Here is a 55655-nt window from a genome sequence, read left to right as displayed (position 1 = left end):
AACTTCCACGCCGTAAAAGGCGTGGATCTGAGTATCAAGGACGGCGAGTTCGTCGTCTTTGTCGGCCCCTCGGGCTGCGGCAAGTCCACCCTGCTGCGCATGATCGCCGGCCTGGAAGACATCAGCGGCGGCGACATGTACTTCGGCTCGCGCCGGGTCAATACGCTGGCGCCCAAGGAACGGGGCATTGGCATGGTATTCCAGTCCTATGCGCTCTATCCGCACATGAGCGTCTACGACAACATGGCGTTCGGACTCTCGCTGGAGAAAGCGTCCAGCCAGAACATCGACGAGAAGGTGCGCGAGGTCGCCGCCACCCTGCAGATCGAGCACCTGCTGGAACGCAAGCCCAAGGAGCTGTCCGGCGGCCAGCGCCAGCGCGTTGCCATCGGCCGCGCCATCGTGCGCCAGCCCAACGTGTTCCTGTTCGACGAGCCGCTGTCCAACCTCGATGCATCACTGCGTGTGCAGATGCGCATCGAGATCATCAAGCTGCATCAGCGGCTGAAAACCACATCCATCTACGTCACCCATGACCAGGTCGAAGCCATGACCATGGCCGACAAGATCGTGGTGCTTAGCCAGGGTCGCATCATGCAGGTCGGCTCGCCGCTGGATATTTACAACAGCCCGGCCAACACCTTTGTTGCAGGTTTCATGGGCTCGCCGAACATGAACTTTATCCAGGTAACGGCCAACGGCAGCCAGCTCGCGGCCGCCACCTGCGATGTCCCCCGCAGTTTCGAGGTGCCCTTCCAGCACCAGGGTGCGGCGACACTGGGGATTCGCCCCGAGCATATCGAACTGACGCCGCAGCCCGGCGCATTGCAGCTTGAGTGCCAGGTAAGCGTAGTGGAGCACCTGGGTAACGAAACCCTGCTCTATCTGAACACCGATGTCTCCGACCAGCCTCTGGTGGTCGCGGTCGCCGGCGAAAAATCCATGCAGATCGGCGAGAAGCTGTCCGTCTACCTGCCGCCGCAGTGCTGTCACCTGTTCGATGCCAATGGTGATGCGATCGCGCGTCTTGCCACGACCAAGCCAAATTGATGCCAGGCCTGGTTTCCCGGTAAAAATTCCGATTGGGGATATTTCATGACAGACAAAGAAAAAATGCTGGCTGGTCTGCCATATAACCCGGGCGATCCGGAGCTTGTCGAACTGCGTTTGAGAGCTCGATTGGCGACCGAAAAATTCAATCGGACCAGCATAGTCGATATGGAAGAAAGAACAGCCTTGCTAAAGGCGCTGTTTGGATCGACAGGCGAAAGCATCAATGTGGAGCCCAGTTTTAACTGCGACTATGGCGAAAACATTCATGTAGGCGAAAACTTTTACGCCAACTTCGGCTGCGTGATCCTGGATGTGGCGCCCGTTGTGATTGGGGACAATTGTTTCATAGCGCCCCAGGTCGGCATCTATACCGCGACGCACCCGATAGACCCTGCGCAAAGATGCAGCGGCCTGGAGTATGCAGAAAGTGTCAGGATCGGGAACAACTGCTGGATTGGCGGGCACGCGACAATAAACCCTGGCGTGGAACTGGGAAATAACGTTGTCGTGGCGTCCGGCTCAGTGGTGACAAGAAGCTTTGGTGACAATGTTGTCATCGGTGGCAACCCCGCGAAAGTCATCAAAAGCGTCCCCCTATCGGATGAAGTAACGTGATGCGGACCACTAAACGACCAGGCTGAGCGTGGATAGTGGCGTTGACAACTCGCCACTTCCCCATCGCGTCTTTCCCTTACAGGACTCAACGACAGGAGCCAACCCATGACAGACACCATTCGCTGGGGCATGGTCGGTGGCGGTATCAATGGTTTCATTGGTGAAGTACATCGCCTCGCCGCCCGCCTGGATGGCGGTTTCAACCTGGTTGCCGGCTGTTTCTCTTCCAGTGCCGAACGTAACCGGCACTCAGGCGAACTGTTTGGCGTAAGCGGGGAGCGCATATACGCCGACTTCGCCAACATGGCCCGATATGAAGCCGCACGCCACGACGGTATCCAGGCGGTATCGATCGTGACGCCGAACCACCTGCATTTTGCCGCCGCCAGGGCCTTTCTCGAGGCCGGTATCGACGTCATCTGCGACAAGCCGCTCACCACCACGCTGAGCGAAGCGCGCGAACTCGAGGCCATTGCCCGTGACAATGGCCGCCAACTGGCGGTGACCTACAACTACACCGGCAATGCAATGATGCGCCTGGCACGGCAGATAGTCGCTGATGGCACCCTCGGCGCACTGCGGCTGGTGCAAGTCGAATACATTCAGGACTGGCTGACCGAGAATTTGGAGCAGATGGGCCAGAAGCAGGCACAGTGGCGCACCGACCCTCAGCAGGCGGGCCGCGCCGGCTGCCTTGGCGATATCGGCGTGCATGCCTACAACCTCGCCCGATTCGTGACTGGACGCCCGGCCGAACGGGTCTGCGCCGACCTGACCCGTTTCGTGCCGGGCCGCCAGGTGGACGACAACGTTCAGGCGACGCTGGATTTTGGCAATGGCACCCGCGGCGCGCTCTGGGCATCACAGGTGGCGGTGGGATCCGAAAACGCGCTGCGCCTGCGACTGATCGGCGAAAAGGCCAGCCTGTCCTGGGAGCAGGAGCATCCAAACCAGCTGCAGTTCACCGAATACGGCGCAGCACGGCAAATATTGAGCCGCAACGGTGCCGGTTTTCCTCCGTCGCTACAGCACCTGTGCCGTATCCCGGCCGGGCATCCAGAGGGCTACCTGGAAGCATTCGCCAATCTCTATGGCGAGATTCGTAGGGGCCTGCTGGCAGGCAGCGGAGACTTTACCGATGTAACCGACGCAGTCGCCGACCTCGCGTTTATCGAGGCCTGCCTGGCATCGCATGACAACGACAACCGCTGGACCGCGCTCGAGAGCTAAGACCCGACGGTAACCGAAGCAGAATTCCACCCGGGAAGCGGTATCGACCGTTTCCCCGGGGGGCATTAAACATTTACCACACTCATACTTGGAGTTTTCTCATGGCCACTGCACACGCCGACTGGTGGAAAGGATCCGTCACCTATCAGATCTATCCACGCTCCTACCAGGACAGTAACCACGACGGCATTGGCGATCTCAATGGCATTACGCAACGCCTGCCCTATCTGGCGGACCTCGGCGTAGACGCCATCTGGCTGTCGCCGATCTTCACCTCGCCGATGGCGGATATGGGCTACGACGTGTCCGACTACACCGACATCGATCCAAGCTTCGGCACCCTGGCCGACTTTGATGCCATGGTCGAGCAGGCCCACGACCTGGGGCTGAAAGTGATCATCGATCAGGTGCTGTCGCACTCCAGTGACCAGCACCCGTTCTTCCAAGAAAGTCGCTCAAGCCGGGACAATGCCAAGGCCGACTGGTACGTCTGGGCCGACCCGCAGCATGATGGCAGCCCGCCGAACAACTGGCAGGCCATCTTCGGAGGCTGCGCCTGGCAGTGGGAACCACGTCGCCAGCAGTATTACCTGCACAACTTTCTGAAAGAGCAGCCGGACCTGAACTTCCACAACCCGGCGGTGCAGGAGTGGCTGCTGGGCACCATGCGCTTCTGGCTGGAACGCGGTGTGGACGGCTTCCGTCTCGATACCGTGAACTTCTATTTCCACGATGCGCTGCTACGCAGCGATCCGCCGGATTACCGCAAGAAAGACAAGCCGGACTGGAACCCGTACCACATGCAATACCACCTGTTCTCCAAGAACCAGCCGGAGAACCTGGTGTTCCTGCAGAAGATGCGCGCACTGCTGGATGAGTTCGACGCCCGCACCCTGGTCGGCGAGGTGGGCGAATCCCACCACCCAATCGAGATGATGGGCGAATACACTACCGGCAACCGCCTGCACATGGCCTACTCGTTCGAGATGCTCGGCTTCAACTACAGCGCGGCGCATTTTCGCAAGCAGATCGAGGATTTCTACACCGGCGCGCCGGACGGCTGGCCGTGCTGGGCCTTTTCCAACCACGACGTGGTGCGTCATGTCAGCCGCTGGATGCCCCATGCCGTCAGCCAGGATGCACTGGCCAAGCAGGCCGGTGCGCTGCTGCTGAGCCAGCAGGGATCGATCTGCCTGTACCAGGGCGAAGAAGTCGGGCAGACCGAAACCGAGCTTGAATACACGGAGCTGACCGATCCCCAGGGCCTGACCTTCTGGCCCGAGGACAAGGGCCGCGACGGCTGCCGTACCCCGATGGTCTGGAACGCTGACGCCCCGAACGCCGGCTTCAGCGAGACCAGGCCCTGGCTGCCGGTGAAGGCGCGCCAGGCTTCGCGCAGCGTCGATACCCAGCTGGATGTCGAGGGCTCGGTGCTGGAATTCTACCGCCGCATGCTGCGAGTACGGCGTGAAAACCCAAGCCTTCAAACCGGCGCGACCGTCTTCGACACGACCGACGAGCCGATCCTGTCGTTTGTGCGCGGCGGCGAGTTCCGCTGCGTCTTCAACCTGTGTGCAGATACGCAGCAGGTCGAAAGCATCAGCGGAACAATGCTAATCAGTGAAGGCGCGAACCTCGACAATGGCAGCCTGCAGCTGACGGGCAACGGCTTCGCCATCCTGCGGCTCTGAACGGCACCAATGCCCTGATGTGGCATGTTCGGCGGGCCCAGGCCCGCCTTTTTTGGCCCTGTTGCCCGAACGATCCCGCCCCTGCTCGCTACCGCCGTGCCGGGCTGGAACACGGGCGGGCTGGCATAGATATTGACCTTGCAAGACGGCAGCCAACAATGCCCCTTGTCTTCCACAGGAGACCCCGATGTCAGAAACAACAGCCCCCTGGTGGAAAAGCGCCACGGCGTACCAGATTTACCCGCGCAGCTTCTGCGACAGCAACGGCGACGGAATCGGCGATATTCCCGGCATCATCTCGAAACTGGATTATCTCGCAGAGCTGGGCGTAGGCTTCATCTGGCTGTCGCCGGTGTACCGCTCGCCCATGGCCGACAACGGCTACGATATTTCCGACTATCAGGATATCGCACCCGAATTCGGCACCCTGGACGACTTCGACCGCCTGCTTGCCGAAGCCCGACAGCGCGGCATCCGTATCGTCATGGATCTGGTCGTGAACCACAGCTCCGACGAACATCCCTGGTTTATAGAGTCCCGCGCCTCCCGCGAAGCGGACAAGCGCGACTTCTACATCTGGCGGGACCCGGCCGAGGATGGCGGCCCGCCCAACGATCTGCAGTCGTTCTTCGGTGGCCCGGCCTGGACCTTCGACGCGAGCACCGGCCAGTACTACCTGCACCTGTTCGACCGCAAGCAGCCGGACCTGAACTGGGACAATCCTGCACTACGCAGCGAAATCTGGCGGATGATGAACTGGTGGCTGGACCGCGGTGTCGGTGGCTTTCGCATGGACGTGATCGATCTCATCGGCAAGGATATCGACCGCGGCATCACGGCCGACGGTCCCCGTTTGCACGAGTACCTGCAGGAAATGCACCGCGAAACCCTCGCGGGAAGGGACATCGTGACGGTCGGCGAGGCCTGGAGCGCTACCCCCGAAAATGCCCTGCTGTACTCGGGTCGCGATAGCCGGGAGCTCTCGATGGTGTTCCAGTTCGAGCACGTGAGCCAGCAGTGGGACGAAAAGCTGGGCAAATGGAAGCCCAGGCCCTTTGACCTGGTGGCCCTGAAACGCACCCTGAACAAATGGCAGTCCGCACTGGCGCAGGACGGCTGGAACTCGCTGTTCTGGGGCAACCATGATCTGCCCCGCGCCGTTTCGAAGTACGGCGACGACACGCATTACCGCGTCGAATCGGCGAAGATGCTGGCCACCGTGCTGCACCTGATGAAGGGTACGCCGTACATCTACCAGGGCGAAGAGTTCGGCATGACCAATGCCGCCTTCACTGACATCGATCAGTTCAAGGATGTGGAAACGCTGAACTTCTATCGTCTGCAGGTTGCCGACGGCGTCGCGCCAGAAGACTTCATCGCCGGCGCCAACGAGAACAGCCGTGACAATGCCCGCACCCCGGTGCAATGGTCTGATGCACCCGGGGCCGGCTTTACCACTGGAGAACCCTGGATCGATATCAACCCGAACTACACCGATATCAATGCCGAACAGGCGCGCCGGGACCCTGCGTCCATCTATGCCCATTACCGGCACCTGGCTCAGCTGCGCAAGGACCTGCCGCTGATCGTCGACGGCGAATACCGCCCCTGGCTGGAAGCCCATCCGCAGATCCTGGCCTATAGCCGCCATCTGGATGGACAGACCCTCAGTGTCGTCGCCAACGTTGGTTCCACGCCACTGCAACTGGACGTCCCGCCGGGACTGCAGGTCAGGGGCCAGGCCCTCATTGGCAACTATGGCGCTCGCGCGCAGATCGGCGCAGTGCTCGATCTGGCGCCCTATGAGGCCTTTGCCATCCTGAGCTGAGTCCCGACACTCCGGCTGCGGGCATCGGTGAGATGCCCGTCAGGCGCCGGCTTAAGCAAGGCTGATTACCAGGTTGCCGGCGGCGATCCCGCCGGCATCGTCGCGGACTCAATACCTGATAACCGGTTTTCAGCCAACGGACTCGACCGAGCCGTCCAGCGCCATCAGCAGCGTTTCCACCGCAAGCTGCGGATAGCGCTCGCTGATCTGTCCTTTGAGCTTTGTCAGCCGCAAGGCGTGGGTATCGGTTTCGAATCCGGGGGTTTTGCTGAGGTCGGTGCCCAGCACGACCTTGTAGGCGCCGCAATCGCGGTGATCCATCAGGATCACGCGCTTGATGTCGTGCAGCTGTATCGAGATCTCCAGATGCTCCCAGAAGGTTTCGCGCCAGGCCGGATATTCCTCGGTCACGGCCCCGAGCGACGCACCGGCGAGCACAACATGGTCGTAGCGATCACGCAGCCCGCGCTCGAACATATAGCGCTCGGTGTCGTCGATCAGCCGGTAATCCATGCAGCTTAACAGCAGCGCCTCGGTGACGCCCGCGGCCCTGGCCAGGCGGACACCCGGGACAGCGGTCAGTAGGCTGACGCCGCCCCCGAGCAGTACCTGTTTGAGAAAAGTTCTGCGTCCTGTCGCCATTCCAGTAGTTTCATTCTGCTCCAGCTGTTCCATGCTGTTCTCCTTTGCGGATGACTAAGCCGGCCCATCAGCGAAGCATGCAGATACTGGTGTGCGCTCCCTGATGACCGTACCGGCGGGCCATTGTGCACACTCTGGCTGAATCGCAGCCGAATGGCAGGAGTCCCCGGGCTTCGCACAGGAACGCCCGGAACATCGAGAGCTGACAGGAAACATGAACACAAGCATCGGCCCCGGCGCTCTGTCAGCAGGAATCTGCGCTGAGCTGCACCAGAGCCGTAGGCGAGGCGTTACTGAGGATTCAGTTCGATATGAAAGGTGGTGCCGGTTTCAGCGTCGGATGTTACCGCCATGTGGCCCCGATGCTGTTCGGTAATGACAAAGTAGGAGAACGACAGGCGCTTGCCGGCATCGAAGGTCTGATCCGGTGCCTGGTCGCTGAAAAAGGGCTCGAACAGGTGCATCTGCTCATCGCTGGTAAGCACCGCACCGTTGTGATTAATGCGGATCCAGAGTGAATCATACTGGGTGCTGAGCTCAATGCTGATGCGCGGCTCATGGTTCGCCGCCTCGGCCCTGCCCAGGGCATTGCACGCATGGCGGAACAGGCTCAAAAAGACCTGCTGCAGTTCGGTGACATAGCAGGACACCATGGGCAGGTCCGTTTCATAGTGCTTTTCGATGCGGATATCCCGAAAACGCAGCTGGGATGGCGCACTCAGTACGTCGTTCGCAAGCTCCAGCGTGTGTTCCATGATATCCGGCAGGTGTGCCAGCTGACTGACTTCGTTCCGGCCACGGGCGAATGACAGCAGGTTATTGATAATCGACTCGACATGCTGGCCCTTTTCGGACGCATCGGCCAGCAGCGCACCGAATTTGTCGAGTTCGCGCCCCAGCCCCGGTTCCGTCCCGTTGCCCTGGTTTAGCAGGCTCTGGAAACTGCTGAGGTCAAACAGAATGGCCTGCAGCGGCTTGTTGATATCGTGCGCCATGGTGGAGGCGAGCTCGCCCATGGACGACATCTTGTCGTGGTGGATCAGCATGTTTTCCGCCAGTACCCGCTTGGTCACATCGTCGACCAGAATAACGACACCGGTCTCGCTGTGATCCTGCAGCGGATAAATGGTGATATCGAAATGGTAGGTGCCGGGCTGGCTCTGCTTGAAGTTGACGGTCTCGTTATTATCCATCGCCTGGCTGATCTGGCGTGGTGAAACGGTAATGGACGGGTATACATCCCACAGTTTTTTATCCAGCGCATCGCGGGCGGCAACACCGGAGATATCCTCGGCTTTCCTGTTCCACTGCGTAATCCGGCCCTGCTTGTCGAGGCCGATCAGCATCAGCGGCATGGATGTCAGAATGTTGCGAATGTAGGATTCGGAGGATTTCAGCAGTTCCGACGTCACCACATGCTGCTCCACTTCCCGCTCCAGCAACTGGTTGGATTCCTTGAGCAGCCGATTTGATTCGTCGAGCGTGGCGGTGCGTTCCTGCACCCGCTGCTCCAGGCTATTGCGAATGGCCTTGAGCGCCCGGTTGGATTTCTGTACCCGGCGCCAGATAACAAACAGGCAAATGACGGCAATCGAGAGCAGAATAATCAGAATGCCACTCGACCAGTTGGCCACATATTGCCAGTTGGTCTTGCCGTCATCGTCTTTGAACAGAGTAGTCAGGGCAGCATGAAGGGTCTGGCTTTGCAGAAAAAGCAGCGTCAAGAATAAGTATTTTTTCATCGTTAGGTTCGATAATCAGAGAAAATATTAATGGCATTTCAGGGTGCGTCAGTGATGCTCCATAAACCCGGACCCTGCCAATAACCCTAACGCTGCTATTGCCCAGCCGCCCCAAACAAACACCACCTGACTACAATTCCCAACAGCACCAACCCGATCAATGCACGATTACAAGCCTTTTTCTCTTTTCAGGTAAAAACAGCCGGCCTTACATACAGTTGAAACTGCGCCAAATTGTACTGTACACGCCGTCCCTTGGCTATGGCGCGGCCGCTTGCGCGGGCGCAGTTGCGCGGCGCTGCAGCCGCGCAGGCCCGCCCCGCGCCCTCTCCTTTTTGCCCTCTCTTTTTTCTAGGGAACCAGCCCGTCCAGTCGCTGACTCACTTCAGCGTCGTTTCGTCGTTCCTGCAGTGGCATGCGTTGACGGCAACTGGGCGCCAGACTGCAGGCCCAGTACGCCTTGTCCGGTGCAGCCCCCTTCGGCGCCCGCTGCAGCACCATCGGCGCTGCACAGCGCGGACACTCCATCACCGCTGCAGCGTGCGTATCGATGCCGTCTGCCGCGTTGCTGTCAGTGCGCGCCGACAGCGACAAGCCTTGGGAAAACAGCGATTCGACATCGGGTTCGCGGCTATCCAGTGACGGTACCGGCGGCTCAAACAATGCATCGAACTGCAGGCCAATATCCGCTACCTGATATTTCCCCTGTGCAGGCACCCGCAGCAGCGGCAAGCCCGCCTGCTCGCAAATCGCATCCAGCTGCAGATCGCGGCGTGCCATTTTGGCGCGGCGCGGCGCAGCCTCGTCCAGCTCCACGGCACACACGGGCGCAAGGGCTGCGCGGGTACAGACCAGAAAGCTGAACTGCCGCCCCATCAACCGGTCCGTTGCAACGGCCAGTGCGCTGCCGTGCAGTGCTTCGTCCACCGTCACCACATTGGCCACGGGTACAAGGGCCAGTACGCGATGGTCGCTACCGACGGCCTGCTCCAGCACATCCAGAAAACGACTCTGTTCTTCGCTTAGCAAACGCTCGCCAAGCTCATACGCCACCGCGGCATCATCCAGTGCCGCGCTGCGGCGCCGCCGCACTATCCATACAACCACGACCAGCATTATCACAGCCGCCAGAATGGGCCAGTTAAACCACTGCATTTGATCAACTTCCGATAATTAGGGGAAAACGGGGATTTTTTGACAATACCGAGCATCAGAAACAGGGCCCACTACAGCACTGCATCGCTGAACGGCAGCCGAACGAGAAGCGGTGACATCGCCGTAATTAACAAGGGCTCAAGAACCTAAGAACGGTGAACGCGCAAATCCAGAAAATGCACCGAACAGGAGATGCAGGGGTCATAGTTGCGGATCAGCCGTTCGGCAAAGAACTGCAACTCCTCGTCACTGTGTTCAAGACCGAAATGGCTCAGGCCGTGGTACAGGTCGGCTTCGATGCGCGCCTGGTTCTGACTGGTTGGCGGGATAATGCAGGCCGATCGGATGAAACCTGCGTCGTCGATGCGATAGTGATGATAGATCAAGCCACGCGGTGCTTCGGTGCAGTGCGCGCCCCAGCCGTCCCGGGGAACATCCGGCACAGATGCAGGCTGTGGCTGGTAGTCGGTCAGCAGTCGCCTTGCTTCGAGTATCGTGAAATAGCACTCCAGCGCGCGTGCACGAATGCTGTGATAAATATTATCGCTGGGAAAACGGATGCCACACTCCGCCGCCAGCTCACGTACCTTGAGCGGCAACTGCTCAAAGTTAAGGTTCATGCGCGCCAGCGGACCCACCAGGTAGGGCTCGCCGTTCAGCAACGAATAGAGCGCGGTGGAATGCGGCTCCTGGTGTTCACGAAAATGCTGCGGATAGTCCGCGGCGGCAATATCCAGCCCCTGATCGCTGCGCACCCGCCCTTCATTCATGGCGTAATCGGGCTCGTGGTGCAGCGCGACGCTGGTGAACGCCTGATGACTTTCTGGCAGTTCCAGGCTCGCCGTCCAGCGCACCAGCGCCTTGGCATCCTCTTCAGCCTGCTGCAGGCGCGGTTGCAACAGGGCCACCTGCTCGGGCGCCGGCGCCCGATGAAAGCCACCGACCTTGAGCCCCACCGGATGCACCGAGCGGGCGCCACTGAGGCTGATCAGATCATTGCCCAGTGCCTGTAGCCGCAGTCCGCGGCGCACGGCTTCGGGATGGGACTTGGCCAGATCCATCATATGCGTAAAACCGAGAAAGTCCGGCAACGCCAGGAAGTGAATGTGCAGGGCATGGCTCTGCAGCCACTCACCGCACTGCAGCATACGTCGCATGCGACTGATCCAGTCACCCGGCTCAAGACCCAGCGCATGCTCAATCGCCCGTACACCGGTCATCTGATAGGCGATCGGACAGATACCGCAAATGCGTGAGGCGATAATCGGCTGCTCGCTGTAATGCTTGCCCTCCAAAAATTTCTCGAAAAAGCGCGGTGGCTCAAAGATCCGCAATACCGCCCGCTCGAGCCTGTTGCCACGGCAATAAAGCTCCAGCGCGCCCTCGCCTTCGAGCCGGGTAATCACGGGGACGCGCAGGCGTATATTGCGGGGATCGGTCATGGTTCCAGCTCTTTAACGGGAATTCGCCAGCGTGCCCAGGCACGCTGAAACGGTTTCGCTCCGGCACTGATCGAGACAAAGCGCTCGGCCACCTGCTGGGCGGGAATACCCAGGCCGACAAGGCGTTCACCGAGCGCATCGCAATTGGGCTGCTCGGATGGCCCGAAGCAGGTATAGCAGGGTGCACCGAAGGACGGGCAAAGGGCGCCGCAACCGGCCCGCGTCACCGGCCCCATGCAAGGCGATGCCTGACTGACCAGAACGCAGACCTGGCCCGCGCGCTTGCATTCCTGGCAGACTTTCTCGGTTGGCAGCACCGGCGCAACGCCGTGCAGCAGGGCCCGAATAGCGGCGATCAGCTGGCGCTCGCTGATCGGACAGCCCCAGAGTTCCAGATCCACCTTGATCAGCTCTGCCACGGGGCTGGAGTCCGCCAGAGAATCGAGATAGCCGGGGTCGGCATAGACGGCACTTGCCCAGTGCGCCGAGTCTTTTACATTGCGCAGCGCCTGCACGCCCCCGCTGCAGGCACAGGCGCCGATGGCCACCACGAAACGCGACTGTTCGCGCACCCGCTTGATGCGCTCTTCGTCCTCGTGCGTACTGATACTGCCCTCGACGAAAGCAACATCGACCTGCGCGTCGGGGGCATTCACCCCCGCCTCGATAAAATGCCGAATATCCACCAGCTCGATCAGCTTCAGCAGATTGTCCCCCATATTCAGGATCACCGACTGGCAGCCCGAACAGGACGTGAGTTTATGCACGGCAACGCTGGCCTTTGCCATTGTCAGTACCCCTCCAGCAGAAACCATTGCCGGATGTCCGGCACGCGGAAAATAGGACCCTCGCGGCAGATGAAAGGCGTACCCATCTGGCAGTGACCGCAGAGTCCAACGGCACACTGCATGTTCCGCTCAAGACTGACAAAGCAGTTCTCCAGCCCGACGCCGACCGCCTCCAGACCATGCATGGACGCACGGATCATGGGTTCTGGCCCGCACATCATCACCGTGCAGTTGTTCACATCGAACCGGGCCTTGTCGATCAGGGTTGTCACCATGCCAAGCGACCAGGCAAACGGTGCCTGCTTCTCTTCACTCGCCGCCAGTAAAACCTGGCAATCCGGCACCTCGCGCCAGCGTTCGTACTGCTCCTGCCACAGCAGATCCTCGCGGTGCTTTACACCCTGCATGATAACCAGGCGCCGGTAATCCGGCCGGGCCGCAATGACCCGTCGAATCGCGGCAATAACCGGTGCGCATCCCAGCCCCGCCGTGATAAACACCAGATCCCGACCGCGGGCTTCCTCTATCGGCCAGCTGTTGCCAAAGGGCCCACGCAGCCCGAGGTTCGCGCCCGGTTCAAGGGCTACCAGTTTACGGCTGATACGTCCCACGGCCCGAATGGTGTGCTGCACAAGCCCCTGCCTAAGGTCCATGATTGAGATCGGTACTTCCCCAAGGCCAAAGAGATACAGCATGTTGAACTGACCGCAGTCGAAGCGAAAACGCTGATGGGCAGCGGTATCGGCCAGCTTGAGGGACAGTGTTGCGACATCCGGTGTCTCCATCACCTTTTCCATCACCACAGCCTGCTGCGGCAGCCAGGGATCATTCATTCGTGCGGCTCCTGTGCTTTCACTTCGGTGCACAAGCGCTGTACTTCCTCGACAATATCGATGCCCACCGGGCACCAGGTTATACAGCGACCACAACCGGTGCAGCCACTGCGATCGTACTGGTCATGCCAGATGGCCAGCTTGTGGGTCAGCCACTGCCGATACTTGTGCACGGCACTCTTGCGCACCACATGCCCCACCAGATAGCTGTGCTCGTCATTGAAACAGGTGTCCCAGCGCCGCACCTGGGTACTCTGGCCGCCATCCAGCGGCGACTCCTCGTCGACGCGGGAACAGAAACAGGTTGGACAGACCGCCGCGCAGTTACCGCAGGTCAGGCAGCGATCAGCGACCGACTGCCAGAGCGTTTCGTCATCGCGCGCCTGATAAAGCGGCGTGCGCAGATCCCTGGACGGCAGCGCACGCTGCTGCACCCGTGCCCGTTTTCTCAGCGTCTTGCTGCGCCGCTTGTGCCAACCGGGCAATGGACGGGTGGGCAAGCGGGCCAGCAGTGCGCTGCCCCGTGGGCTCGTGGCGCGAACCCAGAACCCCTGGTCCAGCTCGTCCAGCACCATATCCGCCCCGCCGGTCACTTCGGGACCATCCCCGGTGGAAACGCAAAAACAGGTGGCGGCGCTGCGATGGCAGTTAACGGCAATCAAAAGCAGTTGTTCCCGGCGGGTGCTGTAATGGGGGTCCGGATACTCGCCCTGCAGGAAGTGCTTGTCCTGCAGGGCCAGCGCTGCCAGATCACAGCCGCGCACGCCGATGACGGCCGTCGGGGGCACGTTCTCATGCACCGACTCAAAGCGCAGCCCGCCCTCCACTTCCCGGGCGACCATAAGCGGTTGCTCGGGTGTGAACAGCCAGGGCTTGAGCCCCTGGGCCGTTCCCACCCAATCGAAATAGCGTCCATGTGCCTGTTGCTCCAGCCGGTAACGACCGGGCGCCTGATGATCCACCAGACCCACGGGAAGCTGATCGACAGAGTCGAGCTGGCGATACAGGATCGCGCCCTGTTCGGCGGTCGGGCCAACCACGGTGTAGCCATCGCGCTGCAGCACATCAAACAGCTGTGCCAAGGCTTGGTGGGGCAAGAAGGCGCTCTGTTGCATCTGCTTTACCGGATCGATGATCAGAAATTCTATTCAGCATAGTCCAGCGGCACAGGTCCACCACGCGCGATACCTGATCTGATCTTATACTTGCTGCAGACTCTGTCCGGGGGGCAATGATGCAGCAGCGAATCGCCGAAATCCGCAACCGCAGTCTTCTTCCGGGGAGGGGCGTTCACACCCCGGTCTGGCAATGGGTAGGGCGGCTGGCGGCACGGGCCCGCAGGGAGACCGGTATTGACTGACATCATTTTGCTGGCACTCGGGCACCCTGACCGTACCGATGATGGTTTTGGTGAACGGCTGCTGCGGCATTTTTCAGCCCGCTATTCATTGCCCGCCCATGTCCGCTGTCTCTATGCCGGCCATCTGCCCCTGGCGCATTATGAACGCATCGCTGGCTGCGCCTGGCTGGTGCTGCTGGACGCCGTACAGGCAGACAGCACCGACCACCCGGTTATCATCGCCGACCCGCTGCCCGCACTGAACACCACGCAGACCATCGCCGTGCATCAGATGGGCGCCGTACAGCTGCTTGCGCTCCTGGATGCACTGGGCGATCAACCGGCCCGTATCAGCCTGGTCGGTGCCCCCTTCGAGTCACTGGAATGGGGCAACGGGCTGAGCCGCGCGCTCGAGCAGCGCGTACCCGAGGCCAGCCGGGCACTGGCCGACCTGCTGCGCTCCGGGGGCGTGAAACTGTCACCGCAACCGTCACACCAGGGGGCCTCGCATGCATGAACTGAGCCTGTGCCGAAGTCTGTGCAACAGCCTGGAGCAGGAGGTACTGACGCGTCAGCTCAAGCAAGTTCTCAGCGTTCAACTGGCCGTCGGCAGCCTCAGCTGCATTGAGCCCCAGGCGCTTGAATTCTGTTTCACGGCAATGGAAAAGCCCCAGGCCCTGACGGGGTGTACGCTAAAGATCCGGCGCCAGCCTGGCAGCGCCACCTGCCGCCGGTGCGCCAGCTGCTATTCTTTGCAAAACTGGCTGGATCCGTGCCCCGTCTGCGGCGCACTGGAGCGGGACCTGCAAGGTGGCGACGACGTGCTGATAGAACAGATGGAGGCATACTGATGTGTGGAATTTGCGGCTGTGATGCTACGGAACTCGACCCTGGGCGCACATCGAAGCTGACAACTGAGGCGCCCCAGAAAGTCACTGGGCCAGTGCAGAGCATCGCACTGCACCAGGACCTGATGCACGCCAACCGCCACCAGGCTGAGCATAACCGTGAGTGGTTTTCCGGCCACCGTCTCAGTGCCATCAACCTGGTTTCAAGTCCCGGCGCCGGAAAAACCACACTGCTGGAACAGACCCTGACCCGGCTGCGCGGCCGCCGCGGCGCGCTGGTGATTGAAGGCGATCAGCAAACCGAGCTCGATGCTGCCCGTATTCGTGCCACTGGCACCCCCGCGGTACAAATCCAGACAGGTCAGGCCTGTCACCTGGATGCCGCCATGGTGCATCGCGCCCTGCACCAGCTACCTGAAATGGACGGTGCGCTGCTGCTGATCGAAAACGTGGGCAATCTGATCTGCCCGGCGATGTTCGACCTCGGCGAAAAAGCCCGGGTGGTGCTGGTTTCGGTGACCGAAGGCGATGACAAGCCACTCAAGTATCCCTCCATTTTTCACCACGCCGACCTGTTGCTCATCACCAAGACCGACCTCCTGCCCCATGTACAATTCGATACGCGTAACTGTATCGAACATGCCCGCCAAATCCAGCCGGACCTGCAGGTTCTGCAGCTCAGCGCCACGCAGGGCGATGGCATGAGCGTCTGGCTGAACTGGCTGGAGAAACAATAGCCAATTGCCTGGCGCCACTCATCCAATCGCGGCGGTCCTGCATTTGCCGGAAACCGCCTGCGCCTGGCCATTAAATAATGGCGTTGACGCTACGCAAAGCCGTTAGAATGGCGCTTTTCGACTGCCGGAACTGTGCGCATACGCATGAACAGAAAGGACTCAATCCTGGCCCTGCTGATCATTCTCGCCTGGGGATTCAATTTCGTCATTATCCGCTGGGGGCTGGACGAGCTGCCACCCATGCTGCTGGGCGCCCTGCGTTTTCTCTGTGTCGCGTTCCCGGCCATCTTTTTTGTACGCAAACCGGATCTGCCACTGCGCTGGCTGTTTGCCTATGGCATCACGATCAGCTTTGGTCAGTTCGCCCTGCTGTTCAGTGCCATGCAGGCCGGCATGCCTGCCGGGATCGCGTCCCTGGTGCTGCAGGCCCAGGCGATTTTCACCCTGGTGTTCGCGCTACTGTTCCTGGGCGAGCGCTGGCAGGTACAGCAACTCTGGGCGCTGCTGATTGCGGGCTGCGGCCTGGGCATTCTTGCCGGCCAGGCCGATGCAGCCAGCATGACCCTGACGGGTTTCGGTCTGACTCTCGCGGCCGCAGCCAGCTGGGGGGCGGGCAATATCGTCAACAGGCACATCGCTCAGCAGGGATCGGTCCAGCTGATGAGCCTGGTAATCTGGGGGGCCCTGATTCCGCCACTTCCCTTCATGCTGCTGTCCTGGCTGACCGAAGGCCCGGAGCTGATCCTGGCCAGCCTCAGTTCAATGGGTATCAAGTCACTGGTGTCGCTCACCTACCTGGCCCTGGTGGCAACGATCTTCGGATATGGCAGCTGGGCCTGGCTGCTGCAACAGCACCCGGCTTCGCGCATCGCGCCGCTTACCCTGCTGGTGCCGGTCGTCGGCCTGCTATGCGCCTGGCTGATCCTGGATGAAAGCCTGTCGGGCATACAGGCCGTCGGCATTGTGCTGGTCATGCTGGGACTCCTCGTGAACAGCTTCGGCCAGCGCTGGCTGCACAGACTGAAACGCATGGCCGCCTGAGCCCCGCCGGCGGCGCATGCCACTGGCGGGCGCCCCGCCATTTGCCAAGGAACTTCTTGCAAAAGCAGTCTGCCTAATCCATACCTTTAAAGACTGTTTTACGAGGTTTCCCCCATGTACAAGAGCAAACGCTGGACAGCAGAACAACTGGCAAAGATGAACGAGGAATCCTTTCTGGTCGAAGCGCTGGACATGATTCGCATGTCTCCCGAGCTCAGCGATGGCACCAATACCATCGACGCCATGAAAAGCAAACTCGACGCTTTGGAGGCGGCCCTGGGTATTCGTCTGGACAACATCCAGGACTGATTCCAGCAAGCGCGGGCGCGAGCCCTGCTCGCCGGCGTCACTCAAAACGCCACCACACCCCATGCATAACCGACTCGTCCGAGTGCAGCTACGCATCATTTTGCTATATCTGGTCGTCTTCTCTGAACTGTTATCCTTGCCAGCTGACCAACACTGCTGCCCCCTTACCCGGACCCTGCCAAGATAATGAAACTGCGATTTTTTCTGCTGCTGTGTGTAACCCTTGCAAGTATTGGCGGCGCCCGTGCCGACGTCGCTACCGGTAGCTGGCAGTCACTGCTGGCACTGGCCCCTCCTGGCAGCCAGATCGGACTGCGTGTCGAGCCGCTGGATCACCGCGGAACCGTGCAGATTGATTATCAGTCCGACCTGCTGCTGCCTCCCGCCAGCACCCTCAAGCTGCTGACAGCCTATGCAGCTGAGCTGCAGCTGGGGGGGGACTTCAGCTATCAAACCCGGCTCTGGCGCCGCGGCCAGCAGCGCAACAACCGCTGGCAGGGGGACTGGCGCCTTGAGTTCAGTGGTGCACCGGACTTCAGCCGGGCACAGCTGCGCCAGCTGCTGGAGCGGATCAAGCAGAGCGGCACCACCCACATCAGTGGTGATTTGCTGCTGGACAGCTCCGCCTTCGATGGCTACGACCGCGGCAATGGCTGGCCCTGGAACAACCTGGGTGTGTGCTACAGCGCACCGGCGTCTGCGATCATACTGGACGGTAACTGCGTAGCCGCGAGCCTGACACCGAATGCACCCGGCACGAATGCGCGCTTCTTCGTGCCGCCGCACCAGCCGATTGAGGTGGACTCTGAGGTCACGACGGTCACGCTGCAACAGCAGCAGGAACAGCTGTGCGAACTCGAGATGGATACGGGCCCCGGCAACCACTACCGTCTGCACGGCTGTGTAGCCAATAATCGCAAGATCGTACCGCTGAACTTTGCCGTCAACGATCCGGTCGCCTTCGTGCGCGATGTCATTGCAGAGCAGCTTAACGACCTCGGTATCCAGCTGCAGGGAACGGTTCGCGGTGTCGGCAATGCGGGGTCTGGCTGGCAGGCCGTCATGCAGCTTGAGTCCGCGCCCCTGTCGCAGTTGCTGCCCAGGATGCTGCAGGATTCGGATAACCTGATTGCGGACAGCCTGCTGAAAACCCTGAGCCACCAGGCCGGCGATCCAGGCAGCTTTCGAAGCGGTGTGCGGACCATGACCAGTCGGCTGGAAGATGTGCTGGGGCAACGTCTGGAACCGGCCACCCTGGCCGATGGTTCAGGTCTTTCGCGGGACAATCTGCTGCAGGCCTCCCAGCTGGCGGCACTGTTACGGCAACTTGCCCGCACGCCTGAAGCCATCAGTTACCAGGCCCTGGCCGTGGCTGGCGAGTCCGGCACGCTGCGTTATCGCAGCACGCTGCGTGCGCCGCCGCTGCGCGGCAATGTGCGCGCCAAAAGCGGCACCCTTAATGGCACCAGCAACCTGGCCGGTTATATCACCGGGGCCTCGGGCCAGCGCTATCTGTTTGTGCTGATGGTATCCGGGATAAGCCTGAGTGATGCTGCCCGTCGGGCGTCCTGGCGTGATCCCTTGCAACACCCGGTACGGGCGTTTGAGAAGGCGATGCTGGAATGGGTTTATCAGCGCGGGTGACATAAATGACAATGCCCGAAGCGCCGACCGGCAAGGGTCTTCGCTTCGGGCACGCAGCGTCCTGGCTTACTGAGCCGCTTTTTCCTCTGCCTCAGCGGGCGTGCTTTCCTCGCTGCCCATGGCTTCGTCAGCCAGGGAAGCGGCTCCATCGGCTACATCGGCGGCCATATCCTGGGCGCCTTTGACCATATCGGTGGCGGTTTCAGTCACGGCCTGTGCAGCATCGACGGCAATTTCTTTGCCTGCTTCAACTACGGCTTCAGCCTTTTCCTCAACGGTTTCCGCCTTTTCCTCAACCGCTTCACCCGTTGTATTCATCTGTGCTTCAACTTCCGCAGTCTTCGCAGGTTCGCCCTGGGCGTCTTCTGCAACCGGCGCAGTGGTTTCAACCTCGGCCTTTTTATCAGCCTCGTCATTTCCACAACCGGTCAGCGCCACGCTGGTCAGCAGCACTGCAGAACAAAGCAAATAAGGCATTTTCATAAAAATCATCTCTCCGTGTCGTTGAATAAATTCAGTCCGAAATGCAGCTTGCGCTGTTTCGGTACCCGTCGATAGCGGCATTCCCGGCAATTCCTGTTCAAGCCCGAATCCCCGCTACCGTTCCCAAAAGCTACGCCTAATGTGCACCGCTACGGCTTAACCTGTCCTGAGCAGCAATTTATGGACCATACTGAGTCGGGTCGGCATAGACGCCGCACAGCCCACTCATTATGGAGAGCTTGTATGAAGCTTAGTAAACTGACTCTGCTTTGCATCGCGCTGATGGCACCACTTGGGGCGTTCCAGGCCTCGGCCGATAGCCCTACCGCCTCCCCCGAAGGCGCCCGGGCCTATATCATTTCACCTGCCGGCGGTGAAACAGTACCCCAAACCTTTACCGTGCGTTTTGGCCTCAGCGGCATGGGCGTGGCACCGGCCGGCACCGACAAGGCAGGCACAGGCCATCATCACCTGCTGATTGACCGTGCAGAATTGCCACCTGCCGGTATGCCGATGGATGGTACGGTAAAGCATTTTGGCGGCGGCCAGACCGAAGTGGAGCTCACTCTGGAACCCGGCGAGCATAGCCTGCAACTGATGCTCGGGGACATGAAGCATGTCCCCTTCGAGCCCCCAGTCATGTCGGAAAAAATCACGATTCAGGTGGAATAAACCCGGCCCGCAAAGGCCTTTCACCATCCAGTAAGCATGCGGCTATGTCGCGGCCAGGTTTGCTTCACCAGCCAGGCCACGGCAAAGCTGCCTGCCGTCGCAAGCCCCAGCGACAACAGGGTCGCCGCCAGGTTTAGCAGCACACCGGGGTGCAAGGTTTTCAGCCACGGCAGCAACAGGTTGTGTACCTCGGTGAGCACCATGGGATGAATAAAAAACAGGGCAAAACTGGCCGCGGACACCTGCAATAACAGGCGATTTTCCGGGCGCGTCGTCAGCCAGCTGGAAAATTCCAGCAACACGACACACAGAAACAGTTTCTGCCAGAACATCAGATCGACACCGTCATAAATCAGCGCAGCCTTGTGATAGTTTGCCAGGTGCGGAAAAACCAGTGTCTGCAATACCAGAAAGAGCGAAACGCCCAGTAACGACACCGCAAAGAGCAGCCGATGGTGCCGGTTCAACACGGCGAAATGGATCGAATACAGGATGCCGGCCAGGTAGTAAGGGGTAAAATAGACCAGTGACTGCAGCACATTGGCATTGCCCAATGGCCGGTGTACCAGCATCGCGATCAGCGCGAACTCCAACAACAGCAACAGGCGCGCCAGCGCGCTGGCGCGGATAAACAGTATATAGAGAGGCGACAGCGCAAACAGTGCCATGACATAGGGAATATACCAGTGCGGATACAGAATGTAGCCGTCGTTGACCTGCCAGTAGATATTCTCCAGGAACTTGGCCACTGTCATGCCAGGCTTGCCGAGCCATGCCAGCATCATGGGCAGCAACGCAACCAGCGATATAACGATAAATGGATAAAATACGTTTTGAATTTTTTTGCGCATAAAGTCGCCGTATTCAAATCGGCGATAAAAAACACTGTGAAAGAAAAACCCGGAGATAAACACGAACACGGCCGTGCCACCGGCAAAAAGATTCTGCAGCGCCAGTGGCAAATTCCCGCCCACATTAACCACCGCGTGTCCAAGTATAATCACCAGGATGGCAATGCCCCGCAGGTAGTCGAACTCCAGATAGCGCTGCTTCAAGCTTGTAACCTTTCCTTGCGCCCGATCAAGGCGCCCAGTTTAAAACGCCGGTCATCCGGACACAGTTAGCATGAACGCCGAAGCCTGACCCCGGCGCACCCCTGCACAAATACGCCGCATGGCGTCACAGAAAACACACAAGAACCTGTGCAGCAGCGGTACCGCCGGCGATGCACCCCTGGCTCCGTTAGGAGATGTCCACGGGATAGGCATCAAAGCACGGCACCGCGTCCATCGATGCGTCATCCCACACCGCACGGCTGGCACAGAAGATACGTGCCTGGGGCAGGATCCCCGGTGCATCATCCAACGAGCCTGCCGGTACGTTCACATAGGTGCCATCTTCACTGACAAAGGGCACCGGCGCGCCACAGGTACGGCAGAAGCTGCGCCCAAAACGCTCGGCCTCCTGCAGTTTGAATCGCTGGACCTGCTCGGCCCCGCTCAGCCATTGCAGCTGATCCGGCTTGCAAAACAGGTTGCTGGCATGGGATGAGCCGGTCGCATGACGACAACGGCTGCAATGGCAAAGCATAAAGCGCCGAAACGGCCCCTCTATCCGGTAATGCACTGCGCCGCACAGGCAGCGGCCTTGCATGGGTGAGCTCATACTGAATCCTCGCTAGGTGCGCCTGAATGCAGCCTGAAAAGCCGCTTGACGCGTTAATACGCTGCACTGCATCAGTCGCAGGGCACGGCCCGACTTTGGGCCCATTGGCGTAACTGTGCCACCGGTTCAGCCATCAGCACCGACAGAGGCCGGGTCGCCGCCAACTCATCCAGCAGCCCCGCTGTATCCAGCGCCCCTGCCTTGGCATGGGCAGCATAATAAGCCGAGACCACGGCCTGTTCAATTTCGGCGCCGGAAAAGCCCTCACTGCGCTGCACCAGCGCATCCAGATCAAACTGATCAGGCTCGGCACTGTGGCGGCGCAGATGAATACGCAGCGTTTCGGCACGGGCCTGTGGCCCCGGCAGATCAACAAAGAAGACTTCGTCGAAACGGCCCTTGCGCACCAGCTCCGGCGGCAACACCTGAATGTCGTTGGCCGTCGCCACCAGGAAGACCGCACCCCGCTGCTCCGACATCCAGGTCAGCAAGGTGCCGAGAATGCGCCTTGAGGTTCCCTGATCGCCCTCTCCCGTCGCCAGGCCTTTTTCGATCTCGTCAATCCAGAGCACGCAGGGCGCCATCACCTCCGCGGTCGCCAGTGCATCACGCAGATTACGCTCGGATTCGCCAATATACTTGTCGTACAGTGCACCGGCATCAAAGCGCAACAGCGGCACACCCCAGGCACCGGCGACCGAACGTGCGGCCAGACTCTTGCCGCACCCCTGCACCCCCAGCAGCATGACCCCACGCGGGCGCTGCCCGCCCGGCGCCTCGGACTCGCCCAGAAAAAACGGCCGACGCGTACCGAGCCACTGTTTCAGGCGTGAAAAGCCCGCCACCTGGTCGGGCCTGACGCTATCGTATTCGAACTGCAGCACCCCATCCCTGCCAAGCAGGCGGTACTTGGCCTCGGTGACCTGGGGCAGATCCGACGCGGTAATGGCACCATCGTCGGCCATCGCATTGCGGGCCAGCCGGCGCACATCAATGCGCGGCAAGCCGCTCAGATTACGCACCAGCATTGCCAGTGCCTGGGGGCTCGTTTTCACTTGCACCCCGTTTTGCTGGCTCCATAACCGCGCTTCCTCGCGCACAATGCTCTCAAGTTCCGTCGCTCCGGGCAGCGCCAGCCGCACTCGGGCGGTGAATTTATCCAGTTCTGCCGGTATCTCGAGCGCATGGCTGACCAGCACCAGGGTATGGCGTTCATCCAGCGCAATATCCTTGAGTAGGCGCACATGCAGCGGATCCTCGAGAAAGGGATGCAGGTCGGCGAGCATGTAGATACCCGGTACCGTTACCGCCCGTATGTGCCCCAGTGCATCTACCGGCTGGGCATGCATCCGCTGCGCCGCCATCGGCGTATCAAGCCGCGCCAGCCCCTCGGTCAGGCTCCACTTGAACAGCGGCCTGCGCTCATGGCGCACCAGTTCGCAGAGCAACTGCTGTACGCCTTTTTCATCATGACTGCTGATCGCAATCAGCGCGATGCGCGAGCGCAGCAACGCGGCGATATCCTGTAACTCACACAAAGAATTCATGGGCAGCGGTTCCGTCGGCCGATTCGAGTGGGGCTGCTAGCCTACTTCAGACGACCATTGTCAGGCCAGGGCGGCGCCTTCAGGGCCGGCCCCCGATACGCCTTGACAGGCAGGAAGCGTCGCTCGTTGTTCCAGTCATCCAGGGCCGCTCGAATGGTTTCTTCCCGGTGGGCAACAAAGTTCCACCAGATTTTGACCGGCTTGGCAAAGGGCTGCCCCCCCAGCAGAATACAGCGCGCCCCGGCGGAGAGCGACAGCCCAAGCGTGCGGCGATTGCCGCCAAGAAAGCAGAACTCGCCGGGTTGCAGAGGCTGTGACGAACAGGCCTCGCCGTGCAGCGTCAGACGGCCGCTGAGCACGCACAGGCCATAATCGAACACCGGATCCAGCACCAGCGGCAGCTCACCGCCCGCCGCACTGGAAAACTCGGCCGCCACCAGGGGCGAATGGCTGCGCGCCGGCGAAATCAGGTGTTCCAGGGAACCCATGATCACACAGCCCTTCACACCGTTACGGTCGAATCGCGGCAAGTCATCCAGGTGTTCAAAGGAGGGTTCGCAACACTCGGCGCTTTGCGGCAGCGCCACCCAGAACTGCACGCCGAACAGTGCATCATGACAGCCCGGCGCGCTTTCCTCGGAGTGGGCAATGCCGGCGCCGGCAGTCATCAGGTTGAGTTCGCCCGGTGCAATTCGCTGCTCATACCCCAGGCTGTCTTTATGCAGCAGGGCGCCACTGACCAGCCAGGTCACCGTCTGCAAGCCGATATGCGGGTGGGGCGCCACATCCAGCCCCTGGCCCGGGGCAAAGGTCACGGGCCCGATCAGGTCCAGAAAACACCAGGGGCCCACCATGCGCAACGCCCGCTGCGGCAAGAGCCTATTCACCATCAATCCTGCGCCCAGGTCACTGCTGCGTCCAGACAGCAGGGTCGCCTGTGCCGGCGCCACCGTCCCGTATGCATCTTTAATCATGCTTCGCCTCCTGTGCCACCAGGCTCCACCGCCTGCTAAGATTCAAGGATAAGCATAGAAGTGCATACTCGAGCCTGCCCTGCCGATACAAGGCCCATACGCCATGAAAAAAAATTCGCGACTGACCTGGTGGATACCCACGCTGCTGTACCTGGCCGGCTGCAGCTCCCAGGCACCCTCGAACCTGGGTGTACATGATGGCCGGCTCGCCCCCTGCCCCGGTACGCCCAACTGCGTGGGCAGTGAATATCCGGACAGCCCCGACTGGATTGCACCGCTGACCTTTACAGACTCCCCACCCCAGGCCTGGGCACGGCTGCAAGACCGCGTTCAGGCCCAGGGCGGACAGATTGAAACCCGCACAGATGCTTACCTCTGGGCGACTTATCGCAGCCGACTGTTTAGGTTTATCGATGATGTGGAGTTTCGCCTGGACAGCGACGCCCAGCGTATCCAGGTGCGTTCCGCCTCGCGCCTGGGCTACTCGGACCTGGGCGTGAACCGCAAGCGCATCGAAACCCTGCGCAGTCTCTTTGCCGGGGAATGAGCCGAGGAGTGAGCCCTGGGCCAGGCCCAGGGAAGTGCACTCACCACATCAGGTTCGGCAGCCAGAGCGCGATCTGTGGCAGTGCCATCAGCAGCAGCGTGAACAGCATCATGATACCGGCATAGGGCATTGCCCCCCACATCACATCCTTGATGGGGCCGTTATCCTTGCGCACACTCTGCACCACGAACAGGTTCATGCCCACCGGCGGCGTAATCATGCCCAGCTCGCACATCAGTACCACGAACACGCCAAACCAGATCGGGTCGATGCCCAACGCCACTACAATCGGATAGACGACCGGAATGGTTACCACCTGCATGGACAGCACATCCATGAACATGCCCAGCAGCAGATAGAACAGCATCAGGATCAGCAGCAGGCCGGTTGGGGTCAGCCCAAAACCGGTAACCCAGAGGGTCAGCGCATCGATCACACCGGTAATACTCACCGTAAGGTTCAGCAGAAAGGCTGCCGTGATGATCAGCATGATCATGCCGGTAATACGCGCCGTCTGTAAAAAGCTCGCTTCCAGAAACGCGCCGTCAAGCCGGCCCGCCTTCCAGGTCAGCAACAGTGCCGCCACGACACCGAGCGCCGCCGATTCGGTCGCCGTGGCGATACCGAAATAGATACTGCCCATGACGATGCCAAAGATAATCAGTGGCGGTACCAGATGCACCGACGCCGCCAGTTTCTGCACCAGCGGCAGTGGTTCTTCGCGCAGACTGTCAGCCCCCCGGTTGCTCCAGAAAATGTACGTCATGAATGCCAGGCTCAGTAGCAGTCCCGGCAACAGGCCCGCCATGAACAGCTTGCCAATGGAGTTGCTGGTCATGGACCCGTACACCAGCAGGTTCACACTTGGTGGAATCAGGATACCCAGCGTGCCACCGGCGGCCAGGCTGCCCAGTGACTGACGCATGGGATAGCCCCGCGCCTGCAGTGGCGGCAGTGCCACGGTGCCAATGGTGGCCGCGGTTGCCACTGACGATCCCGACGTGGCGGAAAACAGTGCGCAGCAGCCGATATTGGTATGCAGCAGACCACCCGGCAGGCGACCAAACCAGACTGACAACGCCTGGTACATGCGGTCCGCAATGCCGCTGCGCAGCATCAGCTCCCCCAACAGTATGAACAGCGGTATGGCGGTCAGAATGTTTTCGTTCTGCACACTCCAGACCACCGCGCCCGTGGACTGCAAAAACGGCCAGCCGAACACCAGCGCACCGGACAGCCCACCCACCGCCACCATACTGACCGCGATCGGCATACCCAGCAGGATCATGCCCAGCATCAGCCCGAACGCCAGAAACACCAGCATGACTGTCATGATGACACCTGCCCTGGCTGCACGGATGCAGTCGCAGACTCTGCCAGCGCACTGCGCCTGGCAATATCATCCAGCTCCTGGCGCAACTCTTCATCCAGCCCTCGCGGCCCGAAATGCTGATTAAATTCAGCCACGCGAGCGCGCAGCAATAGCAGTGCACCACTCCAGGCACGCCCCGCTGCACAAAGCGCGAACAGAGTGAGGCCGGCAAACCAGACCGCCTGAGGATAAATCAGCGGCGTTGCCCAGGGTGTCTGCGCGGTGCTGCCATACTCCAGCGTTTCGCTGATCTGCAGCCAAGCCATCCAGCACAGCAGCCCGGCCAGTAACGCCATGAGCAGGCTGGCAGCCAGGTTCAGCGCCGTCTTCCAGCGTGATCCCAGCCGAGTATGAATCAGGTCGATACGAATATGATTTCGATCCAGCAACGCCAGCGTAAAGGCAATCGTCGAACCGACGGCAAGCGCATAGCCGCCCAGCTCGTCGACGCCCTGCAGTGAGGTGCTGAAGAGCTTTCGTAACAGGGTTTCCAGTGTAATCATCAACGACAGCAGCACAAAAATTATGCCAAACACCAGGGCCGCGATACGTTCTGTAGTTTTCATGCATCAGTCTCCATGCACTGCGACATCGCCCCGGTACCGCGCAGGCACCGGGGCGCACTCCTTGAGTCGCTGTTAACCCGTTGGGTTAACAGATGATGCGAGGACGCATCATCATTGGGCCTTCGATTGAGAATACGGGCCCAACGCGCCCCCCAAAAATCAGCCCGTTAACGCACAGCGCCCATTTTTGTGGCGTGTCCGATAAACAGGTGGGGAATCTATTTCCCCGCCAGGTTAATTGAAGCCGACCTTGCCACCCACGGCAGCGCGCCAGTCGGCGGAACACGCGGGGTTGGTCTTGTCGCAGATCTCGGCCCAGGTGGGGTAGGAAATGGCCTTTACCGCATCCTTGACCAGCGCGATATCCTCAGCGGTTACCGGCACTTCAACCAGGTCGAACTTGTTGTTGTACAAGCAAGGTTCCTGACCCACATTGCAACGCTTGGCATCCTCGAACAGCTCCTCGGAATACTGCCAGATCTCATCCGTCAGGGTGCCAAAGGCCTGCTCCAGGGTGCCCTGCTGTTCGGAATTCAGTTTGTTCCAGGTGTTCAGATTGATGCCATAGCCGTTAATTGCCATCTGAAAGCCCAACGGCAGCACATGGGTGGTGACTTCCGGCCATCCCGCGGTATTGGCGGAACTCGGGCCGGTAATGGCGCAGTCCACCACACCTAGCGCCAGGCTCTGGTGCACCTCGCCAAAGCTCAGCGGCACCGGAATACCACCGACCGAGTCAATGACGGCTGCGAGGTTCTGATCGTAAACCCGCACCTTGAGTCCCTTGATATCGCCGAGCTTGGTGATCGGCGCATTGCAGAACAGCACCTGGGGACCAAACGGCCAGACACCCAGCAGCTTGGTGTTAAACCGTTCCTGCAATCGCTTGTCCACAACCGGGCCAAACGCCTTGGTTGTTTCCAGCCCCTCGGCATAGGTCGGGTTCAGGCCAACCAGGTCAAGCCCGAGAATCGTTGGCTCATCCCGTGACACCTGGGAAAAACGCAGTGAAACGATATCGAACAACCCTGATTTCAGGGTGCGCAGCTCCTCCACGTCCTTGATACCGGTGGAGTCCAGCGGCTTGAAGTTAACGTCCAGTGGCAATCCGGTACTTTGAGCCAGGTTCTCGAAAAACGGCTTTTCCTTTTCCTGCTGAATCAGTCCGGTTGCACCCGGCTGCCCCAGCACCTTGAGTTCAATGGATTCCCCTGCAAAGAGAGGTGCGCTAACAAAGCTCAGTGCCAGCAAGGCGCGCGTTGCTATTTTTTTCATCTTCGTATCCCCTTCATGCGTGTGTTGGTTCCGCCTGTGAGTCCGGCGCGGGTCGCGGGACGGGTCCCCAGGCTCGTGCCGAGAGTCAGCTGCCGGGATACAAAGCAAAGCCCATACCAATTATGAATAATGAATTATAAGTATGAATAAGTAATTGATTTAATTAACTTTAAATAACGCATTAATATAAAAATAGCGCTTTTGCATTCGAACAGATTCAGGCTGCTGGCACCATCAGGGAGCATTTGCAGAACATAAAGGTGCAGGTGTAGGATGCGTTGCATCAGAATCCCAGACATTCAGCACGTACGGCAGTGGCCGCACAGGGAACAAGTGCCGTGAAAGCATCCACACCAGGCGCCTCAATCCGTCAGCGCGGGCGTACACCGCTACGCAGGCCTGCGTCCCTCCACCTGGAAGTCGCAGACAGGCTGCGTCAGCTTATCCAGCAGGGTGACCTCGTGCCCGGCAGCAAGATCCCCGAAGCCGAACTCTGTATCCAGATGCAGGTTTCCCGTACCCCCATGCGTGAAGCCATCAAGCGCCTGGCCGCCGAGGGCTGGGTTGATTTGCTGCTCAATCGGGGTGCCCGAGTATCCTGTGTCAGCGTGGACGAAACCTGTGATCTGTATGAAGTACTGGCGTTTCTGGAGCGCCAGGTGGGCGAACAGGTCGCCCCCCGGCTATCGGCACAGGATCTCAAACAGCTGGAGCAGCTGCATCGCAAGCTGCAGCGACTGCACCAAAATCGCCGGCGCAAGGAATACACCCTGCTCAATCAGGAATTCCACCACAACCTGGCGCTGCTGACCGGCAACCGACTGCTGGCCAGCACCTACCAGGATCTGCTCAGCCGCGCCAGCCGCGCACGCTACCTGGCCAACCTGTCCAGCGGGCGCTGGGATGAATCCATGGACGAGCACGAAACGATAATGCAGGCCCTGCGCCGCCAGGACGGCCAGGCCCTGGGACGCTGCCTAAGCGAGCACCTGCAACGCACGGGCGCGGTGGTCATCGCCGCACTGAAACAACAGCAAGAGCCCCAATAACAGCCCGTATACAGGGAAGGTCCGCGATGCACTGGTTCTATCTGATAATTGCCATTGTGGCCGAGGTCATAGGGACTTCTGCCCTTAAGGCGGCCGACGGCTTTACCCGGCCAGGCCCTTCGCTATTGGTTGTGGCCGCCTATGGCGTGTCTTTTCTGTTTCTGTCGCTGACGCTGCGAACCCTGCCGGTCGGCATTGCCTACGCTGTCTGGTCGGGGGTTGGGGTGGTGCTGGTGACCATCGTCGCCTGGTTTCTGTATCAGCAGCGTCTCGACTGGCCCGCCGTGCTGGGTATCGGGCTGATCCTGTCCGGCGTTATGGTGCTGAACCTGTTTTCAAATATGTCCGGGCACTAAACGCCTGAATTTTCTGGTAATGTTTGCAGTCTCTGACAAGGATTGGCCAATGCTCCAGACATCCAGACAACGTCTAACCTGCTGCCTGCTCGGGGCTGTGTTTCTGGCCGGCTGCAGCAGTGCGCCGCCACGCAAGCCCGATAACATCTGCGCCATCTTCGAGGAAAAAAGCGACTGGTATGCCGCCGCACTGGACATGAACAAGCGCTGGGGCACGCCGGTCCATGTGCCCATGGCCATCATGTACCAGGAATCCGGCTTTCGTCATGATGCACGTCCGCCCATGCGCTGGTTCCTCGGTCTGATTCCCTATGGCCGTGCCAGCTCCGCATACGGCTACAGCCAGGCCAAGACGCAGACCTGGAGCGACTATGAACGGGAAACCGGCAACAACTGGTCATCACGGGCTGATTTCGCCGATGCCATGGACTTCGTGGGCTGGTATACCCATAAGTCACAAAAACTGAACGGCATATCCAAATGGGATGCCCGCAACCAGTACCTGGCCTACCACGAGGGCTGGGGCGGCTACCGCAATGGCAGCTACAACGGCAAACGCTGGCTGGTAGGCGTTGCCGGCAAGGTCGACCAGCGCTCCAGGCGCTATGCCAGCCAGTATAATCAGTGCAAAGACAATCTCAGCACCGGCGGTTGGTTCTGGTAACAACCGCGGCTACAACGGCAAGCGCTGGCTGACAGGCGGCGCCGGCAAGGTCGACCAGCGCTCCAGGCGCGATGCCAATCACATACCGAGACTACAATCAGTGCAAGGACACCCTCAGCACCGGCGGTTGGTTCTGGTAACAACCGGCTACAACGGCAAACGCTAACTGACAGGCGTCGCCAGCAAGGTTGACCAGCGCTCCAGGCGCTATACCAACCACATACCGAGACTACAATCAGTGCAAAGACACCCTCAGCACCGGCGGCTGGTTCTGGTAGTCACCCCCGCCAAATCACAAAAACTGAACGGCATGTCCAGGTCGGATACCGCACCTCTCAGTAACTGGCAGTAACTGGCAGTAACTGACCTACCACGAAGGTTGGGGCGGCCACCGCAATGGCAGCTGCAACGGCAAACGCTGGCTGACAGGCGGCGCCGGCAAGGTCGACCAGCGTTCCAGCCGCTATGCCAATCACATACCGAGAATACAATCAGTGCAAGGACACCCTCAGCACCGGCAGCGGGTTCTGGTAACAACCGCCGCTACAACGGCAAGCGCTGGCTGACAGGCGGTGCCGGCAAGGTCGACCAGCGCTCCAGCCGCTATGCCAACCACATACCGAGAATACAATCAGTGCGAAGACACCCTCAGCACCGGCAGCGGGTTCTGGTAACAATCGCCGCTACAGCGGCAAGCGCTGGCTGACAGGGGGCGCCGGCAAGGTCGACCGGCGCTCCAGGCGCGATGCCAACCCGTCCCACTCCTCACCCATAGCGGGTTCTGTTAAGCCCTGCCTGATCGATCCCTATGTTGTTCACCTGCCAATAGCAGCGAGCATCCCAAGCCTTAACAATCAGACATACCCGCTGCCACTCCCTGCAACCTGTTGCCCCGCACCGTTACCGGGTCATCGCATGCACTAACACCCTCGCCCAAGCCCTTCACTGCCCCCTCTTTGCCCTCTCTTTGCCCTCTCTTTTTTGCCCTCCCTGTTTTAGTACTCGCCCTCTGCGGCCGTCTTCTAAATATGAATATTCAAATAATATTTTTGAATAATCGTAAAATCATTATTGATTTCTCTTTATATGACATTAAGTTCTAAAAAACCGCCCTCAACAACTAATCTTTTATCTATATAAATCAATGAGTTAACGCTTCCGCCTTAAAACAAAGAAACGCCCTCGAATTTAATTTAAAAACCCTTTAAAAACATATAGTTAAAAGAGCATAAATCATGTCGTAAAATTGCGACCAGTCTGTTTCATATATATACTTATCAGTAATACAAAAATGATTAATCAAATAGGAATTAAGACAATGCAGGAAAGAGAAATTAAACTTCTTTTCAAAGCGGGTGTATTCGATTCCTGCCAGGCAATTCCGGTTTCAATGGCGCGGGGCTGGACACTAAAGTTCATCGCCAAGGACAACGAAGTAGTGACGCTGGACTTGCAGCGCAGCAAAGCCGAGCGGGAATTCAAAAGTCTTGATGGCGCCGCAGCGGTCGCCCGGCGCATCGGTTTTGAATGGCTCAACGTGCAGATCGGGGACTTGAAATGGCGCGAAAAGATGTAGTCAGCGGCATTGCACCGCTGACATGGCACCCGTACCCAACGCTCGGGTTACTGTGCAGTTTTACTCAGATTCGCGCTAGAAAGCGCCGGACTCTCGCAACAGCTCCAGCAGCTGGCCGGCAATAAAGGCGTAGCCAGAGGCATTCGGATGTGCCTGGTCGGACTTGAGTGCGGGATCAGACAGGGTCTCGGCGACGGCATCGGGCAGATAGGCCACCTCATACTGCTCTGCCAGCTCCGCATAAAAGCCGGCTGTTCGAACCAGCAGGGACGGTTTGGGCACCCCCAGCAACACCACTTGTGCGCCCTGAGCCTGCACCAGCTCGATCATCTCAGCCAGCTGAGCACGGATGCGCGCGTCAGGCTCTCCCCGCAACAGGTTGTTGCCACCATGACACAGCAGCACCAGCGCGGGTGAGTCTTCCTGCAGCAATGACTGCAACCGCACCAGCCCGTCTTCGGCCAGCTCTCCCGGTACACCGGCATTGCGCACATTCCAGCCCGTCGCCTGAGCCACCCGGGCAGGGTAGCTTTGCGCGGCATTCGCGCCAGTACCAAAGGTCAGGCTGTCACCGAACGCCAGCACGCTTGTACCCGGTTCAAAGTACGGCAACTCGGGCTCGCGGCTACAGCCGGCCAGCAGCAAGGTGCAGCACAGTAACCAGAAGGCGGTAAATACAGGCCGCAGATAGCACGGCGCCACACGCACTTGAATCATGCAGTCGGCGATTCTACGCGCCCCTGGGCAATCTCGGCCTCGGTGGCCGCCCGAACGTCGATGATCTCGACTTCAAAATCCAGCGTACGGCCGGCATAAGGATGGTTGCTGTCGACGGTAACGCCATCGTCATCGATGTCCACCACCGTGGCCAGCTCCAGCGTGCCTTCATCATCTTCCAGCTGGCAGGTGAAACCGATGCCAAAATCCTCCAGCCCTTCAAAAAAGGATGGCTCCAGGGTACGTACCTTGTCGTCGTCATAGAGGCCGTAACCCAGCTGCGGCGGTACCTTCACCCGCAGGATATCGCCGGCTTCATGCCCGGCCATTGCGTTCTCCAGCCCGGCAATAATATTGGCACGGCCATGCAGATAAGGCAGTGCATCGCCATCGCGGGTATCCACCTCCAGCTCGCCGTCGTCATCGAACAGGCGGTAGTGGAAGCTGACAACGGTATTTTCAGCCACTTTCATGGTTTTATTCCTTTTCAGACAAATGCAGGGTTAACCAGGCGCCAATCTGCCGCAGCTCCGGCAGGCAAACCTCATGCGCCATGGGGTAGTCATGCCACTGCGGTTCCAGCCCCAGGGTATTCAAAGCCTCACGGGCGCGCAGCCCTGCTTGCAGCGGCACCACATCGTCCTCGGTGCCATGACAGATCAGAATGGGCAAATTCGCGTTGGCGGCATTCACTTCGGCCGCCATTCGATCGGCCGTGGCCAGGTAAGTCGACAGCGCCGCCACCCCACCCATTTTTTTTGGGTAACGCAGCGCTGTGTGGTAAGCCACGGCGCCTCCCTGGGAAAATCCGAACACAAAGATGCGCTCACTCGGCACACCTGCCGCGATCTCACGCTCAATCAGGTCGCCTATCTGCTGTGCCGAGACATCCAGTGCCGCGTTATCGATCTTGCGCTCGATGCTCATTTCCAGAATGTCGTACCAGGCTGGCATACGCATGCCGCCGTTCACGGTCACCGGGCGCACCGGTGCGTCGGGGAAAACAAAGCGCACGCCGGCATCGGCAGGCAACTCCAGATAGGGTACAACCGGAACAAAATCACCGCCGTCGGCACCCAGGCCATGCAGCCAGATGACGCTGGCACGAACAGGCCCGTCCGGTTCGCTGGTTTGGCAAGGCAGATACGTTGTCATGTCACATCCTCAAGGCTGAAGTCGTTCGATTACCCAGGCACCATCCTGCAGACGGTAACACATGCGGTCGTGCAGACGATTTTCACGCCCTTGCCAGAACTCAAATGCAACGGGGCGCAGGCGATAACCGCCCCATTGTTCGGGCTTGGGCACAAGGCCGTCTGCATGCTGCGTGCGCAACGCATCGACACGCTGCTCGAGCGTCGCACGACTGTCCACAACGGCACTCTGCTTCGACGCCGCAGCACTGAGGCGACTGCCAAGCGGACGCTCGGCAAAATAGGTCTGGGCAAAGACATCAGGCAGGCGTTCCACGGTGCCGCAGATGCGCACCTGACGCTCCAGCAACGGCCAGTAGAACATCAGCTCAGCCTGCGGGTTTTCCGCCAGGTCCTGACCCTTGTGGCTGCGATAATCGGTGTACCAGCAAAATCCCTGGGCATCGAAATGCTTGAGAAGCACGATACGTGCCGAGGGCATGCCGCTGGCGCTCGCCGTCGCCAGCGTCATGGATGTCGCATCCGCGGGCATCAGAACGCTTATTTCTTTCATCCAGCGATCAAACTGCTGCACCGGATCTGCCGCAAGATCCGCCCTGTCCAGCGTCTTGGCCTGATACTCCCGCCGCAGCGCCTTGTAGTCACCCGTGTTGTCGGTCATGGAAACCCCCTCTATCGCGCACCGTTACAGACAGCATGCCGGCAGGCGTCATAATGACAAGCACTGCACGCCAAATAACAAGCGCTGCACTATAACGGATCGGGCCAGTGGCACAAGAGCCCAGCTGCCACCCGGCATGAAGACTTGCGCGGGGGCAAAAATATAGATGCCATAATGAGTGCCTATGCTGTCGCAACAGGTACTGGGCAGCACAAGGGAATCTGGCATACTGAACCTTTTACCGTACAGGGCCTCTGATGCGCTACAACGCTCGTCGGCCTGAAATGGAGGCAAGACTCACGCCATGGAGAACATGATCGCCTGCCATGAATGCGATCTGCTGCTCACCCGGCCCGAGGTTCCGCCCGGCGGTGTGGCGCAGTGCCCGCGCTGCGGCTCTACCCTGTTTGCCCAAAGCGTCAACAGTATTGAGCGCAGCCTCGCCCTGGCCATTGCCGGGCTGATCCTGTTCCTGCCGGCCAACATCTACCCACTGCTGACACTGGAAGTCGTTGGAATCCACCAGAATCAGACCGTGTTCTCCAGTGCCATGTCGCTGTACGACGATGGCCTCTGGATAGTGGCATTGCTGATTCTGCTGTTTGTCATTCTGGTACCGCTGGTCAAGTTGCTGCTGCTGCTCTTTGTCAGCGCCTCACTGCACGGACGCACACTCTGGCGTGGCACCGCACTGGCACTGCGCAGTTATCAGCACCTGGACGAATGGGGCATGCTGGAGGTCTATCTGCTTGGTATCGCGGTAGCGGTGGTCAAGCTGGTCGACATTGCCAGCATAGAGCCTGGCCTTGGCCTCTACAGTCTGGTGGCACTGATACTGATAACGCTGCTCAGCTCCACCATGATCAACCAGGACCAGTTCTGGCACCTGATTGGTGAGCGCCAGTCCACCCCGCAACCCGATCCCAGCCTCTATGCTGCAGGCGATACCCCCATTTGCTGCCACGACTGCAGTTTGCTGTGTCCGCCGGCCATGGAGGGCATGCACTGTCCCCGCTGCCATGCCAAACTGCATGCCCGCACACCCAATTCCCTGAGTTGGACCTGGGCGCTGTTGTGCTCGGCAGTCTTCCTGCTGCTGCCGGCCAACATGCTGCCAATCATGACCGTCCGCACCCTGGGCCGCGGCGACCCCAGCACCATTATCGAGGGCGTCGTGCAGCTGACCCAGCATGGCCTGTTCTGGATTGCACTGGTGGTACTCATTGCCAGCGTAGTCATTCCCGTGGGCAAACTGATCGGCATGCTCATTCTGGTGCTCAGCGTACAGCGGGGCTGGACCACCAACCTGCGCCAGAAGATGTTCATGTTCCGCTTCGTTGAATGGGTGGGTCGCTGGTCCATGCTGGACATCTTTGTGGTCGGCATACTGGTGGCGCTGGTACAACTGGGTAATCTCACCCATATTATCGGCAACCACGGCGCCACGGCGTTCGCGGCGGTCGTGATTTGCACCATGCTGGCGGCACAAAAATTCGATACACGACTGATCTGGGACCGGCAGCGGGCATCACAAGCCACCGACGAAACCGCGCCGACAAACAACGTGAGCGAAACACATCCATCATGATACAAAGCGAACGCTACCCCAAACTTGCCAATGACACCCCGATTGAGGCTTTACAATGACCGATGTCACACCCGTCGCACCGGCCGTTGTTCGCCGCCATCGCGGCCCGTCAGCCGTCTGGATTCTGCCCTTGCTGGCGGCACTCATCGCGGGCTGGCTGGTTTACAAGAGTTACCGCGAGGCCGGCATCGAGATACAGGTCGTATTCGATTCGGCCGAAGGTCTGGAAATCAACAAGACCAAGCTGCTGTACAAGGGCCTGCCCGGCGGCACGCTCAAATCCCTGCGCCTGAATGAAGACCTCAAAACCGTCACCGCCGTGATCGAAGTCGCGCCCGAAGCCGAACAACTGCTGCGCGAGGGCACCGAGTTCTGGCTGGTCAAGCCCCAGGTATCACTGTCCGGCGTACGCGGCCTCGAAACCCTGCTGTCGGGATACTATATCGGCATCAAGCCGGGCGAAGGTGCACCCACCCGGTTTTTTAAGGCCCGCAGTGACCTGCCCCCCCCGGATAAAAGCGACGACGGCCTCTACATCACGCTGTTCGCCGACAGCGCGGAATCCATCAATCGCGGCTCTCGCGTCTACTACCGTGACATCAATGTCGGCGAGGTGGTGGATTACCGCCTTTCCAGCGAGGCGGATGACATCCAGATCGATGTCTTTATCGAGCCGCGCTACAGCTACCTGGTAAAGAAAAACTCCCGTTTCTGGAACGCCAGCGGTATCCAGGTCAAGGCGGACCTGCCCAAGGTTGATATTCGCATCGGCTCGCTGGCCGCCATCATTGCCGGCGGCATCAACTTTCTTAACGAAGACTACGAATCACCGCCGGCCGGCAATGGCGACCAATTCAAGCTCTATCCCGACTTTGACGCGGCGGAGAACGGCATCGAGGTGGAACTGCGCTTTCCCGGCACGACCGCCCTTAGCGAAAACACCGAGGTCATGAGTCAGGGCATTCGCATCGGCCGCATCCGCAGCCTGCAGCTGAGCGACGACCTGAGTGAGCTGCGTGCCACACTGCTGATCGACCCGCGTGCACGCAGCCTGCTGCGTACCGGCAGCCGCTTCTGGCTGGAGCGCCCCGAGCTGACGGTGGGAAACCTGGGCGACTGGCGCAAACTGGTCAAGGGCAGCTATATCCACCTGGAGCCGGGCACGGGACACGAGAAGCTCAGCTTTACCGCACTGGATATGCCCCCGGTGCGCAAACCCATACACAGCGGCCTGGCCATAGAGCTGGTCACTGAACAACTGGGTTCCATCTCCCGCGGCTCGCCGATCCTGTTTCGCCAGCTGCCCGTGGGTGAAGTGCTGGGCTATGAACTCATCGACAAGGGCCAGCAGGTGTTGATTCATGGCGTCATCCAGGAGAAGTACCGCGACCTGGTGGCAAGCCATAGCCGCTTTTGGAACAGCAGCGGCATTCGCTTTGCCGCAGGACTGGACGGCGTAAAGCTGCAAACCGAATCGCTGCACACTCTGATTAACGGCGGTATCAGCTTCTTTACACCGGATGTACGCGAATCGCGCAGCGCCGCTGCCGACCAGCGTTTTACGCTTTACAACGACTTCGATGCAGCCTCCAGACAGGGCAAACTGCTCTACGCAGAACGCGCCGGCAAGCTGATGATCAAGCTGGAGGCCCAAAGCCTGGGCTCCATCGCCGTGGGTTCGCCGGTGCTCTACAAGCAACTTAAAGTCGGGCGCGTCAGCCACTACCAGTTACAGCCTGCGACGGACAGTGTCGAAATTGAACTGCTCATAGACAAGCCTTACCGGGACCTGGTCACCACGGCCTCCCGTTTCTGGAATGCCAGCGGCGTGTCGGCGGACTTCAATCTGCAGCAGGGCTTCAAGCTACAAACCGAATCTCTCGCCAGTCTGGTCACCGGCGGCATTGCCTTTAACACCCCCGCAGGTGGGGCTGCCATCGCTGCCGGACACCCATTTCAGCTCTATGCCAACCAGGCCAGCAGCGTCGAACAGGGACTCGAGATCCGTATCCTGTTTCCGCCCGACCGCCCGCTACAGGCCGGCACGCCGATACGCTATCGCGGCCTCACGGTGGGGCGCATTGAGCAGGTAAGGCTGTACGATGCCCAGGGCACCATCGATGCCACTGCCGTCCTCTTCAGCGAAGGCCACTTTCTGGCCCGCAAGGGTAGTCGTTTCTGGATCGAACAGCCCGAGGTACGGCTCTCCGCCATCCGCAACCCGGCGGATATCCTGGTCGGCAGCCACGTCGAAGTCAGTGCAGGCGCGCCAGACGCAGACCCGAGCCTTTACTTCATCGCCGCCGCCAGTGCTCCAGAAAGCGCCCGGGGCTACGGCCTCAACCTGGTACTGAACGCCGACAAGCTCGGCGCCCTGGAAAAGGGCAGCCGGGTATTCTACCGCCAGGTACCGGTGGGTGAAGTCACCGGTTTTCGACTCAGCGGTGATGGCCAGTCTGTGGATATCTTTGCCCATATCGAGGCGGAACACGCCCACCTGGTGCGTCAAGGCAGCCAGTTCTGGAATATCAGCGGCTTCAGTGCCGAGTTCAGCTTCACCCGGGGGCTGAAAATCGACAGTGACTCCCTGGAGAGCTTCGTGGGTGGCGGTATTGCCTTCCAGTCCCCTCCCAGCGGTGAACGGGCCCGCAACGGCAGTCGCTACACCCTGCTGGAACGCCAGCCAGATAGAGCTAACGCATCAGAAGCGCCGCAAGCCCAGACGCGCGAGGGTGAGCAAACGCAATTGCCCGCCTCCGGAGACCTGTCTAAACTCGAGCTGGAAAACGGATAATGACATCATGATGCGATCGCCGCCTATTCTGCTGACACTGCTGTTGGCACTGGGTCTCAGCGCCTGTGCCCCGCAGCAGCAGGAACGCCCGTTCCAGATGCGCAACCTGGCCAAGTCGGACATCGACATGGTGACCGACGCCCATATCGCCGAGGTCAATCGCCTGAGCCGGGAGCTGATGCTGAAGTTGTACCGGCGCAATCCGCGCGAACTTGCCAAGGCGCCTCCCGGCACCACCATTGCGCAGCGCATGTATCAGCTGTTCGAGTTTCCTCGCAAGACCCGCTTTAGCGAGCTGAACAACCGCTATGGCGTCCACGCGGTTCCGCTGGCCTTTGACCCCACATTCAAGGGTGACCGTGTCATGGCCTTGATGGTGGGCATCAGTGGCATGATCCACAGTGCCTATAACGGTCAGGATGAATTCTTCATGCTTGACGAGATCGACCAGCAAAAACTCTACAACAGCGCGCGCAATCTCGAAAAAATCGCCTGGCAACTCAATAATGCCCGCCAGGAAAATGGCGAGCTGTTTTTGTACAGTAACGGCCTGAGCGAGGTCGGCATCGAGAATCTGAGTTTTGCCCGTACCTTTGGCAAACTGATTGCATTGCAGGACATGATGGCGCGCATCGTGGCCGATACCCAGAACCGCACCATCAACAAGGTGCTGCACGGCGCAGCCTCTACGGTACTGCTGCCGATCTGATGCCGCTATCTAGCCAATGAGGTGAGCCCGGTGATTGCCGGGGATCAGCGCCCGCAGCCGCACTCAGGCAGCGGCGCATTAATGCTGATATCGCAGATCTTGTGATTGTCATTGAGGTGCAGCGTAACATCCGCCCGCGCCGGCATGTCGTCCAGCATGGACCGGGTCAGACGTTCATAATGCTGAATGAAGCGCTGTATTTCGGCATCCCCCATAATCCTCAAAGGTTCCTGGGGCTCGCGCGTTTCAGACAAATACCGCATGCGTTCGGCGAGTTTCTTTTCCTGCAGTGAGCGCCATTCGTAAACGGCCTCCATGCTGGGCACCTTGAGCATCAGCATAACGTCCACCAGCGCAAACAGCTCTGCATAGGGGCCCCGCAGCTGCGCATTGACGTAACGGCGCCAGGTCCCATCCGGATCGTCCTCCCGTTCGAGCGCATTGATCGGTTCCAGCAGGGCGGCATCGCTCTGGGCTCTTGCCCCCACACACCAGCCTTCCAGCACCACCACATCGGCGCCCCCCGACCACTCGCGCCAGACAGACACCGGGCAACGGTCGTCGATGGACTTGTCGAACACCGGTATGCGGATGGCTGCATCCGCTTCACCGCGTTTGAGCGCGCGCAGCAGTTCGATACCCAGCTCTACATCATGGCTACCGGGCACGCCGCGGGTTCTCAGCAGCGGATGGATATCGGCACCGAGGCGCTCGCGCTCGGCCCGGGTCTTGTAAAGATCGTCGATGGAGAACCCTGCCACCCGCAAACCAAAGCCTTCGCTCAGCGTAATTTCCAGCAACGTAACAAGGGTGGATTTACCGGCACCCTGGGCGCCATTCAGACCCACCACCAGCGGCGCACCCCGCCGGCGCTGATGAGCGGCGATCCAGGCGGCCAACGGCACATAGATGGCCTCGAACATTTCCACCAGTCCGATATCCACCTTGAGGGACTCAAGGGTGGATGCGAAGGCGCGCTGCAGTGCCTCGACCGCGTGCTGACGTTCCGCCGCACTCAGGCACAACTGATCCTCGGGCCAGTGGGTCAACACACTCATTCAGCCTCCGCTTAAAACAAGGTCATGGGCTTCAGGCAGCGCGGCTCGGGGCTTCACAAATGCTGGTGCGAACGCAGCCAGGACACCACAGCCTCGATCTGCTGAGAGTCCATCAGTGACGGCGCATGGGCAATGCCCGGTAAACTGAGTAGCTTCAAGGCAGGATTCGACTCGGTCATGCGGCTCACGGTATCGGCCCGCAACACATCCGATGCCTCGCCCCAGATCAGCATCTGCGGGCAGGAAATCTGCTGCCACATCGCCCACATATCCACATCCTCATCACTGCTCAGCCGCAGGTTCTCGGCGATTGCAGGATCATAGTGCACCGCCAGCGTGCCATCTTCGAGCACCCGGGTACTGGTCTGTGCCAGGCGGTGCCATTGCGCAGCACTGAGATGCCCCAGCGCCGGGTACGTCTGACGCAACCAGGCCTCACAGGCCTCGATGCTGTCAAAACGGCGGTCTTCGAGATAGTCGGCAATGCGCTTCAGCGCATCCCGGGGTACAAAGGGACCTATGTCGTTGAGCAGCAGGGAGCGGATGGGGCTGTTGGGCAGCGCCGCCAGACAAATACCGATCAGCCCCCCCATGGAAGTCCCCACCCAATCGACCTTTTCGACATTCAGCCGTGCCAGCAGGGTTACCATGTCGTTCATGTACTGTGGAATCTGGTACGCCGGCGGGTTCAGCCAGTCACTATGACCCCGTCCGGCAATATCGGGGCAGACCACGCGATAGTCCCGCGCCAGCGCCTGTGCCAGGTCATCAAAATCGCGGCTGTTGCGTGCCAGGCCGTGTACGCAGACCACCACGCGGTCATTCTCGACGCTGCCCCACTCGTGATAAACCAGTCGGTGAAAGCCCGTGCTGCTCAGCGCGCTGATTGATCCTGTCCGCATTGTCTGATTCTCCCCCGGGCCGCAAAGGCCATGGCAGGTGCCCGTGCGCAGTTTCCATGGCCGCTTTCCATCATCGGAAAAACTCTACCCTGGATTACGTTAGCATGATCAGATCATCAGCAACATCTCAGTGCAGCCGAGCCTCGATATAACGGCTGAGCAGCCCCTGGCTATCCGTGGGGATACTCAGAATCTTCATGCCAACCTGGAACCGGTTCTCAGCCAGGCGCCGGCTGTGGACCATTCGGCAATGGCAATGCACGGACTGCGTTTCAAGTCCGAAATGCAGATTCAGCTCCAGTGGCATGTCGGATGCAGGGCTCTTGCGCGCGCCCAGCAGCGCCTCAAGTTCGGCGTTGCCTTCAACCAGCACACCGCTCAGGCTGAGGTTAACCAGGCGCACATCCAGACAGTCCCCTCGAAAAGGTTCCAGCTCGGCCGGCAGATCCACACTCACCCTGGGGTGCAGCCGCATATCAACATTCATGATGCAATCCTCTGTAGTCGTGCCCAGATTTATCAACCAGGCTGACAAACAGGTGACCTGCCTGCTTGTCAGCCACGGCACAAAAGCGCACGCAAGTGCATGCGGGCTTTTGTGGCGCCCTCACCGGGCCATCGATCGGTCCGACGGGTTAAATAGTTCTATTTTTAGTCCAGACAGCGGCCGAGCGAAACAGATCCGCTGTATTCCACTTCTGTTCGCGCCCCCTACATTCCGGGCCCGCGAACTATAGTTAGGTATAGCAGCCCCTGTTCCGGGCATGACCGTACCCTGTGCACATACCTGCGTCACCCGGCGCAACAGCAAGGAGACCTTCCATGAGCCAGTTTCGTCGCGAGCAAGATAGCATGGGCGCCCTTCAGGTGCCGGCAGATGCACTCTATGGCGCTCAGACCCAGCGCGCTGTAGATAACTTCCCAATCAGCGGCCTGACCATGCCCGGCTCTTTTATCCGTGCGCTGGGACTGATCAAGGCGGCCGCGGCCCAATGCAATGTCGAGCTGGGGCTGCTGAACGCCGAAACCGGTGCCGCCATCCAGAAGGCCGCCATGGAAATTGCCGCCGGCGAACACCGCACCCAGTTCCCGGTCGACGTGTTTCAAACCGGCTCCGGTACCAGCTCCAACATGAACGCCAACGAGGTGATCGCGCATCTGGCATCCGGCTACTGCGGGCAACCGGTGGACCCAAACGATCATGTCAACATGGGGCAAAGTTCCAATGACGTCATTCCCACCGCCATCCACCTGAGCGCCGCGCTGGTACTGGATGAGTCCCTGCTACCGGCGTTGCACCACCTGCAGGTCAGCATCGACAGCAAGGCCCATGATCTCAAGGGGCTCATCAAGACGGGGCGCACCCACCTGATGGATGCCATGCCTGTGCAGCTGTCACAGTCACTGTCGGGCTGGTCGGGACAGATTCAGCTGGCCATCCGGCGCCTGGAGGACAGCCGGGCGCGCCTGCACCAGCTCGCACAGGGCGGCTCGGCGGTGGGTACCGGCATCAATGTGCACCCGGATTTTTCCAGCCGCTTTGCGCACCGTATCAGCGCGTTGACGGGGCTGTCGTTCCGCCCCGCCGACAACCTGTTCAGCGCCCTGGCCTGCCAGGATACCGCGGTGGAGGTGTCAGGCCAGCTCAAGGCTCTGGCCTGTGGCCTGTTGAAGATTGCCAATGATCTGCGCTGGATGAATTCAGGCCCCCTGGCGGGACTCGGCGAAATCGAACTGCAGGCTCTGCAGCCGGGTTCGTCCATCATGCCCGGCAAGGTCAATCCCGTGATCCCGGAGGCGGTAATGATGGTCGCCGCCCAGGTCATCGGCAATGATGCCGCCATCACCGTGGGCGGACAGCACGGCAACTTCGAACTCAATGTCATGCTGCCGCTTATTGCCCACAACCTGCTGCAAAGCGAGACCCTGCTGGCCAGCGCCGCCCGCCAGCTGGCTGACAAGGCCATCACCACGTTCAGAGTCAACGAAGCCAATATCAGCGCCGCACTGGCGCGCAACCCGATCCTGGTCACGGCGCTCAATCCCATCATCGGTTATCAGAAAGCGGCCGCCATCGCCAAGCAAGCCTATGCAGAGGGCCGGCCGGTGATCGATGTGGCGGCAGAGGTCACCGGCATGAGTGAGGAAGAGCTCGGCCAGCTGCTCGACCCCGCCCGCCTGACCCGGGGCGGTATTCAGGGCTGAACCGGGCTGCATTTGGCCCGCTCGTACAATCAATCCCACTTGAAGCGTGACGGGGCTTAATCGCCGGGGCCAGATTCGCTATAATCCCGTACCATTTTTAAATCCATTGCCCGGCCCATTCCAAAGCCGTAACAGCAGCAGGGACATTATTTGCCATGAATCGGGACCTCGACAAGCTTCAGCCCTACCCGTTCGAAAAGCTGGCCGCCCTGAAGGCGCAGGTCACACCGCCCGCCGACAAGGCTCATATTGCACTGTCCATCGGTGAGCCCAAGCACCCGTCACCGGCCTTCGTGGCCAAGGTCCTGACCGACAACATCGGCTACCTGGCGAACTATCCGACCACTGCCGGTCTGCCGGAACTGCGCCAGACCATCGCAGACTGGTGCAGCCGCCGTTTCAAGCTGGCCGCAGGCAGCCTCAGCGCCGAGCGCAATGTCATTCCGGTGAACGGTACCCGCGAAGCCATCTTCGCCTTTACCCAGGCCGCTGTTGAGCGCAAGGCCAATGCCCTGGTGTTGTCGCCCAACCCGTTCTACCAGATCTACGAAGGTGCCGCCTACCTGGCGGGTGCCGAACCGCTGTTTCTGAACTGCGATGCCGAACGCAACTTTGTGCCCGACTTCGATGCCGTGCCGGCGGACGTCTGGCAGCGCTGCCAGCTGCTGTTCCTGTGCTCCCCTGGCAACCCCACCGGTACCGTGATCGACCGCGATGTGCTGACCAAACTCATCGCGCTGTCCGATGAGTACGACTTCATCATCGCCTCGGACGAGTGCTACTCCGAAATCTATTTCGATGAAGCCGAGCCACCGGTCGGCCTGCTGCAGGTATGCGCAGAACTCGGCCGGGATGACTATCGCAACTGTGTGGTGTTCCACAGCCTGTCCAAGCGCTCCAACCTGCCCGGACTGCGCTCCGGCTTTATCGCCGGCGATGCGGCCCTGATGATGCCGTTTCTCAGCTACCGCACCTACCATGGCAGCTCCATGCCGGTACAGCATCAGCTGGCATCCATTGCCGCCTGGAATGATGAAGCCCATGTGCTGGAAAACCGCGACAAGTACCGCGAAAAGTTCAGCAAGGTGATCGACATCCTCGCCCCGGTGATGGATGTACGCATGCCGGATGCCGGCTTCTACCTCTGGGCACCGACGCCCATCGATGACGACCGCTTCGCCCAGGGCCTGTTCGAGCAGCAGAACGTAACCGTACTGCCGGGGCGTTACCTGTCCCGCGAAGCCAATGGCCGCCTGCCCGGCGCAGGCTTCGTGCGCATGGCGCTGGTCGCCACCGTTGAGGAATGCGTGGACGCGGCACAGCGTATCCGCGCCTATGTCGAAAGCCTGAACGCCTGAACCACCGGAGCCCGCATGATCTGCCTGTACGGAATCAAGAACTGCGACACCATCAAGAAAGCCCGTTCCTGGCTTGAAAGCAACGGTATCGATTACCGCTTTCACGATTACCGGGCCGATGGCCTGGAACGCGCCCAGCTGGAAGCCTGGGCGCAGGAACTGGGCTGGGAAGCGCTGCTGAACAAGCGCGGTACCACCTGGCGCACCCAGCCCGAGGCGGTAAAGAACACGATCGATGCATCCAGCGCCATTACGCTGATGCTGCAACACCCGGCCATGATCAAGCGACCACTGCTGGATACCGGCACACAGCGCTACCTGGGCTTCAAGGCCGCCGACTATGCGGCCTGGCTGCAGGGTTGAGATCAGGCCACACACGACTATTCAAACGATTACGGAGTAACAGCATGACAAATTTTGCATTCGGCCTGGGCATCGGCACCAAATCAGCCAGCGGTGAATGGCTGGAAGTGTATTACAACGCACCGCTGCTCAACGCACCGGCTGAACTGATCAATGCCGTTGCCGACGCGGCGGGCTATACCGGCGGCAACCAGACCCTGGAAATCGAGCAGGCGCAGCTCAAGGCGCTGGAATCGGCCTTCCTGTCGGTGGATGCCGAAGACCAGGCCGAAATTGTCGAGATCCTGGAAGGTACCCGTCAGCCGCTGGTACTGTGCATTCTGGAAACCGATGCCGAACCCGCCACCACCGCAGAGGTTTACCTCAAGCTCAGCCTGTTGTCGCACCGCCTGGTCAAGCCCCACGGCCTGAACCTGGCCGGCATGTTCGGCAAGCTGCCCAACGTTGCCTGGACCACTGAAGGCGCCATCGCTCTGGACGAACTGCCCAAACGTCAGCTGGCCGCCCGTGCCCAGGGCCGCGTACTGGATGTTCACTCGGTGGACAAGTTCCCGAAAATGACCAACTACGTCGTGCCGGCCGGTATCCGCGTAGGCGATGCTGCCCGCATTCGCCTGGGCGCCCACGTGGGCGAAGGCACTACCGTGATGCACGAAGGCTTCATCAACTTCAATGCCGGCACCCTGGGCGTCTCCATGGTCGAAGGCCGCATTTCGGCGGGCGTCGTGGTCGGCAACGGCTCGGACCTGGGGGGCGGCTGCTCCACCATGGGCACCCTGTCCGGCGGCAACAACGTGGTTATCTCCGTGGGTGAAAACTGCCTGCTGGGTGCCAATGCCGGCCTGGGCCTGCCACTGGGGGATCGCTGCACCATCGAAGCAGGCCTGTACCTGACGGGCAGCTCCAAGGTGGCACTGCTGGACGACCAGAACAACGAAGTCGCCGTCGTCAAGGCATCGGAACTGGCCGGCAAGCCGGATATGCTGTTCCGCCGCAACTCCCTCACCGGCCGCATCGAAGCCAAGACCAACAAGAGCGCCATTGAGCTGAACGCCGACCTGCACAAGCACAACTAAGGCCGGCCCTGCGAGACCCACATTAACAGGCACCGCAGCCGCGGCGCCTGTTAAACCCCGCCTGCATACCCAGGCCTGATGCGTACCCTTTTCGATTTCGGATCCAGACTGCCATGACCCAATTGTCACCGACTCTCCAGCTCGCCAGCGACCTGATCAGCCGCGCCTCCGTTACCCCTGAAGACGCCGGCTGCCAGGAACTGATGATTGCCCGTCTTGAAGCCATTGGGTTCAAAATCGAGCGACTGCACTTTGAAGACACCCTGAATTTCTGGGCCCGGCGTGGCGACACAGGACCTGTGCTCTGCTTTGCCGGCCATACCGATGTCGTACCGACCGGCCCGGTTGAGCAATGGCAGTTCCCGCCCTTTGAGCCGCAGATCAGCGAAGGCATGCTGTGCGGTCGTGGCGCGGCAGACATGAAAGGCAGCCTGGCGGCCTTCGTCACCGCACTGGAGCGCTTTGTTGCCAACCACCCGGACCACAAAGGCTCACTTGCCCTGCTGATCACCAGCGACGAGGAAGGCCCCTTCATCAACGGCACCACCCGGGTTATCGACCACCTGGAAGCACGCAATGAAAAGATCACCTGGTGCATCGTCGGCGAGCCCTCCAGCACGCACAGGGTCGGCGATGTCATCAAGAATGGCCGCCGCGGCTCGCTCAGCGGCAGCCTCAGGGTCCAGGGCGTACAGGGCCACGTGGCCTACCCTCACCTGGTGAAAAATCCGATTCACCTGGCAGCAGCCGCACTGGCGGAACTGTCGGCCGAAGTCTGGGACGAGGGCAACCCGTTCTTCCCGCCCACCAGCTTCCAGATATCCAACATCAACGCCGGCACCGGCGCGACCAACGTGGTGCCCGGGCATATGGACGTCGCGTTCAACTTTCGCTTCTCCACCGAAGTGACCGCCGACGACCTTAAAGTCCGCGTACGCGATATTCTCGACAAGCACGCGCTCGACTGGGACATCGACTGGGTTCTGTCCGGCAATCCGTTCCTGACGGCCGCTGGCGACCTGGTAGATGCCTGCCAGCAGGCGATACAGGCCATCACCGGACTGGAAACGGAGTTGTCCACTTCGGGCGGCACCTCGGATGGCCGCTTTATCGCCCCCACCGGCGCACAGGTGGTGGAGCTCGGCCCCTGCAACGCCACCATTCACAAGCTGAATGAACGCGTCAGCGCCAAGGACTTGGATACGCTGTCGGATCTGTACGAAAACATCCTGGCGAGACTGTTGGCGCAATGATGCCACTCGTCTGCCCGCTGTGCCGCGAGCCGCTCGAGGAACAGCCGCGGCAGCTACGCTGCAGCAATGGCCACAGCTACGACCAGGCCCGCCAGGGTTACTGGAACCTGCTGCTGGTACAGCGCAAGCGCTCGCTGGACCCCGGTGACAATGCCGCCATGGTGCAGGCCAGGCGCGCCTTTCTGGACCAGGGCCATTATGCGCCACTGTCGCAGCGAATAAATGGTCTGCTGGCCGGGGCGCTGGCCGGACACGACGAGGCTGTCGAGCTGCTCGACCTGGGATGTGGCGAGGGCTACTACAGTGCCCGCATGGAGCAGGCACTGTGCGCAGCCGGGCTCAATGTCTCATTGACGGGACTGGACATATCCAAGCATGCGGTGCGTGCAGCCTGCCAGCGCAGCCGCACTGCGCGCTGGCTGGTGGCCTCCGGCGCCGACATTCCGCTACCTCCGGCCTCGGTGGACGCCATCACCCTGCTGTTCAGCCGGCTGATGCCAGAGTCCATGGCCAAGGTTCTCAAGCCCGGCGGCCTGCTGTTGCTGGCCTGGCCCGGCGATGCACACCTGATCGAGCTGCGCAGGCACATCTACAGCGATGTCCGTCCCTCTGGCTATGATCCGCTTGCCCAGCTGCAGGCGCATTTCAGCCTGGAGCAGCAACACAGGGTACAGTACCCGTTCACACTGACCGACAGCGACAGCATCCAGACCCTGCTCGGCATGACGCCGCACAGCCAGCGCCTGGCCCCAGAGGCGCGTACATCCCTGCACGCACTGACACAGCTGGGGCTTACGCTGGATGTGAACCTGGCCGTGCTAAAACGCCTGTGACGCGCTTATCCTTCAAACAGTGGCTGCTGCACCGGGCGAACAGGCCACAACAAAACCTGCTATTTTTACTGCTCGGGTTCGGCCTGTTCGCCCCCGGCATCGGCCTGATCGCTTTGGCCGAATTCCTGCTTGTCGCATCCTGGCAACAGGAACTGCTGGCGCTGCTCGGCTTGATACTCAGTGTTGTGGGCAGCATACTGGCGGCCGTCGGCTATATCAGCCTGAGCCTGCTGCGCCTTTACCGATTCCTCAACGATGATCAAAACCATGACTGATCCACGCCACCCCGATATCGAGATCTACGTCAAGAACTGCTCCCTCGAACAACTGGAAGACTGGATTAGAACACGCTGCTCCAGTCTCGAAAGGCGCTTCGCCCAGGGCCTGATCTATGAGTACAGCTGCACCATGGATATGGCGCCCGTCGATGTAATGATCCATCAGAAAGTAGTCGGCAAAGCCTGGACCAGCATCTGGTTCAAGTCCGACCGCACCCCCTGGGCCAAGGACCTGGACTGCGCAATGGACGCCTTTGCTGCACTTGAAACCGACATTCGCTGCATTGCCGCCGGCTGGAGTAACGGCCAGGATCCGGATGAGTGGTGGGAAATAACAACAGGTCAACCCGAGAAGATTCAATGGCGTACCGAGTAACATCACAGGCCCGAACGCTCCTGTGCGCGGCCGTACTGACGCTGGCGGGCTGCGCGGCACTGCCACTGCCCGTGGGGACCCTGCCCGCGGATCCGGCAAAGGCCGAACAGCATTATCGCGAGGGCCTGAACTACACCCAGGGTGTCGGTGTCAGCCAGGACTATGCCCGCGGCCTGCAATCCTTCAAGCAGGCTGCCCGCCTGGGTTCCGCCGACGCGGCCTATCTGGTGGGTATGGGATACCTCACCGGCAGAGGCGTGACGCGTGACTATTCCAGTGCGGCCCAGTGGCTGGAAATCGCCAATCGTGCCGGCCACACCCCGGCGACCTTCCAGCTTGGAAAGTTGTACCTCAAGGGCCAGGGGGTCAGCCAGGACAAGGAATGGGGAGCCTTGCTGCTCGGCCTGGCCGCCACGGGCGGGCACGCTCAAGCCATGCTGGAGCTTGCCGTCTGCTATCGCGGCGGGATCGGCGTTCCCACCGATCCGGGCCTGGCCTGGTACTGGGCCGACCAGGCCGGGCAAAGTGACACAAACCCGCTGATACAAACGGTCAGCGCAAGGTTGCGGCGCGACAGTAGCCAGGCCCAGCGCCAAAGCGCCACCGCCCGGGTCAAGTCCGCCCAGAAGCGCCCACTTAACCTGGCCAGTGCAACCTATGCTCAGCTGCAACTGCAACTGCTGGGCTACAATCCGGGTTCGGCCGACGGCCTCTGGGGCCCGGCCAGCAGCCGAGCGCTGGATGCATTTCGCGCAACTCAGGGCTTGCCCAGAGGCACTGCACCTGATAATGCCGACCTGCTGCGCCTGCGCGCCCTGTCACATTAACAGGCCCCACGCGGACGCCTCGCACAATGAAAAACAGCGCCTGAAGGCGCTGTTTTTCATTCATCGGCTGCCCTCCTGATCAGGGCTGCGCGGCGTCTTCCTCGGTAATGCCCAGCAGGGACTGCAGCTCCGCCACAACCTCGTCAGGAACATCTTCCGCTGTGTCGTACTTGTTGGCCGCCGCCGCCAGTGATTCAGCTTCCGTAATCGCCGCCGCTTCAAGCTCCTGCTGCGCCTCTAGCTCGCGCGCCTCAAGTCCCTCGATATCTGCTTCCAGACCCGCGATCTCGGCGTTTTCCTGGTTTATATCTTTGAGGTCATCCTGCAGGTCGAGCAGCGTTTCGGTTTTCGCGGTAATCTCAACTTCATTAAGAACTGGGTCAAGATTGAGCTCTTCGATCTGCTGTTCCAGTGCCTGAATTTCTGCTTCCAGCGCGGTGACATCGGTTTGGGTCCGATCACCCAGCTCTATTTCCAACAGGCTCAGCTCTACCGAAATCCCTTCAAGTTCATCCGTCAGCGCACGCCCATCCAGTACCGCTAGTTCGTACTGTGCAATAAGACCCACGCGTGAATTGGCACTGGCATGCAGACGCGCATTGGGGGACGCATGGGCTGCGTTCAGGCTGCCAAGCGCACTGGTGATCGCCCCGTGATTGTTACCCAGGGACCGATGTTCGCTTTTTAAACTGTTGTCTGACTTGGCTGATCGGGACGAGGCCTGGCTGTTGCCATGGCCGCCGGCGCTGCTGCTGTTACTGCTGCCGCCACCGTTACCCCCGCCATTGCCTCCACCGTTTCCCCCGCCATTACCACCGCCGTTGCCACCGCCGTTGCCACCGCCGTTACCATTGTTGGCAAACACGCTTGAGCCCGTATTCAGGCCGCTCATGGATTCCAGCACCGGAGGTGCAACCAGCAAGGCCGCAGCCAGTGCCATACCATTAAGGCGCACAAGACTTTTGGTTATTTTCATCATCAAATTTCTCCCGGTTACCTACCCATCAGTGGAACAGTTTTTCGGGTCTCAAACCAGTGTCTCAATTTCGCGGCAAGCACCGAAAAGGTGCACTTCCAGTCTCTGAATGTATTCGTTCAGAAAAGCAAAAAGCCGCTTAATGCCTTGATCTGCTTAGATAAGACGACGTAAAGCCCCAATAATGAAAGATTCATCAAAGAGCAATTATGCAATCTAAAAAACACCTTTTGGCTCATTTCGAGCATCTTGGTGTCTCGAAAAAACGACAGTAATTAAAGTCAGCCACGTCGGTATTGTTGCAGAATTACACCACTCACTATCAGCATTAACCCCGGGTAGACAGACGGATGTATGGACTCGCCCAGTACCTGAGCAATAAAGATGAGAGACAAAAACGGAGACAGGAAGATCAGATTACCAATGCGGCTGGCGTGCGTTGCGGTTTTCAGCGCCGAGAGCCAGAGCATAAAGGTAATGCCCATTTCAAACAGACCCACATAGATCGCAGCACCAACGCCACGCCAGTCAGACGGAACACCATCGCTGAACCAGGCTGTCGCCAGAACCCAGGGCAGTCCTGTCAGAAAGCACAGCAGCAACCCAACCACAGGCGCATCCTCGCTGCGCGCGTTGTAGATCCAGTACAGTGCCCATATCACAGTGCTGCCCAATGCCAGCGCAACCCCCAGCGGACTGTCGAATTGCAGCGACAACAGGTCGCCCCGCGTGGCAATAACCAGCACCCCGACATAGCCCAGCGCCATGGCGAGGATATCGCGTCTATGCAGACGCTGCCCCAACAGCGGCACAGCCAGCAAGGACAGCGTCAGTGCCCATGTATAGTTGAGCGGCTGCGCCTGTTGCGCCGGCAACAGGTCGTACGCCTTAAACAGCACCAGGTAATAGAAGAACGGATTAAGAAACCCCAGCCCCAGGTAACGCCATCGGTTGCTTTTCCAGGCCTGAGCGACCTCAGCCCAGCGCCGCTGTATGCTGACCCCGACAACCAGCACCAGTGTCGAGACTAACGATGCAACCGCCAGCAACTGCAGCGGCGTCAGATGCTGCAAAGCCAACTTGAACGCCGTGGCCACCGTAGACCACATCAGTACCGCGCCAAGCCCCAACATCAGGGCCCGCCCCTGTGACTTTGTACCCATGCGTCCCTCACTCCCTTGAATTAGGCACAGTGCCAGGGGCGGCATTCTAAACGTGATGGGGACAGAAGAAAATTCGGGACAGCCGATGCTGCGTTTCAGGCAGACAACTGCAACCTTGATGCGGTGATTTGATCGAGCAGCAGCCGTCCACTGGACATCAACGCGACCTGCTCAAATTGATCCTGCGCCTGGCGCGCCTGGACGGGCGTGCGGGCAGCGGTTTCCAGGTAGCTACACAGCATTGCAACCTCGCCCGTCTGGCGATCGTGCACTGCTCGATTCAGCCGCCCGGCCAGCTCCGGCGTATAAAGATCACTGAGATTAGGGAAGCCTGCTTGCTCCGGTGGAGTTGCCTCGACCAATGGCTGGACCTGCAGCGCCCGGTACTGCAGCTGATTGACCGAGATCAGACTCAGCAGCAGCGAAAACTGGGCGCCATTGCCCGACTGCACAGCAGGCGTAAGGCCGCGGGTGTAGGTTTCGATACGGTTCTGAATCGGTTCGGTATACATGGGGCATCAAACTGCTGCTGGTAACCTCTGTGTCGGCCACAACACCGAATGCTTTAGCAGCAAGTCGCATTGGCACCAATCGAAATCATCATCTGGGCCTTTCTGTCGACGGCGCGCAGGCGTACAAAGTGAGACTGTTGATTTAAAAAGAGAAAAAATAGGCTTTACCGGAAATAAGTCAGCGCCTGGTGACGCCCTAAAATAGAACGCGCTACGGATATATGGCCAGGCTCGGAAATGCACATGGATTACGATCGCCAAAAACAGCAGTTTCAGCCGCTGACACGCCGGCAGACAGTGCCACCCGACAAGGCAAAGCTGCCGTCCCGGCTGGCTGGCTGCAAACTGGCCGCCAGCTGGAAAACCCGCGTCGGTGGCAAGCCCGCAGAAGCCTTCGCCCTGCAGCGGGGCAATCACCTGATTACCCACTATCGCATCACCGCAAACGTCTGTTATCGCTATACGGATGTACGCCAGACAATGGCGGACTATGTTGAACACAGTATCGCGAACAGCAGCTGGAGATACTGGCCTGCCGCTCAAGATGAGCCGGCCTGCTTGTCGTAGGCCCAGCCGTAACCATACCCAAAAGTCACGAATCTGTATTCCCAGGGCGCACGGGCTGTGCCCAGGAAGCTGCTTCCCGAAGCAAGCGTTTGAAGCAGGCATCTTCCGTGATATCCGCTTCAACAGTGAGAACAATAACAAAGGAACAAGCCATGTCGACATCCAGAAAAAACTCCAACAACGCTGCAGCGGCTGTCAGCCTGAGCCGTCGCAACCTGCTGGTCGGCAGCACGGGCGCCATCGCGTCGGTCGGCCTGATGGGCCTCGCGCCGCTGTCCCGCGCCGCTGAAGAGCCCAAGTCAGCGTTGCCGGATTACGCCAGCTGGAAAGACGAAAAGGCCGTTATTGTGCACAGCGCAAACACGCTGGAAACCCGACGCGACGCGATCGGCAGCGGCGTGGTGACGCCCAGCGATCACCTCTATGTGCGCAACAACCTGCCCGCGCCTGGCGACGAGATTGTGGCCGACCGTGATGCCTGGGAAGTACGTATTGACGGTGTTAACAACCCGGCAACCCTGACCCTGGCCGAGCTGAAAAAAATAGGTATCGAGTCGGTGACCGCAGTACTGCAGTGCTCCGGCAACGGCCGGCAGTTCTTCACCCATGGCCCGGGCGGCACCCAGTGGGGAACAGGCGCAGCAGGCTGCGTTGTATGGACCGGCGTACCGCTGCGTGATGTCGTGGCGAAACTCGGCGGCGTCAAGGATGGCATGAAATACATTACCGGCACCGGCGGCGAGGCACTGCCCGCAGGCATTGATCCCAAGACCATCATGGTTGAGCGTTCCATTCCGACCCGCGCGCTGGATCAGGCCATACTGGCCTGGGAACTCAACGACGAGGCCCTGCCGCTGACCCACGGTGGCCCGCTGCGCCTGGTGATTCCAGGTTACTACGGCGTCAATAACGTCAAATACGTCAAGCAGGTCGCCTTCACCGAGACCCAGACCGAAGCCAAGATTCAGGCATCCGGTTACCGTATCCGCGACGTCGGCGTGAAAGGCGCGCCGGACCAGCCCTCCATGTGGGAAATGCCGGTCAAGTCCTGGGTAACCACACCGCTGGAAACGACCGCCAGTGGGCGCAACATGATTCACGGCGTGGCCTTTGGTGGCAACAACCTGCTCGACAAGGTCGAGGTATCAATCGATGGTGGCAGCACCTGGCTGGAAGCACGTCTGCTCGGGCCGGACATGGGCCGCTTTGCATGGCGCCCCTTCGTGCTTGCCGTCGACCTGACACCGGGGGAATACCGTATTGTCAGCCGGGCCACCGATGCAGAAGGCAATACCCAGCCGCAAAACCGCACCGATAACGAGCGGGGCTACGGCAATGCCAGCTGGAGCGATCACGGCGTAAGCCTGGTCGTCAGCTAAACCCCGACCGCCGCAGCGGCCCACAGGCGCGCTGCGGCTCCTTCAAGCAGCAACACGAGCACCCCGAGCATGCGCATGATCTTCACTCTGGCCGCCTGTGCCAGCCTGTTGTCCGGCCCCATTCTGGCGGACGAGCTTTTCGACGAAGGCAAAAAAGTATTCCAGCAGGTCGCGCAGCCCTCCTGCAGCATTTGCCACACGCTGAACGATGCCGGCTCCAGCGGCGAAATCGGCCCCAAGCTGGATGACCTGAAGCCCACCCTGGAGCAGATCCTCAATGCCGTGAGTGGCGGCGTAGGCATCATGCCGGCATTTGAAGACAGCTTATCGGCAGAGCAAATAAAGGCCGTGGCGCACTACGTGTCGACAGCCAGCCGCCAGTAGCAGCCCCGCCGTGAAAGTCTTTCGAGACCGGGCCGAAACGGTCTCTTTTCTATTCGCATCAGGCTACAATTTGTGACTGATGAGTTAGATTGCACCTAAGGATCCGCCTTGAAACAAACTGGAACGCCGACATGAGCAGATGGCGCCCCGCACAGCCCCGCAGCGCTTCGTACATCACCGCCGAAGGCTACCAGAAGCTCAACGAAGAGCTGAAATACCTCTGGCGTGTCAAGCGCCCGGCGATTACCGAATCGGTCCGCGAAGCCGCCGCCCAGGGCGATCGTTCCGAGAATGCCGAATACATCTACGGCAAGAAACAACTGCGCGAGATTGACCGGCGAGTGCGGTATCTTTCCAAGCGACTCGATGACATGACGGTGGTTGACCGAATCCCGGAAGATCAGAACTGCATATTCTTCGGCGCATGGGTCACCCTGGCCGATGAAAACGACCAGCCCCACCGTTATCGCATCGTTGGCGCCGACGAGATCGATGGCGCCCTGGGCTACATCAGCGTTGACTCGCCACTGGCACGCCTGCTGCTGAAGAAAAGCGTTGGCGATGAAGTATCACTGCAAAAACCCGACGGCAGCGAAGTCTGGTACGAAATCATCCAGGTGGAATACCAGGCCTACGATACCGGCCTCTGATCCTGCGTATCGTACGTGGTACTACTATAAGGCCGCGTTACGCCCTTCGGGGGTAACGCGCCTTCATGGGCGCACTGCCCTAATGGGCAGTGGACAGATAGCGGCCACAACCAAGGTACTCGCTGCCATCCAGCCGAACCCGCACCCTGGCCTCAAATACCTCGCCGCTCATGGTGTCCTGGCACGTCT

60 protein-coding genes (2 of these 60 only partly in view) are annotated in these 55655 nt (G+C 60.0%); 33 read left to right on the top strand and 27 right to left on the bottom strand.

Annotation, left to right across the window (positions count from 1 at the left end; all coding sequences use genetic code 11):
* The 5 genes from F451_RS0107560 to F451_RS0107540 all read left to right on the top strand — a co-directional run.
* On the top strand, positions 1-1050 hold the 3' portion of the coding sequence (locus F451_RS0107560; protein WP_020680751.1) for an ABC transporter ATP-binding protein. 51 nt of this gene lie to the left of the window's left edge; 1050 of the gene's 1101 nt are visible here — the last part of the coding sequence; its start codon lies off the left edge, out of view; it ends in the stop codon at positions 1048-1050.
* Between the two features lie 45 nt (positions 1051-1095).
* Positions 1096-1668, top strand: a complete 573-nt coding sequence (locus F451_RS0107555; RefSeq protein WP_020680750.1) for a sugar O-acetyltransferase — start codon at positions 1096-1098, stop codon at positions 1666-1668.
* A 105-nt stretch (positions 1669-1773) separates the two neighbouring features.
* Positions 1774-2898 carry a Gfo/Idh/MocA family protein gene (locus tag F451_RS0107550; protein WP_020680749.1) on the top strand — a complete coding sequence of 375 codons (1125 nt, stop codon included), beginning with the start codon at positions 1774-1776 and terminating at the stop codon, positions 2896-2898.
* Between the two features lie 101 nt (positions 2899-2999).
* Complete coding sequence (locus F451_RS0107545; protein ID WP_020680748.1) at positions 3000-4589, top strand: alpha-amylase family glycosyl hydrolase; 1590 nt, start codon at positions 3000-3002, stop codon at positions 4587-4589.
* Between the two features lie 187 nt (positions 4590-4776).
* Complete coding sequence (locus tag F451_RS0107540) at positions 4777-6417, top strand: glycoside hydrolase family 13 protein (protein WP_020680747.1); 1641 nt, start codon at positions 4777-4779, stop codon at positions 6415-6417.
* Positions 6418-6546: 129 nt separating this feature from the next.
* Here the strand turns inward: F451_RS0107540 and F451_RS0107535 are convergent, their stop codons facing one another.
* The 7 genes from F451_RS0107535 to F451_RS0107505 form a co-directional block, all read right to left on the bottom strand.
* Positions 6547-7092, bottom strand: coding sequence for a carbonic anhydrase (locus F451_RS0107535; protein WP_020680746.1), 546 nt, complete (start codon positions 7090-7092; stop codon positions 6547-6549).
* 257 nt (positions 7093-7349) lie between these two features.
* Positions 7350-8801 carry a two-component system sensor histidine kinase NtrB gene (locus F451_RS0107530; RefSeq protein ID WP_020680745.1) on the bottom strand — a complete coding sequence of 484 codons (1452 nt, stop codon included), beginning with the start codon at positions 8799-8801 and terminating at the stop codon, positions 7350-7352.
* A gap of 351 nt (positions 8802-9152) precedes the next feature.
* Positions 9153-9956 (bottom strand): DUF2726 domain-containing protein, encoded by an 804-nt coding sequence (locus tag F451_RS0107525; protein ID WP_020680744.1) that lies wholly within the window; start codon positions 9954-9956, stop codon positions 9153-9155.
* Between the two features lie 146 nt (positions 9957-10102).
* Positions 10103-11398, bottom strand: a complete 1296-nt coding sequence (locus F451_RS0107520; RefSeq protein WP_020680743.1) for a Ni/Fe hydrogenase subunit alpha — start codon at positions 11396-11398, stop codon at positions 10103-10105.
* The gene (locus F451_RS0107515) at positions 11395-12186 is read right to left on the bottom strand and encodes an NADH-quinone oxidoreductase subunit B family protein (protein ID WP_020680742.1); all 792 of its coding nucleotides are present in this window, start codon (positions 12184-12186) and stop codon (positions 11395-11397) included. The genes F451_RS0107520 and F451_RS0107515 overlap by 4 nt, the downstream gene beginning before the upstream one ends.
* Before the next feature lie 2 nt (positions 12187-12188).
* Complete coding sequence (locus F451_RS0107510; RefSeq protein WP_020680741.1) at positions 12189-13019, bottom strand: FAD/NAD(P)-binding protein; 831 nt, start codon at positions 13017-13019, stop codon at positions 12189-12191.
* Complete coding sequence (locus F451_RS0107505; protein ID WP_020680740.1) at positions 13016-14134, bottom strand: 4Fe-4S dicluster domain-containing protein; 1119 nt, start codon at positions 14132-14134, stop codon at positions 13016-13018. The genes F451_RS0107510 and F451_RS0107505 overlap by 4 nt, the downstream gene beginning before the upstream one ends.
* Before the next feature lie 237 nt (positions 14135-14371).
* Here F451_RS0107505 and F451_RS0107500 point away from each other — a divergent pair, with 237 nt between their 5' ends.
* The 6 genes from F451_RS0107500 to dacB all read left to right on the top strand — a co-directional run bounded on the left by F451_RS0107500 (position 14372) and on the right by dacB (position 18937).
* Entirely contained in the window at positions 14372-14875 is a 504-nt protein-coding gene (locus tag F451_RS0107500; protein ID WP_020680739.1) for a hydrogenase maturation protease, read from the top strand.
* The gene (locus tag F451_RS0107495; RefSeq protein WP_020680738.1) at positions 14868-15209 is read left to right on the top strand and encodes a hydrogenase maturation nickel metallochaperone HypA/HybF; all 342 of its coding nucleotides are present in this window, start codon (positions 14868-14870) and stop codon (positions 15207-15209) included. Before F451_RS0107500 ends, F451_RS0107495 begins: the two co-directional genes overlap by 8 nt.
* Before the next feature lie 92 nt (positions 15210-15301).
* Positions 15302-15943 (top strand): hydrogenase nickel incorporation protein HypB, encoded by a 642-nt coding sequence (hypB, locus tag F451_RS0107490; protein WP_240476450.1) that lies wholly within the window; start codon positions 15302-15304, stop codon positions 15941-15943.
* 144 nt (positions 15944-16087) lie between these two features.
* Positions 16088-16984, top strand: a complete 897-nt coding sequence (locus F451_RS0107485) for an EamA family transporter (protein ID WP_020680736.1) — start codon at positions 16088-16090, stop codon at positions 16982-16984.
* 114 nt (positions 16985-17098) lie between these two features.
* Complete coding sequence (locus F451_RS0107480; protein WP_020680735.1) at positions 17099-17293, top strand: hypothetical protein; 195 nt, start codon at positions 17099-17101, stop codon at positions 17291-17293.
* Positions 17294-17479: 186 nt separating this feature from the next.
* The gene (gene dacB / locus F451_RS0107475) at positions 17480-18937 is read left to right on the top strand and encodes a D-alanyl-D-alanine carboxypeptidase/D-alanyl-D-alanine endopeptidase (RefSeq protein ID WP_020680734.1); all 1458 of its coding nucleotides are present in this window, start codon (positions 17480-17482) and stop codon (positions 18935-18937) included.
* Positions 18938-19003: 66 nt separating this feature from the next.
* Here dacB and F451_RS0107470 read toward each other — a convergent pair whose 3' ends face one another.
* Entirely contained in the window at positions 19004-19501 is a 498-nt protein-coding gene (locus tag F451_RS0107470) for a hypothetical protein (protein WP_156826396.1), read from the bottom strand.
* Positions 19502-19663: 162 nt separating this feature from the next.
* On the opposite strand from F451_RS0107470, the gene F451_RS0107465 reads away from it, so the two are divergent.
* Positions 19664-20092, top strand: coding sequence for a DUF4399 domain-containing protein (locus F451_RS0107465; RefSeq protein ID WP_020680732.1), 429 nt, complete (start codon positions 19664-19666; stop codon positions 20090-20092).
* Positions 20093-20112: 20 nt separating this feature from the next.
* On the opposite strand, the gene F451_RS25025 is transcribed toward F451_RS0107465, so the two are convergent.
* The 4 genes from F451_RS25025 to F451_RS0107445 all read right to left on the bottom strand — a co-directional run bounded on the left by F451_RS25025 (position 20113) and on the right by F451_RS0107445 (position 24278).
* Positions 20113-21147 (bottom strand): acyltransferase family protein, encoded by a 1035-nt coding sequence (locus tag F451_RS25025; protein WP_020680731.1) that lies wholly within the window; start codon positions 21145-21147, stop codon positions 20113-20115.
* Positions 21148-21334: 187 nt separating this feature from the next.
* Positions 21335-21757, bottom strand: coding sequence for a GFA family protein (locus F451_RS0107455; protein WP_026291589.1), 423 nt, complete (start codon positions 21755-21757; stop codon positions 21335-21337).
* Positions 21758-21828: 71 nt separating this feature from the next.
* Positions 21829-23304 carry an AAA family ATPase gene (locus F451_RS0107450; protein WP_020680729.1) on the bottom strand — a complete coding sequence of 492 codons (1476 nt, stop codon included), beginning with the start codon at positions 23302-23304 and terminating at the stop codon, positions 21829-21831.
* A gap of 41 nt (positions 23305-23345) precedes the next feature.
* Positions 23346-24278: a pirin family protein gene (locus F451_RS0107445; protein WP_020680728.1), complete on the bottom strand. Its 933-nt coding sequence runs from the start codon at positions 24276-24278 to the stop codon at positions 23346-23348.
* A gap of 103 nt (positions 24279-24381) precedes the next feature.
* On the opposite strand from F451_RS0107445, the gene F451_RS0107440 reads away from it, so the two are divergent.
* A complete protein-coding gene (locus tag F451_RS0107440) occupies positions 24382-24825 on the top strand; it encodes a DUF1499 domain-containing protein (protein WP_020680727.1) in 444 nt (147 codons plus the stop codon).
* A gap of 40 nt (positions 24826-24865) precedes the next feature.
* Here the strand turns inward: F451_RS0107440 and F451_RS0107435 are convergent, their stop codons facing one another.
* The 3 genes from F451_RS0107435 to F451_RS0107425 all read right to left on the bottom strand — a co-directional run bounded on the left by F451_RS0107435 (position 24866) and on the right by F451_RS0107425 (position 28038).
* Complete coding sequence (locus F451_RS0107435) at positions 24866-26158, bottom strand: TRAP transporter large permease (protein ID WP_020680726.1); 1293 nt, start codon at positions 26156-26158, stop codon at positions 24866-24868.
* Positions 26155-26763 carry a TRAP transporter small permease subunit gene (locus F451_RS0107430; RefSeq protein WP_020680725.1) on the bottom strand — a complete coding sequence of 203 codons (609 nt, stop codon included), beginning with the start codon at positions 26761-26763 and terminating at the stop codon, positions 26155-26157. The genes F451_RS0107435 and F451_RS0107430 overlap by 4 nt, the downstream gene beginning before the upstream one ends.
* A 234-nt stretch (positions 26764-26997) precedes the next feature.
* Positions 26998-28038: a TRAP transporter substrate-binding protein gene (locus F451_RS0107425; RefSeq protein WP_020680724.1), complete on the bottom strand. Its 1041-nt coding sequence runs from the start codon at positions 28036-28038 to the stop codon at positions 26998-27000.
* A gap of 338 nt (positions 28039-28376) precedes the next feature.
* Between F451_RS0107425 and F451_RS0107420 the strand changes: the two genes are divergently transcribed.
* The 5 genes from F451_RS0107420 to F451_RS0107405 all read left to right on the top strand — a co-directional run bounded on the left by F451_RS0107420 (position 28377) and on the right by F451_RS0107405 (position 31683).
* A complete protein-coding gene (locus F451_RS0107420) occupies positions 28377-29087 on the top strand; it encodes a GntR family transcriptional regulator (RefSeq protein ID WP_169434462.1) in 711 nt (236 codons plus the stop codon).
* A gap of 26 nt (positions 29088-29113) precedes the next feature.
* Entirely contained in the window at positions 29114-29443 is a 330-nt protein-coding gene (locus F451_RS0107415; RefSeq protein ID WP_020680722.1) for a DMT family transporter, read from the top strand.
* Between the two features lie 49 nt (positions 29444-29492).
* Entirely contained in the window at positions 29493-30107 is a 615-nt protein-coding gene (locus tag F451_RS0107410; RefSeq protein ID WP_020680721.1) for a transglycosylase SLT domain-containing protein, read from the top strand.
* Between the two features lie 362 nt (positions 30108-30469).
* A complete protein-coding gene (locus tag F451_RS28785; RefSeq protein WP_420835272.1) occupies positions 30470-30673 on the top strand; it encodes a transglycosylase SLT domain-containing protein in 204 nt (67 codons plus the stop codon).
* A gap of 752 nt (positions 30674-31425) precedes the next feature.
* Positions 31426-31683, top strand: coding sequence for a hypothetical protein (locus F451_RS0107405; protein ID WP_020680720.1), 258 nt, complete (start codon positions 31426-31428; stop codon positions 31681-31683).
* A gap of 75 nt (positions 31684-31758) precedes the next feature.
* Here F451_RS0107405 and F451_RS0107400 read toward each other — a convergent pair whose 3' ends face one another.
* From F451_RS0107400 to pdxH, 4 genes are read right to left on the bottom strand one after another with little or no spacing between them, the layout of a single operon-like run.
* A complete protein-coding gene (locus tag F451_RS0107400; RefSeq protein WP_020680719.1) occupies positions 31759-32400 on the bottom strand; it encodes a GDSL-type esterase/lipase family protein in 642 nt (213 codons plus the stop codon).
* Positions 32397-32873, bottom strand: a complete 477-nt coding sequence (locus F451_RS0107395; RefSeq protein ID WP_020680718.1) for an FKBP-type peptidyl-prolyl cis-trans isomerase — start codon at positions 32871-32873, stop codon at positions 32397-32399. The genes F451_RS0107400 and F451_RS0107395 overlap by 4 nt, the downstream gene beginning before the upstream one ends.
* A gap of 4 nt (positions 32874-32877) precedes the next feature.
* Complete coding sequence (locus tag F451_RS0107390) at positions 32878-33555, bottom strand: alpha/beta hydrolase (RefSeq protein WP_020680717.1); 678 nt, start codon at positions 33553-33555, stop codon at positions 32878-32880.
* A 9-nt stretch (positions 33556-33564) separates the two neighbouring features.
* Positions 33565-34215 carry a pyridoxamine 5'-phosphate oxidase gene (gene pdxH / locus F451_RS0107385; RefSeq protein ID WP_020680716.1) on the bottom strand — a complete coding sequence of 217 codons (651 nt, stop codon included), beginning with the start codon at positions 34213-34215 and terminating at the stop codon, positions 33565-33567.
* 304 nt (positions 34216-34519) lie between these two features.
* Here pdxH and F451_RS0107380 point away from each other — a divergent pair, with 304 nt between their 5' ends.
* Genes F451_RS0107380 through F451_RS0107370 form a run of 3 tightly spaced genes read left to right on the top strand, consistent with a single transcriptional unit; the run spans position 34520 to position 39306 of the window.
* The gene (locus tag F451_RS0107380) at positions 34520-35803 is read left to right on the top strand and encodes a paraquat-inducible protein A (protein WP_020680715.1); all 1284 of its coding nucleotides are present in this window, start codon (positions 34520-34522) and stop codon (positions 35801-35803) included.
* 55 nt (positions 35804-35858) lie between these two features.
* A complete protein-coding gene (locus F451_RS0107375) occupies positions 35859-38597 on the top strand; it encodes an MlaD family protein (protein WP_020680714.1) in 2739 nt (912 codons plus the stop codon).
* Positions 38598-38604: 7 nt separating this feature from the next.
* On the top strand, positions 38605-39306 hold the full coding sequence (locus F451_RS0107370) for a hypothetical protein (RefSeq protein ID WP_020680713.1): 702 nt from the start codon (positions 38605-38607) through the stop codon (positions 39304-39306).
* A 44-nt stretch (positions 39307-39350) separates the two neighbouring features.
* On the opposite strand, the gene F451_RS0107365 is transcribed toward F451_RS0107370, so the two are convergent.
* The 3 genes from F451_RS0107365 to F451_RS0107355 form a co-directional block, all read right to left on the bottom strand.
* Positions 39351-40364: a hypothetical protein gene (locus tag F451_RS0107365; protein WP_020680712.1), complete on the bottom strand. Its 1014-nt coding sequence runs from the start codon at positions 40362-40364 to the stop codon at positions 39351-39353.
* Positions 40365-40417: 53 nt separating this feature from the next.
* Entirely contained in the window at positions 40418-41266 is an 849-nt protein-coding gene (locus F451_RS0107360; protein WP_020680711.1) for an alpha/beta fold hydrolase, read from the bottom strand.
* A 127-nt stretch (positions 41267-41393) separates the two neighbouring features.
* The gene (locus tag F451_RS0107355; RefSeq protein ID WP_020680710.1) at positions 41394-41753 is read right to left on the bottom strand and encodes a PilZ domain-containing protein; all 360 of its coding nucleotides are present in this window, start codon (positions 41751-41753) and stop codon (positions 41394-41396) included.
* A gap of 335 nt (positions 41754-42088) precedes the next feature.
* Between F451_RS0107355 and F451_RS0107350 the strand changes: the two genes are divergently transcribed.
* From F451_RS0107350 to F451_RS0107325, 6 genes are all read left to right on the top strand, one after another.
* Positions 42089-43471, top strand: a complete 1383-nt coding sequence (locus F451_RS0107350; RefSeq protein WP_020680709.1) for a class II fumarate hydratase — start codon at positions 42089-42091, stop codon at positions 43469-43471.
* Positions 43472-43626: 155 nt separating this feature from the next.
* Complete coding sequence (dapC, locus tag F451_RS0107345) at positions 43627-44829, top strand: succinyldiaminopimelate transaminase (protein ID WP_020680708.1); 1203 nt, start codon at positions 43627-43629, stop codon at positions 44827-44829.
* Between the two features lie 15 nt (positions 44830-44844).
* Positions 44845-45192: an ArsC family reductase gene (locus F451_RS0107340; RefSeq protein ID WP_020680707.1), complete on the top strand. Its 348-nt coding sequence runs from the start codon at positions 44845-44847 to the stop codon at positions 45190-45192.
* 44 nt (positions 45193-45236) lie between these two features.
* Positions 45237-46268: a 2,3,4,5-tetrahydropyridine-2,6-dicarboxylate N-succinyltransferase gene (gene dapD, locus F451_RS0107335; protein WP_020680706.1), complete on the top strand. Its 1032-nt coding sequence runs from the start codon at positions 45237-45239 to the stop codon at positions 46266-46268.
* Between the two features lie 113 nt (positions 46269-46381).
* Positions 46382-47521, top strand: a complete 1140-nt coding sequence (dapE, locus tag F451_RS0107330) for a succinyl-diaminopimelate desuccinylase (protein WP_020680705.1) — start codon at positions 46382-46384, stop codon at positions 47519-47521.
* Positions 47518-48354 carry a putative RNA methyltransferase gene (locus F451_RS0107325; protein WP_020680704.1) on the top strand — a complete coding sequence of 279 codons (837 nt, stop codon included), beginning with the start codon at positions 47518-47520 and terminating at the stop codon, positions 48352-48354. The genes dapE and F451_RS0107325 overlap by 4 nt, the downstream gene beginning before the upstream one ends.
* Before the next feature lie 65 nt (positions 48355-48419).
* Here F451_RS0107325 and F451_RS27625 read toward each other — a convergent pair whose 3' ends face one another.
* Entirely contained in the window at positions 48420-48623 is a 204-nt protein-coding gene (locus F451_RS27625) for a hypothetical protein (RefSeq protein ID WP_156826395.1), read from the bottom strand.
* On the opposite strand from F451_RS27625, the gene F451_RS0107315 reads away from it, so the two are divergent.
* On the top strand, positions 48622-49008 hold the full coding sequence (locus tag F451_RS0107315; protein ID WP_026291581.1) for a hypothetical protein: 387 nt from the start codon (positions 48622-48624) through the stop codon (positions 49006-49008). The two genes, F451_RS27625 and F451_RS0107315, sit on opposite strands and share 2 nt — an antisense overlap.
* Positions 48993-49835: a tetratricopeptide repeat protein gene (locus tag F451_RS26640; RefSeq protein WP_020680701.1), complete on the top strand. Its 843-nt coding sequence runs from the start codon at positions 48993-48995 to the stop codon at positions 49833-49835. Before F451_RS0107315 ends, F451_RS26640 begins: the two co-directional genes overlap by 16 nt.
* A gap of 79 nt (positions 49836-49914) precedes the next feature.
* Here the strand turns inward: F451_RS26640 and F451_RS28205 are convergent, their stop codons facing one another.
* The 3 genes from F451_RS28205 to F451_RS0107295 all read right to left on the bottom strand — a co-directional run bounded on the left by F451_RS28205 (position 49915) and on the right by F451_RS0107295 (position 52486).
* Positions 49915-50814: a hypothetical protein gene (locus F451_RS28205; RefSeq protein ID WP_020680700.1), complete on the bottom strand. Its 900-nt coding sequence runs from the start codon at positions 50812-50814 to the stop codon at positions 49915-49917.
* 278 nt (positions 50815-51092) lie between these two features.
* Entirely contained in the window at positions 51093-51974 is an 882-nt protein-coding gene (locus tag F451_RS0107300; RefSeq protein ID WP_020680699.1) for a DMT family transporter, read from the bottom strand.
* Positions 51975-52069: 95 nt separating this feature from the next.
* On the bottom strand, positions 52070-52486 hold the full coding sequence (locus tag F451_RS0107295) for a hypothetical protein (protein WP_020680698.1): 417 nt from the start codon (positions 52484-52486) through the stop codon (positions 52070-52072).
* Between the two features lie 243 nt (positions 52487-52729).
* Here F451_RS0107295 and F451_RS0107290 point away from each other — a divergent pair, with 243 nt between their 5' ends.
* From F451_RS0107290 to greB, 4 genes are all read left to right on the top strand, one after another.
* Positions 52730-53053 carry a hypothetical protein gene (locus F451_RS0107290; protein WP_156826394.1) on the top strand — a complete coding sequence of 108 codons (324 nt, stop codon included), beginning with the start codon at positions 52730-52732 and terminating at the stop codon, positions 53051-53053.
* A gap of 152 nt (positions 53054-53205) precedes the next feature.
* Positions 53206-54432, top strand: coding sequence for a SorT family sulfite dehydrogenase catalytic subunit (gene sorT, locus F451_RS0107285; protein WP_020680696.1), 1227 nt, complete (start codon positions 53206-53208; stop codon positions 54430-54432).
* Positions 54433-54507: 75 nt separating this feature from the next.
* Positions 54508-54816, top strand: coding sequence for a SorU family sulfite dehydrogenase c-type cytochrome subunit (sorU, locus tag F451_RS0107275; RefSeq protein WP_020680695.1), 309 nt, complete (start codon positions 54508-54510; stop codon positions 54814-54816).
* A 131-nt stretch (positions 54817-54947) separates the two neighbouring features.
* Positions 54948-55466 carry a transcription elongation factor GreB gene (gene greB / locus F451_RS0107270; protein ID WP_020680694.1) on the top strand — a complete coding sequence of 173 codons (519 nt, stop codon included), beginning with the start codon at positions 54948-54950 and terminating at the stop codon, positions 55464-55466.
* A 79-nt stretch (positions 55467-55545) separates the two neighbouring features.
* Here greB and F451_RS26630 read toward each other — a convergent pair whose 3' ends face one another.
* Positions 55546-55655: the final stretch of a YbaY family lipoprotein gene (locus tag F451_RS26630; protein ID WP_276202592.1), read on the bottom strand. It continues 883 nt past the right edge of the window; 110 of the gene's 993 nt are visible here — the last part of the coding sequence; its start codon lies off the right edge, out of view — the gene reads right to left on this strand; its stop codon occupies positions 55546-55548.

Origin of the sequence: Marinobacterium rhizophilum DSM 18822 (assembly GCF_000378045.1) — a bacterium.
GTDB lineage: Bacteria > Pseudomonadota > Gammaproteobacteria > Pseudomonadales > Balneatricaceae > Marinobacterium_A > Marinobacterium_A rhizophilum.
Note: the sequence above shows the minus strand (reverse complement) of the source record. Positions and strands in the feature narration are given on the sequence as shown.

Excerpts from the sequence above, each read along its gene's own strand:
- F451_RS0107555 (WP_020680750.1), top strand. The coding sequence starts at position 1,096 with ATGACAGACAAAGAAAAAATGCTGGCTGGTCTGCCATATAACCCGGGC.
- F451_RS0107550 (WP_020680749.1), top strand. The coding sequence starts at position 1,774 with ATGACAGACACCATTCGCTGGGGCATGGTCGGTGGCGGTATCAATGGT.
- F451_RS0107545 (WP_020680748.1), top strand. The coding sequence starts at position 3,000 with ATGGCCACTGCACACGCCGACTGGTGGAAAGGATCCGTCACCTATCAG.
- F451_RS0107540 (WP_020680747.1), top strand. The coding sequence starts at position 4,777 with ATGTCAGAAACAACAGCCCCCTGGTGGAAAAGCGCCACGGCGTACCAG.
- F451_RS0107535 (WP_020680746.1), bottom strand. The coding sequence starts at position 7,092 with ATGGAACAGCTGGAGCAGAATGAAACTACTGGAATGGCGACAGGACGC.
- F451_RS0107530 (WP_020680745.1), bottom strand. The coding sequence starts at position 8,801 with ATGAAAAAATACTTATTCTTGACGCTGCTTTTTCTGCAAAGCCAGACC.
- F451_RS0107525 (WP_020680744.1), bottom strand. The coding sequence starts at position 9,956 with ATGCAGTGGTTTAACTGGCCCATTCTGGCGGCTGTGATAATGCTGGTC.
- F451_RS0107520 (WP_020680743.1), bottom strand. The coding sequence starts at position 11,398 with ATGACCGATCCCCGCAATATACGCCTGCGCGTCCCCGTGATTACCCGG.
- F451_RS0107515 (WP_020680742.1), bottom strand. The coding sequence starts at position 12,186 with ATGGCAAAGGCCAGCGTTGCCGTGCATAAACTCACGTCCTGTTCGGGC.
- F451_RS0107510 (WP_020680741.1), bottom strand. The coding sequence starts at position 13,019 with ATGAATGATCCCTGGCTGCCGCAGCAGGCTGTGGTGATGGAAAAGGTG.
- F451_RS0107505 (WP_020680740.1), bottom strand. The coding sequence starts at position 14,134 with ATGCAACAGAGCGCCTTCTTGCCCCACCAAGCCTTGGCACAGCTGTTT.
- F451_RS0107495 (WP_020680738.1), top strand. The coding sequence starts at position 14,868 with ATGCATGAACTGAGCCTGTGCCGAAGTCTGTGCAACAGCCTGGAGCAG.
- F451_RS0107485 (WP_020680736.1), top strand. The coding sequence starts at position 16,088 with ATGAACAGAAAGGACTCAATCCTGGCCCTGCTGATCATTCTCGCCTGG.
- F451_RS0107480 (WP_020680735.1), top strand. The coding sequence starts at position 17,099 with ATGTACAAGAGCAAACGCTGGACAGCAGAACAACTGGCAAAGATGAAC.
- dacB (WP_020680734.1), top strand. The coding sequence starts at position 17,480 with ATGAAACTGCGATTTTTTCTGCTGCTGTGTGTAACCCTTGCAAGTATT.
- F451_RS0107470 (WP_156826396.1), bottom strand. The coding sequence starts at position 19,501 with ATGCCGCTATCGACGGGTACCGAAACAGCGCAAGCTGCATTTCGGACT.
- F451_RS0107465 (WP_020680732.1), top strand. The coding sequence starts at position 19,664 with ATGAAGCTTAGTAAACTGACTCTGCTTTGCATCGCGCTGATGGCACCA.
- F451_RS0107455 (WP_026291589.1), bottom strand. The coding sequence starts at position 21,757 with ATGAGCTCACCCATGCAAGGCCGCTGCCTGTGCGGCGCAGTGCATTAC.
- F451_RS0107450 (WP_020680729.1), bottom strand. The coding sequence starts at position 23,304 with ATGAATTCTTTGTGTGAGTTACAGGATATCGCCGCGTTGCTGCGCTCG.
- F451_RS0107445 (WP_020680728.1), bottom strand. The coding sequence starts at position 24,278 with ATGATTAAAGATGCATACGGGACGGTGGCGCCGGCACAGGCGACCCTG.
- F451_RS0107440 (WP_020680727.1), top strand. The coding sequence starts at position 24,382 with ATGAAAAAAAATTCGCGACTGACCTGGTGGATACCCACGCTGCTGTAC.
- F451_RS0107435 (WP_020680726.1), bottom strand. The coding sequence starts at position 26,158 with ATGACAGTCATGCTGGTGTTTCTGGCGTTCGGGCTGATGCTGGGCATG.
- F451_RS0107430 (WP_020680725.1), bottom strand. The coding sequence starts at position 26,763 with ATGAAAACTACAGAACGTATCGCGGCCCTGGTGTTTGGCATAATTTTT.
- F451_RS0107425 (WP_020680724.1), bottom strand. The coding sequence starts at position 28,038 with ATGAAAAAAATAGCAACGCGCGCCTTGCTGGCACTGAGCTTTGTTAGC.
- F451_RS0107415 (WP_020680722.1), top strand. The coding sequence starts at position 29,114 with ATGCACTGGTTCTATCTGATAATTGCCATTGTGGCCGAGGTCATAGGG.
- F451_RS0107410 (WP_020680721.1), top strand. The coding sequence starts at position 29,493 with ATGCTCCAGACATCCAGACAACGTCTAACCTGCTGCCTGCTCGGGGCT.
- F451_RS0107405 (WP_020680720.1), top strand. The coding sequence starts at position 31,426 with ATGCAGGAAAGAGAAATTAAACTTCTTTTCAAAGCGGGTGTATTCGAT.
- F451_RS0107400 (WP_020680719.1), bottom strand. The coding sequence starts at position 32,400 with ATGATTCAAGTGCGTGTGGCGCCGTGCTATCTGCGGCCTGTATTTACC.
- F451_RS0107395 (WP_020680718.1), bottom strand. The coding sequence starts at position 32,873 with ATGAAAGTGGCTGAAAATACCGTTGTCAGCTTCCACTACCGCCTGTTC.
- F451_RS0107390 (WP_020680717.1), bottom strand. The coding sequence starts at position 33,555 with ATGACAACGTATCTGCCTTGCCAAACCAGCGAACCGGACGGGCCTGTT.
- pdxH (WP_020680716.1), bottom strand. The coding sequence starts at position 34,215 with ATGACCGACAACACGGGTGACTACAAGGCGCTGCGGCGGGAGTATCAG.
- F451_RS0107380 (WP_020680715.1), top strand. The coding sequence starts at position 34,520 with ATGGAGAACATGATCGCCTGCCATGAATGCGATCTGCTGCTCACCCGG.
- F451_RS0107375 (WP_020680714.1), top strand. The coding sequence starts at position 35,859 with ATGACCGATGTCACACCCGTCGCACCGGCCGTTGTTCGCCGCCATCGC.
- F451_RS0107370 (WP_020680713.1), top strand. The coding sequence starts at position 38,605 with ATGATGCGATCGCCGCCTATTCTGCTGACACTGCTGTTGGCACTGGGT.
- F451_RS0107365 (WP_020680712.1), bottom strand. The coding sequence starts at position 40,364 with ATGAGTGTGTTGACCCACTGGCCCGAGGATCAGTTGTGCCTGAGTGCG.
- F451_RS0107360 (WP_020680711.1), bottom strand. The coding sequence starts at position 41,266 with ATGCGGACAGGATCAATCAGCGCGCTGAGCAGCACGGGCTTTCACCGA.
- F451_RS0107355 (WP_020680710.1), bottom strand. The coding sequence starts at position 41,753 with ATGAATGTTGATATGCGGCTGCACCCCAGGGTGAGTGTGGATCTGCCG.
- F451_RS0107350 (WP_020680709.1), top strand. The coding sequence starts at position 42,089 with ATGAGCCAGTTTCGTCGCGAGCAAGATAGCATGGGCGCCCTTCAGGTG.
- dapC (WP_020680708.1), top strand. The coding sequence starts at position 43,627 with ATGAATCGGGACCTCGACAAGCTTCAGCCCTACCCGTTCGAAAAGCTG.
- F451_RS0107340 (WP_020680707.1), top strand. The coding sequence starts at position 44,845 with ATGATCTGCCTGTACGGAATCAAGAACTGCGACACCATCAAGAAAGCC.
- dapD (WP_020680706.1), top strand. The coding sequence starts at position 45,237 with ATGACAAATTTTGCATTCGGCCTGGGCATCGGCACCAAATCAGCCAGC.
- dapE (WP_020680705.1), top strand. The coding sequence starts at position 46,382 with ATGACCCAATTGTCACCGACTCTCCAGCTCGCCAGCGACCTGATCAGC.
- F451_RS0107325 (WP_020680704.1), top strand. The coding sequence starts at position 47,518 with ATGATGCCACTCGTCTGCCCGCTGTGCCGCGAGCCGCTCGAGGAACAG.
- F451_RS0107315 (WP_026291581.1), top strand. The coding sequence starts at position 48,622 with ATGACTGATCCACGCCACCCCGATATCGAGATCTACGTCAAGAACTGC.
- F451_RS27625 (WP_156826395.1), bottom strand. The coding sequence starts at position 48,623 with ATGGTTTTGATCATCGTTGAGGAATCGGTAAAGGCGCAGCAGGCTCAG.
- F451_RS26640 (WP_020680701.1), top strand. The coding sequence starts at position 48,993 with ATGGCGTACCGAGTAACATCACAGGCCCGAACGCTCCTGTGCGCGGCC.
- F451_RS28205 (WP_020680700.1), bottom strand. The coding sequence starts at position 50,814 with ATGATGAAAATAACCAAAAGTCTTGTGCGCCTTAATGGTATGGCACTG.
- F451_RS0107300 (WP_020680699.1), bottom strand. The coding sequence starts at position 51,974 with ATGGGTACAAAGTCACAGGGGCGGGCCCTGATGTTGGGGCTTGGCGCG.
- F451_RS0107295 (WP_020680698.1), bottom strand. The coding sequence starts at position 52,486 with ATGTATACCGAACCGATTCAGAACCGTATCGAAACCTACACCCGCGGC.
- F451_RS0107290 (WP_156826394.1), top strand. The coding sequence starts at position 52,730 with ATGGATTACGATCGCCAAAAACAGCAGTTTCAGCCGCTGACACGCCGG.
- sorT (WP_020680696.1), top strand. The coding sequence starts at position 53,206 with ATGTCGACATCCAGAAAAAACTCCAACAACGCTGCAGCGGCTGTCAGC.
- sorU (WP_020680695.1), top strand. The coding sequence starts at position 54,508 with ATGATCTTCACTCTGGCCGCCTGTGCCAGCCTGTTGTCCGGCCCCATT.
- greB (WP_020680694.1), top strand. The coding sequence starts at position 54,948 with ATGAGCAGATGGCGCCCCGCACAGCCCCGCAGCGCTTCGTACATCACC.